General features: G+C 70.3%; 40 protein-coding genes, 3 rRNA genes, 1 pseudogene and 2 riboswitches (2 of these 46 only partly in view). Of the genes and pseudogenes, 15 read left to right on the forward strand and 29 right to left on the reverse strand.

Going from position 1 to position 57,671, the window contains the following annotated elements; translation table 11 throughout:
* Window positions 1-382: the 3' portion of a substrate-binding and VWA domain-containing protein gene (locus ABR737_RS08220; RefSeq protein ID WP_350249523.1), read on the forward strand. It extends 1,403 nt beyond the left edge of the window; only the last 382 of its 1,785 coding nucleotides appear in the window; its start codon lies off the left edge, out of view; the stop codon is at window positions 380-382.
* Between the two features lie 61 nt (window positions 383-443).
* Here ABR737_RS08220 and ABR737_RS08225 read toward each other — a convergent pair whose 3' ends face one another.
* Window positions 444-1,997: a glutamate-cysteine ligase family protein gene (locus tag ABR737_RS08225; protein WP_350249524.1), complete on the reverse strand. Its 1,554-nt coding sequence runs from the start codon at window positions 1,995-1,997 to the stop codon at window positions 444-446.
* 568 nt (window positions 1,998-2,565) lie between these two features.
* On the opposite strand from ABR737_RS08225, the gene ABR737_RS08230 reads away from it, so the two are divergent.
* Together ABR737_RS08230 and ABR737_RS08235 are read left to right on the forward strand one after the other, a co-directional pair.
* Window positions 2,566-3,156 (forward strand): hypothetical protein, encoded by a 591-nt coding sequence (locus ABR737_RS08230; RefSeq protein WP_350249525.1) that lies wholly within the window; start codon window positions 2,566-2,568, stop codon window positions 3,154-3,156.
* A gap of 344 nt (window positions 3,157-3,500) precedes the next feature.
* On the forward strand, window positions 3,501-3,695 hold the full coding sequence (locus ABR737_RS08235) for a DUF5999 family protein (RefSeq protein WP_182496663.1): 195 nt from the start codon (window positions 3,501-3,503) through the stop codon (window positions 3,693-3,695).
* A 121-nt stretch (window positions 3,696-3,816) separates the two neighbouring features.
* Here the strand turns inward: ABR737_RS08235 and gcvP are convergent, their stop codons facing one another.
* Complete coding sequence (gene gcvP / locus ABR737_RS08240; RefSeq protein ID WP_350249526.1) at window positions 3,817-6,702, reverse strand: aminomethyl-transferring glycine dehydrogenase; 2,886 nt, start codon at window positions 6,700-6,702, stop codon at window positions 3,817-3,819.
* Between the two features lie 60 nt (window positions 6,703-6,762).
* Window positions 6,763-6,889: riboswitch (glycine riboswitch) on the reverse strand.
* Window positions 6,890-6,987: riboswitch (glycine riboswitch) on the reverse strand.
* 114 nt (window positions 6,988-7,101) lie between these two features.
* On the opposite strand from gcvP, the gene ABR737_RS08245 reads away from it, so the two are divergent.
* Window positions 7,102-7,491 carry a PRC-barrel domain-containing protein gene (locus tag ABR737_RS08245; RefSeq protein ID WP_336054270.1) on the forward strand — a complete coding sequence of 130 codons (390 nt, stop codon included), beginning with the start codon at window positions 7,102-7,104 and terminating at the stop codon, window positions 7,489-7,491.
* On the opposite strand, the gene ABR737_RS08250 is transcribed toward ABR737_RS08245, so the two are convergent.
* The 13 genes from ABR737_RS08250 to ABR737_RS08310 form a co-directional block, all read right to left on the reverse strand.
* Window positions 7,395-8,861, reverse strand: coding sequence for a DNA polymerase IV (locus ABR737_RS08250; protein ID WP_350249527.1), 1,467 nt, complete (start codon window positions 8,859-8,861; stop codon window positions 7,395-7,397). The two genes, ABR737_RS08245 and ABR737_RS08250, sit on opposite strands and share 97 nt — an antisense overlap.
* Window positions 8,862-8,926: 65 nt before the next feature.
* Entirely contained in the window at window positions 8,927-9,532 is a 606-nt protein-coding gene (locus ABR737_RS08255; protein WP_350249528.1) for a MerR family transcriptional regulator, read from the reverse strand.
* A gap of 187 nt (window positions 9,533-9,719) precedes the next feature.
* On the reverse strand, window positions 9,720-10,193 hold the full coding sequence (locus tag ABR737_RS08260) for a bifunctional nuclease family protein (RefSeq protein WP_006606439.1): 474 nt from the start codon (window positions 10,191-10,193) through the stop codon (window positions 9,720-9,722).
* A 56-nt stretch (window positions 10,194-10,249) separates the two neighbouring features.
* Window positions 10,250-10,996: a transcriptional regulator FtsR gene (gene ftsR / locus ABR737_RS08265; RefSeq protein ID WP_093493101.1), complete on the reverse strand. Its 747-nt coding sequence runs from the start codon at window positions 10,994-10,996 to the stop codon at window positions 10,250-10,252.
* A 17-nt stretch (window positions 10,997-11,013) separates the two neighbouring features.
* Complete coding sequence (locus ABR737_RS08270) at window positions 11,014-11,862, reverse strand: double zinc ribbon and FHA domain-containing protein (protein ID WP_350256717.1); 849 nt, start codon at window positions 11,860-11,862, stop codon at window positions 11,014-11,016.
* A gap of 118 nt (window positions 11,863-11,980) precedes the next feature.
* Entirely contained in the window at window positions 11,981-13,084 is a 1,104-nt protein-coding gene (locus ABR737_RS08275) for a DUF881 domain-containing protein (protein WP_350249529.1), read from the reverse strand.
* Between the two features lie 5 nt (window positions 13,085-13,089).
* The gene (locus ABR737_RS08280) at window positions 13,090-13,422 is read right to left on the reverse strand and encodes a small basic family protein (RefSeq protein WP_003984969.1); all 333 of its coding nucleotides are present in this window, start codon (window positions 13,420-13,422) and stop codon (window positions 13,090-13,092) included.
* On the reverse strand, window positions 13,419-14,342 hold the full coding sequence (locus ABR737_RS08285; RefSeq protein WP_350249530.1) for a DUF881 domain-containing protein: 924 nt from the start codon (window positions 14,340-14,342) through the stop codon (window positions 13,419-13,421). Before ABR737_RS08285 ends, ABR737_RS08280 begins: the two co-directional genes overlap by 4 nt.
* Window positions 14,343-14,426: 84 nt before the next feature.
* Window positions 14,427-16,922 carry a sugar phosphate nucleotidyltransferase gene (locus ABR737_RS08290; protein ID WP_350249531.1) on the reverse strand — a complete coding sequence of 832 codons (2,496 nt, stop codon included), beginning with the start codon at window positions 16,920-16,922 and terminating at the stop codon, window positions 14,427-14,429.
* A gap of 120 nt (window positions 16,923-17,042) precedes the next feature.
* Window positions 17,043-17,654, reverse strand: coding sequence for a cardiolipin synthase ClsA (gene clsA, locus ABR737_RS08295; RefSeq protein ID WP_350249532.1), 612 nt, complete (start codon window positions 17,652-17,654; stop codon window positions 17,043-17,045).
* A 149-nt stretch (window positions 17,655-17,803) separates the two neighbouring features.
* Window positions 17,804-17,920: ribosomal RNA gene (gene rrf, locus ABR737_RS08300) — 5S ribosomal RNA — on the reverse strand.
* Window positions 17,921-17,994: 74 nt separating this feature from the next.
* A 23S ribosomal RNA gene (locus ABR737_RS08305) occupies window positions 17,995-21,117 on the reverse strand.
* 303 nt (window positions 21,118-21,420) lie between these two features.
* Window positions 21,421-22,949, reverse strand: a 16S ribosomal RNA gene (locus ABR737_RS08310).
* The 16S, 23S and 5S rRNA genes sit together here, the layout of an rRNA operon.
* Window positions 22,950-23,547: 598 nt before the next feature.
* Here ABR737_RS08310 and ABR737_RS08315 point away from each other — a divergent pair.
* Both ABR737_RS08315 and ptsP read left to right on the forward strand, forming a co-directional pair.
* Entirely contained in the window at window positions 23,548-23,997 is a 450-nt protein-coding gene (locus tag ABR737_RS08315) for a PTS sugar transporter subunit IIA (RefSeq protein WP_350249533.1), read from the forward strand.
* Between the two features lie 77 nt (window positions 23,998-24,074).
* On the forward strand, window positions 24,075-25,745 hold the full coding sequence (gene ptsP / locus ABR737_RS08320) for a phosphoenolpyruvate--protein phosphotransferase (protein WP_350249534.1): 1,671 nt from the start codon (window positions 24,075-24,077) through the stop codon (window positions 25,743-25,745).
* Between the two features lie 114 nt (window positions 25,746-25,859).
* Here the strand turns inward: ptsP and ABR737_RS08325 are convergent, their stop codons facing one another.
* Together ABR737_RS08325 and ABR737_RS08330 are read right to left on the reverse strand one after the other, a co-directional pair.
* Window positions 25,860-26,783 (reverse strand): DUF8829 domain-containing protein, encoded by a 924-nt coding sequence (locus ABR737_RS08325; RefSeq protein WP_350249535.1) that lies wholly within the window; start codon window positions 26,781-26,783, stop codon window positions 25,860-25,862.
* 204 nt (window positions 26,784-26,987) lie between these two features.
* Window positions 26,988-29,018 (reverse strand): acetoacetate--CoA ligase, encoded by a 2,031-nt coding sequence (locus ABR737_RS08330; protein WP_350249536.1) that lies wholly within the window; start codon window positions 29,016-29,018, stop codon window positions 26,988-26,990.
* Between the two features lie 394 nt (window positions 29,019-29,412).
* Here ABR737_RS08330 and ABR737_RS08335 point away from each other — a divergent pair, with 394 nt between their 5' ends.
* Window positions 29,413-31,809 (forward strand): glycoside hydrolase family 31 protein, encoded by a 2,397-nt coding sequence (locus ABR737_RS08335; RefSeq protein WP_350256718.1) that lies wholly within the window; start codon window positions 29,413-29,415, stop codon window positions 31,807-31,809.
* A gap of 192 nt (window positions 31,810-32,001) precedes the next feature.
* Window positions 32,002-32,847, forward strand: coding sequence for a M15 family metallopeptidase (locus ABR737_RS08340; protein ID WP_350249537.1), 846 nt, complete (start codon window positions 32,002-32,004; stop codon window positions 32,845-32,847).
* Between the two features lie 340 nt (window positions 32,848-33,187).
* Here ABR737_RS08340 and ABR737_RS08345 read toward each other — a convergent pair whose 3' ends face one another.
* The 4 genes from ABR737_RS08345 to ABR737_RS08360 all read right to left on the reverse strand — a co-directional run bounded on the left by ABR737_RS08345 (window position 33,188) and on the right by ABR737_RS08360 (window position 37,299).
* The gene (locus tag ABR737_RS08345) at window positions 33,188-34,000 is read right to left on the reverse strand and encodes an ABC transporter permease (protein ID WP_350249538.1); all 813 of its coding nucleotides are present in this window, start codon (window positions 33,998-34,000) and stop codon (window positions 33,188-33,190) included.
* Between the two features lie 23 nt (window positions 34,001-34,023).
* The gene (locus ABR737_RS08350) at window positions 34,024-34,872 is read right to left on the reverse strand and encodes an ABC transporter permease (RefSeq protein ID WP_350249539.1); all 849 of its coding nucleotides are present in this window, start codon (window positions 34,870-34,872) and stop codon (window positions 34,024-34,026) included.
* 14 nt (window positions 34,873-34,886) lie between these two features.
* Entirely contained in the window at window positions 34,887-36,065 is a 1,179-nt protein-coding gene (locus tag ABR737_RS08355) for an ABC transporter substrate-binding protein (RefSeq protein ID WP_350249540.1), read from the reverse strand.
* Between the two features lie 118 nt (window positions 36,066-36,183).
* Window positions 36,184-37,299 carry an ABC transporter ATP-binding protein gene (locus tag ABR737_RS08360; RefSeq protein ID WP_350249541.1) on the reverse strand — a complete coding sequence of 372 codons (1,116 nt, stop codon included), beginning with the start codon at window positions 37,297-37,299 and terminating at the stop codon, window positions 36,184-36,186.
* 224 nt (window positions 37,300-37,523) lie between these two features.
* Between ABR737_RS08360 and ABR737_RS08365 the strand changes: the two are divergent.
* From ABR737_RS08365 to glpK, 4 genes and pseudogenes are all read left to right on the forward strand, one after another.
* Window positions 37,524-37,961, forward strand: a pseudogene (locus tag ABR737_RS08365) (Zn-ribbon domain-containing OB-fold protein); the annotation flags it as partial.
* Between the two features lie 228 nt (window positions 37,962-38,189).
* Complete coding sequence (locus ABR737_RS08370) at window positions 38,190-39,407, forward strand: lipid-transfer protein (RefSeq protein ID WP_350256719.1); 1,218 nt, start codon at window positions 38,190-38,192, stop codon at window positions 39,405-39,407.
* Window positions 39,408-39,710: 303 nt separating this feature from the next.
* Window positions 39,711-40,478, forward strand: a complete 768-nt coding sequence (locus tag ABR737_RS08375) for an MIP/aquaporin family protein (RefSeq protein ID WP_350249542.1) — start codon at window positions 39,711-39,713, stop codon at window positions 40,476-40,478.
* Between the two features lie 115 nt (window positions 40,479-40,593).
* Window positions 40,594-42,147 carry a glycerol kinase GlpK gene (gene glpK / locus ABR737_RS08380; RefSeq protein ID WP_350249543.1) on the forward strand — a complete coding sequence of 518 codons (1,554 nt, stop codon included), beginning with the start codon at window positions 40,594-40,596 and terminating at the stop codon, window positions 42,145-42,147.
* 72 nt (window positions 42,148-42,219) lie between these two features.
* Here the strand turns inward: glpK and ABR737_RS08385 are convergent, their stop codons facing one another.
* The 5 genes from ABR737_RS08385 to ABR737_RS08405 all read right to left on the reverse strand — a co-directional run bounded on the left by ABR737_RS08385 (window position 42,220) and on the right by ABR737_RS08405 (window position 48,188).
* Entirely contained in the window at window positions 42,220-42,831 is a 612-nt protein-coding gene (locus tag ABR737_RS08385; protein ID WP_350249544.1) for a GTP-binding protein, read from the reverse strand.
* 220 nt (window positions 42,832-43,051) lie between these two features.
* The gene (locus tag ABR737_RS08390; RefSeq protein WP_350249545.1) at window positions 43,052-43,921 is read right to left on the reverse strand and encodes an alpha/beta fold hydrolase; all 870 of its coding nucleotides are present in this window, start codon (window positions 43,919-43,921) and stop codon (window positions 43,052-43,054) included.
* Window positions 43,922-44,127: 206 nt separating this feature from the next.
* Window positions 44,128-44,541 (reverse strand): DUF742 domain-containing protein, encoded by a 414-nt coding sequence (locus tag ABR737_RS08395; protein ID WP_350249546.1) that lies wholly within the window; start codon window positions 44,539-44,541, stop codon window positions 44,128-44,130.
* A 96-nt stretch (window positions 44,542-44,637) separates the two neighbouring features.
* Window positions 44,638-45,078 (reverse strand): roadblock/LC7 domain-containing protein, encoded by a 441-nt coding sequence (locus ABR737_RS08400; RefSeq protein ID WP_350249547.1) that lies wholly within the window; start codon window positions 45,076-45,078, stop codon window positions 44,638-44,640.
* A complete protein-coding gene (locus ABR737_RS08405) occupies window positions 45,075-48,188 on the reverse strand; it encodes a nitrate- and nitrite sensing domain-containing protein (RefSeq protein ID WP_350249548.1) in 3,114 nt (1,037 codons plus the stop codon). The genes ABR737_RS08400 and ABR737_RS08405 overlap by 4 nt, the downstream gene beginning before the upstream one ends.
* Window positions 48,189-48,559: 371 nt before the next feature.
* Here ABR737_RS08405 and ABR737_RS08410 point away from each other — a divergent pair, with 371 nt between their 5' ends.
* Window positions 48,560-48,943, forward strand: a complete 384-nt coding sequence (locus tag ABR737_RS08410; protein WP_350249549.1) for a hypothetical protein — start codon at window positions 48,560-48,562, stop codon at window positions 48,941-48,943.
* A gap of 12 nt (window positions 48,944-48,955) precedes the next feature.
* On the opposite strand, the gene ABR737_RS08415 is transcribed toward ABR737_RS08410, so the two are convergent.
* Window positions 48,956-49,285: a bifunctional 3-phenylpropionate/cinnamic acid dioxygenase ferredoxin subunit gene (locus ABR737_RS08415; protein ID WP_350249550.1), complete on the reverse strand. Its 330-nt coding sequence runs from the start codon at window positions 49,283-49,285 to the stop codon at window positions 48,956-48,958.
* A gap of 161 nt (window positions 49,286-49,446) precedes the next feature.
* Here ABR737_RS08415 and ABR737_RS08420 point away from each other — a divergent pair, with 161 nt between their 5' ends.
* The gene (locus tag ABR737_RS08420; RefSeq protein WP_350249551.1) at window positions 49,447-50,253 is read left to right on the forward strand and encodes an IclR family transcriptional regulator; all 807 of its coding nucleotides are present in this window, start codon (window positions 49,447-49,449) and stop codon (window positions 50,251-50,253) included.
* 315 nt (window positions 50,254-50,568) lie between these two features.
* The gene (locus tag ABR737_RS08425; protein WP_350249552.1) at window positions 50,569-51,681 is read left to right on the forward strand and encodes an S-(hydroxymethyl)mycothiol dehydrogenase; all 1,113 of its coding nucleotides are present in this window, start codon (window positions 50,569-50,571) and stop codon (window positions 51,679-51,681) included.
* A gap of 60 nt (window positions 51,682-51,741) precedes the next feature.
* Here ABR737_RS08425 and ABR737_RS08430 read toward each other — a convergent pair whose 3' ends face one another.
* Window positions 51,742-56,427, reverse strand: a complete 4,686-nt coding sequence (locus tag ABR737_RS08430; protein WP_350249553.1) for a coiled-coil domain-containing protein — start codon at window positions 56,425-56,427, stop codon at window positions 51,742-51,744.
* 413 nt (window positions 56,428-56,840) lie between these two features.
* A protein-coding gene (locus ABR737_RS08435; protein ID WP_350249554.1) for a hypothetical protein crosses the window boundary here: on the reverse strand, window positions 56,841-57,671 show its 3' portion. It continues 189 nt past the right edge of the window; 831 of the gene's 1,020 nt are visible here — the last part of the coding sequence; the start codon falls outside the window, past its right edge; it ends in the stop codon at window positions 56,841-56,843.

Consider the following 57,671-nt stretch of genomic DNA (forward strand, 5'->3'; position numbering starts at 1 on the left):
CCTCACCGCCGCGTTCGGCTCGCTGGCCCCGGTGCCCCGTGCCGCCGGCGGCCTGTACGACACCACGCTCGCGGCGTACCGGGAAGCCTGCACCACGTACACGAGCGGCAAGCTCAACTCCCTGGTCATCGTCACCGACGGGGCCGACGACGCCGGCGGCATCGGCCTCGACACCCTGGTCGGCAAGGTCAAGGAGCTCTTCGACCCCAAGAGACCGGTGCCGGTGATCGCCCTCGCGATCGGCCCGGCGGCCGACACCGCGGCCCTGGACCGCATCGTGGCGCCGACCGGCGGATCGGCCCACCGGGTCGGCGACCCGTCGCAGATCCACCAGGTGCTTCTCAAGGCCCTGATGACAGCGGGCGGCAAGGGGCCGCGCTGAGCACCGCGCGCGAGGACCGGGCCCCGTCCCGCCGTACCCCCGGGTACGCTCCGCCGCCCCGCTACATTCCCTCGGTCGCCGCCTCCTGTGGCTCCCGTACGACGGGCCGCCGGCCGACCGGCCAGGCGACCGGCCAGGTGTGCACCGGCTCCCCGGTGTGCATCAGCTCGCTGTAGCGCCGGGTCATCGCGGCGAGCGCGGCCTCCCGGTCCAGGCCCTGCCGCCGGGCGTGCCGGCAGGCCGCGGCTTGCCAGGACGCGCCGTTGACCCGGCGCCGGCAGCGTTCCTCGATGATGCCGAGGTAGTGGTCACGGTCGGCCGGCTCCACTCCCCAGGCGTCCAGCCCGCGGGCCGCCAGGGGCAGCAGTTCCCGGCGCACCAGCCGTACGGCCGGGATGTCGGTGATCCCGCCGGCCCGTCCGGGGCGGGGCCAGTCAAGGGTGGCGTCGATCCCGTACCGGCAGGCGGCGTCGAAGTTGCGGGCCGCGGCGGCGAACGGGAGCCGCGACCAGAGGGGCCGCGGCTCCTCGGCCAGCGCCCGTACCAGCCCGTAGTAGAAGGCGGTGTTGGCGATGACGTCGGCGACGGTGGGTCCGGCCGGCAGCACCCGGTTCTCGACCCTCAGATGCGCAACCCCGTCGGCGACCGCGTAGACGGGGCGGTTCCAGCGGTAGATCGTGCCGTTGTGCAGGACCAGTTCGGCCAGGTCGGGGGCCCCGCCCTCGTCGAGGACCCGCAGCGGCTCCTGCGGTCCGCACATCGGCAGCAGCGGCTGGAAATAGCGCAGATTCTCCTCGAACAGGTCGTAGGCAGAGTCGATCCAGCGCTCGCCGAACCAGGTCCGGGGGCGTACCCCCTGGGTCTGCAGTTCGGGCGCCCGGGTATCGGTGGCCTGCTGGAAGACCGGCGGCCGGGATTCGCGCCACAGCTCACGGCCGAAGAGGAACGGTGAGTTGGCGCCGACGGCCACCTGCACGGCGGCGATGGCCTGTGCCGCGTTCCAGACGGCGGCGAAGCGGCCCGGTGTCACCTGGAGGTGCAGCTGGACCGAGGTACAGGCGGCCTCCGGCGCGATGGAGGGCGAGCGGGAGACCAGATGCTCGACGCCCCGGATGTCGAGGGCGAAGTCCTCGCCGCGGGCCGCCCGCATCTGGTCGTTGAGCAGGACATAGCGGTCATTCTCGGAGAGGCTGGCGGCCGTGAGGTCGGTGGCGTGCAGGGTGGGCAGGATGCCGATCATCACGATCCGGGCGGCGACCTCGCGGGCCTTCCTTTCGGCATAGGCGAGTCCCGTACGGAGTTCTTCGGCGAGCTGGTCCAGGACCCGGCCGCTCAATCGGTGCGGCAGGATGTTGACCTCTAGATTGCACTGGGCGAGTTCGGTCTGGAAATCACCGCTGGCGATGCGCTCAAGAACTTGAGAGTTCATCATCCGGGGCAGCCCGTCGGCGCCCGCCAGATTGAGTTCGATCTCCAGGCCCATGAGATTCTTGGGCCGGTCGAACCTCTCCTCCTCCAGGAGCCTCCGCAATCCCGCAAGGCACTCGTGGAGCTTTCTTCGATAACGCTCCCGGTCCGCCAGGTCGATCCCGTCCGCGGCGACCTTCTCCCCCATCGAAGGGTCCCTCCTCGAGTGAACGGCCCGTGATCACGGGCCGCTTGGGGCCTTCCCCGACTGCGGCGGGGCTCACGCTACGGTCGATGATGCCCCGGCAATCTGATCGATAACGCCGCGGCGGCACGCCGGTACCGATAGGCTCGAAGTGGACCGGCCTCCGGCACCTCCCTCAGGCATATCTCGGTGGCGATCGCCTTCCGCATTTCCGCCGCGAGAAATACCGACGAGATCCGGCCTACCGCGCCGCCGCAGGAATACGAGGCAGCCCCGTAAAAGCGAGGCACAAAGCGGAAGAAAGCGCCTCACACAAGGGTCTGGATTTCCCCTTGCCCGAAATCCACAAGGCCGGTAGTCGAAACACTTTCAGAACATACGTCGTATAAACTCCGCTTACGAGGCAGAGACTTGGCGCCCAGCGTCCCGGTGTTTCCACCGGCACGGGGGCACAGCGACTGACCTCGCCGGGCCGCAGCCCCGGCCGGCCACGCTCTGACCCCGCACGCAGACAGCGTCGTTTGCACCCTGCCAGGCTCCACCGTGTCTCCGAAGTGAGAGGCGACCCACCATGCCGCTGCACCTTCCCCCTGCCCCCACGCCTGCCCTGCGCTGCGTTCTCGCCGCCCTCGGCTCCCCCACCGCGGTCCGCGAGGCCCCGGTCTCCGCGCTGCGCGCCCATCAGGGTCCGCTCAGCCCCGACCACCCGCTGCCGGTCCACGTCTGGGAAGACGTCAGCCGGACGGGCGGTGTGCCGCGGACCCGCCTGGCCGGCTGGCGTTTCCTGGTCCGCGGCGGGGAGCGGGCCGTGGCGACCGCCGAAGCGGTGCTCACCGCGGACGGCTGGACCTTCGCACGGTTCTGCGGCGGCCCCTATCTCGCCGCGACCGAGCAGGCACTGTCGCAGGCCGAGTCGCTTGCCACCCCCTACCAGCCGCGACTGCTGTCCGTACCCGAGCTCTACATGCTCACCCTCTGGCTGCACCACGACCTCACCTCGGACGGCACCGAAGGACTTGCCGCGCCCGGCGACCTGCTGGTGCCGCTGGCGCCCGCCCCGCCGGGGATCGCCGCGCACCGTCCACAGCGCATCGCCGACCTGCTCCCCCGGCTCACCCTCCGCCTCACACCGGCCACCCCGCTCCTCGCCGAACCCGCCTGAACCCGCCCTCCGGCCCCGGTTCTCCCCGGTGGGCACCGGCGCCCGTCACCCGGCATGAGCATGCCCCGCGGCCCCTTCGGGCCACGGGGCGCTCTGTCGCGCTCACCCAGGCGGGCTAGTCCGCGGCTACCACTCCCAACCCGCTTGGGGAGGAGTGCAATTGGGAGCAACCGCCCGCACGGGTGACGCGTCCGTATCGAGTGAGTACCGCTGCTGCGAAATCCCTGCGGAATCCCCTCCGTGGGGCAACACTGGGACCGACCGATGGAAACGGGGGAGCGGCCATGCACAGCTCATCGAGCCGCACAACGACGTTCACCACACCGCAGCGAAAGACAACCTCCATGTGCCAGCACCAACCGCCATGCCCGTCAGCCGACTCCACCGACCGGGAGGCCGCACACCTTGTGGCGCACCACCCGGAGCAGGGCTGGAGCCTGCTCTGCAACGGCGTCCTGCTCTTCGAGGACACCGGTGAGCTGCTGCCGGACGGGCAGGTCATCGCCCCGCACCGCACTCGCGCCACCGCCGCCGCCTGACCCGCGAGCGGCACGCACCACAGGGCCCCCGGCAGATCTGCCGAGGGCCCTTGAATGTTGCGGTGCATCCGCCGCGGTGCATCCTCGCCCGGAGCAGTTGCCCTGACTCAGATGCCGTGACTCACTTGTCGTACGCGTCCAGCGGCGGGCAGGAGCAGACGAGGTTACGGTCGCCGAAGGCACCGTCGATGCGCCGCACCGGCGGCCAGTACTTCTCCGAGGCCTCGACACCGGCCGGGAAGACGGCCTCCTCGCGGGTGTACGGGTGCGACCACTCGCCACCGAGCGCGCCCGCGGTGTGCGGGGCGTTGCGCAGCGGGTTGTCGTCCTTGTCCCACTCCCCCGTGCCGACCTTCTCGATCTCCGCACGGATGGCGATCATCGCGTCGCAGAACCGGTCCAGCTCGCCGAGGTCCTCGCTCTCGGTCGGCTCGATCATCAGCGTGCCGGCCACCGGGAACGACATCGTCGGCGCGTGGAAGCCGTAGTCGATGAGCCGCTTGGCGACGTCGTCGATGCTCACGCCGGTCGCCTTGGTCAGCTGCCGCACATCGATGATGCACTCATGCGCGACCAGACCGCCGGGGCCGGTGTAGAGCACCGGGTAGTGCGGCTCCAGGCGCTTGGCGATGTAGTTGGCGCTCAGCACCGCGACCTGGGTGGCGCGCTTGAGGCCCTCGCCGCCCATCAGGCGGACGTACGCCCAGGAGATCGGCAGGATGCCGGCCGAGCCCCAGGGCGCCGCGGAGATCGGTCCCACGCCCGTCTCGGGGCCCGCGCCGGGCTGCAGCGGGTGGTTGGGCAGGTACGGCGCCAGGTGGGCGCGTACGCCGACCGGGCCGACGCCCGGGCCACCGCCGCCGTGCGGGATGCAGAACGTCTTGTGCAGGTTGAGGTGCGAGACATCGCCGCCGAACTTGCCGGGCTCGGCGAGGCCGACCAGCGCATTGAGGTTGGCGCCGTCGACGTAGACCTGGCCGCCGGCGTCGTGCACCGTCGCGCAGATCTGGGTGATGTGCTCCTCGAACACGCCGTGGGTGGAGGGGTAGGTGACCATCAGGACCGCGAGTTCGTCACGGTGCTTCTCGATCTTGGTGTGCAGATCGTCGGCGTCGACCTCGCCGTCCTCACCGGTCTTGACGACGACGACCTTCATCCCGGCCATCACCGCGCTGGCGGCATTGGTGCCGTGCGCGGAGGACGGGATCAGGCAGACCGTGCGCTGCTCGTCACCGTTGGCGCGGTGGTAGGCACGCACCGCCAGCAGGCCGGCCAGCTCGCCCTGCGATCCGGCGTTGGGCTGGATGGAGACCTTGTCATAGCCGGTGACGGTGGCCAGCCGTTCCTCCAGCTCCTGGATGAGCGTGAGATAGCCCTGGGCCTGGGCGGCCGGCGCGAAGGGGTGCAGCTGCCCGAAGGCGGGCCAGGTGACCGGCTCCATCTCGGTGGTCGCGTTCAGCTTCATGGTGCAGGAGCCGAGCGGGATCATGCCGCGGTCCAGTGCGTAGTCCTTGTCCGCGAGGGTGCGCAGGTAGCGCAGCATCGCGGTCTCGGAGCGGTACTGGTGGAAGACCGGGTGGGTGAGGTAGTCGTCGCTGCGCAGCAGGTCCTGCGGCAGCGTCTCGGCGGCGGCCGCGTCCAGCTGCTCGACGTCGCCGTGCACCCCGAAGGCGCCCCAGACGCCGGCCAGCTGCGCACGCCCGGTGGTCTCGTCGCACGCGATACCGACGAGGTCGGCGTCGACCTGCCGGAGGTTGACCCCGGCCTCGCGGGCGGCGGCGACGACCTCGGCCGCCCGGCCGGGCACCCGCGCGGTCAGCGTGTCGAAGTACGCGCCGTGCACGATTTCCACCCCGCCGGCCCGCAGGCCTTCGGCGAGGACCGCGGCGTAGCGGTGGGTGCGGCGGGCGATCGTCCGCAGCCCCTCGGGGCCGTGGTAGACGGCGTACATGCCGGCCATGACGGCGAGCAGCACCTGCGCGGTGCAGATGTTGCTGGTGGCCTTCTCGCGGCGGATGTGCTGCTCGCGGGTCTGCAGCGCAAGGCGGTAGGCCTTGTTGCCGTCGGCGTCGACGGAGACGCCCACCAGACGCCCGGGCAGGCTGCGGGCGAACTGGTCGCGGACGGCCATGAAGCCGGCGTGCGGCCCGCCGAAGCCCATCGGGACGCCGAAGCGCTGGGTGGTGCCGACGGCGATGTCCGCGCCGAGCTCGCCGGGCGAGGTCAGCAGCGTCAGGGCGAGCAGATCGGCGGCAACGGTGACGACCGCGCCCAGCTCGTGGGCCTGCTCGATCACGGCGCGCGGGTCACGGACCGCACCGGAGGCGCCGGGGTACTGCAGCAGCACGCCGAACACACCTCGCTCGGCGATCTCGGCCGGGATGCCGTCGGACAGGTCGGCGACCACGACCTCGACGCCGGTGGGCTCCGCACGGGTCTGGATCACGGCGATGGTCTGCGGCAGACAGTCGGCGTCGACCAGGAAGATGCCCTGCTTGACCTTGCCGACCCGGCGGGAGAGCGCCATCGCCTCGGCGGCCGCGGTGCCCTCGTCCAGCAGCGAGGAGCCGGAGGTGGGCAGACCGGTCAGCTCGGCGACCATCGTCTGGAAGTTCAGCAGCGCCTCGAGGCGCCCCTGCGAGATCTCCGGCTGGTAGGGGGTGTAGGCCGTGTACCAGGCCGGGTTCTCCATGACATTGCGCAGGATCACCGGCGGGGTGAACGTGCCGTAGTAGCCGAGTCCGATCATGGACGCCAGCACCTGGTTGCGGTCCGCGAGGCCGTGCAGCTCCTGCAGCACCTCGGCCTCGGTACGGGCCTGCGGCAGCCCGAGCGCCTCCGCGCTCTTGATCACATCGGGAACGGCGGTGTCGGTGAGCTCGTCCAGCGATCCGAACCCGATGTGCGCGAGCATCTTCGCCTGCGCCTCGTGGTCGGGACCGATGTGCCGCCGCTCGAAGGGGGTGCCGCGTTCCAGCTCGGTCAAGGAGATGCGATTGGTGGTCATCTGCGGGGGCCTCCTGGTCGTACGACCTACGAGGGGCACCACGGCACGGGTGCCCGGACGGCCTCCCCCTCTGTCATCTCAACCTGAGAGCTTCACCGGCCCGCGCGAGGCGGCCCGGCTTTCACCGTCGGTGAGGAGGGGTCCCGGAGCTGTGCCTTCCGCGGCCCGCCCTGCTTTCCAGAGTGACCTCGCCCACGCGGTACGTGTGCCTGAGAGATTCCGGGGAGGATTTGCTCCTTCGGCGCCCTCGCCGCGAACGACAAAGGACTCTCCCGCACGGGGTCAGCGGCCATTGGCCAGCCTACCAGCGCCGCACTCGAAGGATCCTTCGAGTGGCCAGGGCATGAAATGTGCCGTTTGGTTGTTGTCAGAGGGCAGTTGCGACCAATTGGAGGGACCGTGCAAACCGATATCGATCCCCGGAGCCTGATCGGCCGCAAAGCGTTCGACCGTAACGGCGCCAAAATAGGCACGATCGACGAGGTCTACCTCGACGACGCGACGGGGGAACCGGAGTGGGCGGCCGTGCGCACCGGACTCTTCAGCCGGGACGCGTTCGTCCCCCTCGAACCCAGCAAGATGGTCGGTGAGGGCCTGCACATTCCTTACGACCGCAAGCTGATCAAGGACGCGCCGGACTTCGGCGTCGGCCGCCATCTCTCCCCTGAGCAGGAACTTCAGCTCTATCACCACTACCGACTGGATATCTCCTCCCCGGCCTCCGACCCGGTGTCCTCGCCCGGCTCGGGTGACAAGGACTTCGGCAGGATCGCCGGCTCGGACGACTGACCGTCCGCCGGCCCCCCGCCCACCAGCGGCAGGGGCTCCCCCGGCCGCAGCGCCGGATCCTCGACAGCAAAGGTCCGCACCCTCCCCGGTGCGGACCATGGCGTTTCGAAGCGTACGGTCACCCTCCCCACCCCGCTCCCCTGCACCCAGCCCGCGCCGTACTCGTCGTGCACCACGTCCAGTCCGGGATGCCAGCGCCGCGGCCGGTCCTCCTCGGCCTCCCGCGCCGCGGCCGCGCCACCGGACAGCTCCGCCGCCGCCCGCGCGGCCTTCTCCGCCTCCGCCGCCTCCCGCTCCGTCGCCACCTGAGCGAACAGGTCTTCCTGTGTGAAGTCGGCCAGGCCGCTGACCCCCACGCCCAGCAGCCGCACCCCGCCGGTGGTGTCCACCATCTCCAGCAGCCGCACGGCGGCCTCCCGTATCACCGCGGGGTCGTCGGTGGGCCCACGCAGCGTCTCGGAGCGGGTCAGCGTCGAGAAGTCGTAGTTGCGCACCTTGACGACCACCGTCCGCCCGGAGCGCCCGGCGGCCCGCAGCCGCTCCACGCAGCGGTCCGCCAGCCGCAGTACCTCGCTCCGCACCCGCGCCCGGTCGGTCAGATCGACCTCGAAGGTGTCCTCGACCGAGATCGACTTCGCGTCCCGCTCGGCCACCACAGGACGGTCGTCCCGCCCCAGCGCCATCGCATACAGCCCGGCACCGTGCGCCTTGCCCAGCAGCCGCACCAGCTCGGCCTCGCCGGCCTCCGCGGTCTCCGCGACGGTGTGGATCCCGGCCCGGCGCAGCGTCTCGGCCGTCGCGGGCCCCACCCCGGGCAGCGTCCGCACCGTCATCGGGCCCAGCAGCTCCCGCTCGGTACCGGGCTCGATCACCACCAGACCGTTCGGCTTGGCCGCCTCGGACCCGATCTTCGCCAGCATCTTGGCGCCGGCCAGCCCCACCGAGCCGGTCAGACCCGTGGCGGAGCGGATCTCGCGGCGCAGCCGCTCCCCCACGGCCCGCGCGGCGGCCGTCCGGGGCGGCACCCCGCCCGCTTCCAGGTCGACGAAGGCCTCGTCCAGGCTCAGCGGCTCCACCAGCGGCGACAGCGCGTGCAGCAGCTCCATCACCGTGTCGCTCACCTGGCGGTACAGCGAGAAACGCGGGGTGAGATAAGCGGCGTTGGGGCACAGCCGCCGCGCCTGGGCCGTGGGCATCGCGGACCGGACCCCGAACACCCGGGCTTCGTACGACGCCGTGGAGACCACCCCGCGCACGCCGATCCCGCCGACCACCACGGGCTTGCCGCGAAGGCTCGGCTTCGCCGCCTGCTCGGCGGCCGCGAAGAACGCATCCATGTCGAGATGCAGGATCGTCGGTGCGGGTCTCACATCTCCGATGCTGCCCCATGCCACTGACAATCGGCCCGTGCCGGGCCGATGATGCCGCCGGGGACTCAGCCCGCCCGGTTGCGCCGCCGCGCCAGCTCGTCGTGCGGGTTCTTCCCGATCAGGGTCTCGCCGGTGTCCACCCGCTCCCCGTGGAGCTGTGACAGCACGCCCTCCACGTCCCGCCACACCACGCCCACGGCGATCCCGAAGACGCCCTGGCCGCCCTGGAGCAGGTCCACGACCTGGTCGGGCGAGGTGCACTCGTAGACCGTCGCGCCGTCGCTCATCAGCGTCATCCGCGTCAGATCCGCCAGCCCGCGCGCCCGCAGGTGCTGGACGGCGGTGCGGATGTTCTGCAGCGACACCCCGGTGTCCAGCAGCCGCTTGACGATCTTCAGGACCACGACGTCCCGGAAGCTGTAGAGCCGCTGCGTGCCGGAGCCGTACGCCGGCCGGATGCTCGGCTCCACCAGGCCCGTACGCGCCCAGTAGTCGAGCTGCCGATAGGTGATGCCCGCTGCCGCACAGGCGGTCGGGCCGCGATAGCCGATGTTCTGAGCCTCGCAGTCCCCCGACACCGCCGCGGCCGGTGCCGGGGCAGGGTTCGCTGTTGCGCCCGAGTGGAGCGGCAACGCCCCTTCCGCCGCCATACCGTCGCCGGTGATTGCCACGCCGCCCTCCGTCCTCCACGTCCCGGACGGGACCTGCCACATCGACGGTATGCAGTCACTCGGGGTGCGTCAACGATCGCCGCGCTCGCCACGCCGAGTGATAATCACCCTACGAGTGGTTTCTCGTGACCCCGCACGGGGAACAGCTAGAGGTTTGGCCGGAAACAGGCGGTTCGCCTGGCCGGTATTACTGGCTGTTGGTCCCGAAGTCCTCGGGCGAGATCTGGTCGAGGAACTCGCGGAACTTCTCCACCTCGTCCTCCTGCTCGTCCGGGATGGCGATGCCCGCGTCGTCCAGCACACCGTCGGTACCGAAGATCGGCGTTCCGGTGCGCAGAGCCAGCGCTATGGCGTCGGACGGACGCGCGCTGACCTCGACTCCGCTCGCGAAGACAAGTTCGGCATAGAAAACCCCCTCGCGCAGATCCGTGATGCGGACCTGCGTCAGCTCCTGGCCCACCGCTTCGAGCACATCCTTGAAAAGGTCATGCGTCAGCGGCCTGGCAGGGACCATGCCCTGCTGGGCAAAGGCGATGGCGGTGGCCTCCCCTGGCCCGATCCAAATGGGCAAGTATCGGTCGCCTCCCACCTCCCGCAGGAGCACGATCGGTTGGCTGGAAGGCATTTCCACCCGGACACCCACGACGTCGAGCTCGTTCACACAGCAACCCTAGGACGTGCCCGGCCGGTTTGGGTAGTCGGGCACTCGTTTGCTCACTACAGCCGGACCCGCAAAGCGCTCTGCACCAGTGCCGCGTGCAGCCGTACGGACAGCGTCGCCAGCTCTCTGGCGGTGGCTTCGGCATGGGCCCTGGTCTGCGGATTACGGTGCCGCCGAAGGGGTGCAACGACCTGCTCGACCAGGCCCGCCTCGCGCTCGGCGGCCGCCTTCACGGCACGCAGATGCCGCGGTTCCAGACCGAAACGGCCCAGGTCCGCAACGAGCTTGGCCACCGTGACGGCCTCGATGTCGTATCCGCCCTCCGCATGAGGGACGATGAGTCCGTAGGACTCCCAGTCGGCGAGGGCCGCCTCGTCCACCTCCGCGGCGGCCAGCAGTTCCGCCCGGCCGATGCGGGCAGCCGTGGGGCGCTCCTCACCCGGCTCGTGCACGCCTTCGACGAGATCGCGGGACGGCGTGGCGGGAGCGGGCAGCTGCACCCGCTCACCGCGCTCCAGGGCGTCCAGATGCTCCCGGATGACCTTCAGCGGCAGATAGTGGTCCCGCTGCATCCGCAGGACGGCGGCCAGCCGCTCGACGTCCGCCGCCGTGAATTTGCGGTATCCGGAAGGCGTGCGCTTCGGCTCGACCAGCCCCTCGGCCTCCAGGAAGCGGATCTTGGAGATGGTGACCTCGGGAAACTCCTCGCGCAGCAGGGTGAGCACCGTGCCGATGCTCACCGGCTTACCGTCCGAGGAGGCGGCGCCGGCAAAGCCGGCACCGCCTTTCGGTGTATCGCGCATATGCCTTCCCCGGCCGGTCAGATACCGGCGCCTCGCTGGCTGGCGTAGAAGACCAGGCGGAACTTGCCGATCTGGACCTCATCGCCGTTGGCAAGGGTGACGGAGTCGATCCGCTCGCGGTTGACGTAGGTGCCGTTCAGGCTGCCGACGTCGGCGACCGTGAAGAGCCCGTCCGGACCCCGGCGGAATTCCACGTGACGGCGCGAGACCGTCACATCGTCGAGGAAGATGTCGCCCTGCGGATGCCGGCCCGCCGTCGTCAGCTCACTGTCCAGAAGGAAGCGGCTGCCCGAATTCGGACCGCGGCGGACGACCAGCAGCGCCGACCCCAACGGAAGGGCGTCGACAGCCGCCTGGGCCTCGGGAGACAGCGACGGCGACAGGTTCTGGCCCGTCGTCTCCGAGTCGTAGGCCTCCAGCCCCGAAATGGAGATCGTCGAGGTCGTCTCGGACGCCCGCTCGGGCTGTGCGCCCGGACGCAGCGGCGCACCACAGTTGGAGCAGAACCGGCTCGCCTCGGGATTCCGGTTCCCACACCTCGTACAAACCGGCAAGGACGACCCTCCACCCGTGGGTGCGGCTGATGATTCCTGGGAACCTATGCGGCCGGCACCGGAGGGGTCAACAGAACCCGCGCCGTACCCCCCGGACGGACCGCTGACCTCGTCACGGAAGAGCGGACGGTCCTCCGCCGCTCCGCTCTCGTCGGACCGGCCCGACGCACGGTGCCGCGCGGAGCCGCTGCCGCCATCCTGGCGCGCGCTCTTGCCGAACAGCTTTCCAAACAACTTCACGGGCGATTCCCCTTGAACGACATAGACCCGCCCGTGGGGCAGGACGAACCCTCGATGCACACACCGGCCGATCCGGACATCCTGTGAACGTCCGTGGCCTTCAGACAGTTTCCACCACACACCACACGCACGGTGCGTCGACCCCCCGCTACCTCATGCCCTCGCCGGGCACTCGACATACGTGTACGCCTCACTGCGATGACGACCGAGCGTAGTCAGGCCGCTTCGCCTCTCGCAAGGCGTCCACAATGATCTTCTCCTCACGGGTCACAGACACCTTGGCCTGCTCCTTTTCCAGCGTCTGGACCACTCCGCCGGGGATGTTCAGCGCCGGTTCCAGATCCTGCGGCTTGCCGATGACCTTGAAGCGGTACGGCTGCACCACACGCTTGCCGTCGATCCCCACGCCACCCCGGAGATCCGAGAGAGAAGTGTTGGCGACGACCCGGACATCATTGACCTGGATGGCCTCGGCGCCGGCCGCCCGCAGCTCCTGGATGGTGTCCAGCAGCTTGTCCGCCTCGACGGAGTGCGTCGGGTCGTCGATGGTCAGGTTGATGCCGGGCCCTTGCGCCGCGACGGTCCCGGCCAGCACGCCCAGCTGCTGTTCCTTCTCCACGGTCTGCTTACGGGCCTCCTCGGCCTGGTCCGAGCTGTTCGCCAGCTCGGTCTTCTGCCCTTCCAGGCGCCGCTGTTCGTCGGTCAACCGCTGGGAGCGATTGTCCAGCTCATCCAGAATGCGCACCAAGTCCTCCTGACGCGCACCCCGCAGCGCACTGCTGTCACTTGTGGAACGTACCTGAATCGCCAGGCCGAGGCCGAGAATGAACAGGAGCAACGCAACGATCAGTTGAGCCCGGGTCACCCGCGGCGGCCACAGACTCGCCACCAGCCGCTCCCGACCGCCCTTCGGGCGCTCCGCACTCCCGTTATCGGCAACCGCCTCCGGAGTCGAGGAGTCTGCCCCTTTGTCGGCCTTCTGTCCAGCACTGTCCGGTTCCGGAGCTTCGGTATCTTCCTCGGCCTCCGCCCACTCCGGAGTGCTCCGGCTCTCGGGCGGCATCGGCCGCCGGCCGGACGGGCCGCTGCCCTGGTCCCGCTCCGGCGCTTCCTCCGGCTCGGTCTTCTTCTCGGGCTCCGGCGTCTTTTCGGGCTCCGGCTGCTTTCCGGGCTCCGGCTTCTTCTCAGGCTGCGGCTGATCCGGCTGGTCCGCCTGATCCGCCCGCGCCGGCTGCTCCGCCTGCTCAGAGCACTCCGGCTTCTTCTCCGGCTCCGGGATCTCGTCCGTCGACATCCGCCTCACGCCCGGAAGACGTGCCGGCGAATCGCGGCGGCGTTGGAGAAGATCCGGATACCCAGCACCACGACGACGCCGGTGGAGAGTTGGGCACCGACGCCCAACTTGTCGCCGAGGAAGACGATCAGCGCGGCGACGACGACGTTCGACAGGAAGGAGACCACGAAGACCTTGTCGTCGAAGATGCCGTCCAGCATCGCGCGCAGACCGCCGAACACGGCATCCAGCGCCGCGACGACAGCGATCGGCAAGTAGGGCTCGACCACCGTCGGCACCACGGGTCGGACGACAAGCCCGACCACGACTCCCACGATGAGGCCCAATACGGCGATCACGATGTGCCCTTCCCTGTGTCGGTGCCGTCCGCCTTGGCGGCACCGGCCTGCGGCTTTGCGGTACGTACGATCAAACTGGGCGCGGGCGTCAGCCTGACCTCGTTCTCCACGGAAATCCTGGTGCGGACGCCATAGTTCTCCTGCAGCACATGGAGGTACTGACCGTCGGCGCTGTCCTGGAAAGCGGTGCTCAGCCGTTGCCCGTCCCCCACCGCCAGCACCGTATAAGGCGGCACCAGTGGCTTGTTGTCGACCAGTATGGCGTCTCCTGCGGCTCTGATCGCCGAGAGTGACGTAAGCCGCTGTCCATTGACGGAGATGGCCTCCGCACCGGACGCCCACAGGCCGTTGACCACGCGCTGCATGTCCCTGTCGCGTACCCGCCCGGTGTCCGAGAAACCACTGCTCTCACGCGGTCCGCCGCCGCTGGACTGCGCGTCCTTGGCATCGTCCACGACCAGTTTCACGCCAGGTCCGGAGACCTGGGTCGAACCGGAGAGCAGGGCCAGCAGTTCGGCCTTGTCGCCGCCGTGCTGCTTCAGCGCCTGGCGCTGCATCTTGCTGACGTCGTCCCGGAGGGCATCGACCCGCTGCTGCTGCCGGTCCGCCTCGCCGGTGCCCTTCTGGATGCGGTTGATCAGCTCTTCGCGCTCCTTGGCGAGCGTCGGTGCCGATATCCGCGCCTGCGCCGCACCCACCGTCACCACCAGCGCGGCGAGCACCAGACCGGCCGCGAGGCCCAACTTCGCCCGCAGGGTACGCGGCAGACCGCGCACCCCGGCCTCGGACTTCCGAGCGGCCGCCTCGGCATATCCGTCGTCGAGACTGTGATCCATCACATTGGTCAGCAGCGACATGGACGCATCGGGGCGCGCGGCCGAGGTGTTCGTGTTGCTCCGATCGGGGCGCTGCTGCGACATGCCGCACATCGTCGCACGTCGGCCGCACGGTCTCCCAATGGCCCCACCGGCGTGCCGGGGCACGGGCCGCCGGTGGGGTCCGGGTCAGCGTCCTGCGCTGTCCACCACTGCGGCCCACTCATCCAGCAGCTGCTGGGCCGAGGCGTCGTCCGGCCCTTCCGCCCACAGGTGGGTGACCGCCTCAGCGGGGTCGGGCAGCACCAGGACCCAGCGCCCGTCGGGCTCCACGACCCGTACGCCGTCGGTGGTGTCCACGTCCCGGTCTCCGGCCGCCTCGACGACATGCCGCATGACGAGCCCCTTGACCGCCCAGGGGGTGGCCAGGTCACGGCGCTGGACGTGCGCCCGCGGGATCCGTGCGTCGATCTGGCTCAGCGTGAGCTGGGTACGGGCCACCAGACCGATCAGCCGGACGAAGGCGGCAGCACCGTCGAAGACGCTGCTGAACTCGGGGATGATGAATCCGCCCCTGCCGTCCCCGCCGAAGACCGTGCCGTCTTCGCGCCCCACCCGGGTCAGATCGTCGGGCGAGGTCGTCGTCCACTCCACCTGCGTCCCGTGGTAGGCCGCCACCTGCTCCGCGATCCGGGTCGTGGTCACCGGTAGCGCCACCCGCCCGGCGCGTCGCTCCGCCGCCACCAGATCCAGCATGACCAGGAGCGCGCGGTCGTCCTCGATGATCCGGCCGCGCTCGTCCACGAGGGAGAGCCGTTCGCCCACGGGGTCGAAGCGCACGCCGAAGGCGGCCCGGGCCGATGCCACGATCTCGCCGAGCCGGACGAGCCCCGAGCGCCGCGCGTCGGGCGTCTCGGTCGGCCGGGACTCGTCGAGCCCGGGATTGATCGTCAGGGCGTCCACGCCAAGCCGTCCCAGCAGGCTGGGAAGGACCAGGCCCGCGCTGCCGTTCGAGGCGTCCACCACGACCTTCAGCCCGGACTCGCTGATGCCCGTGATGTCCACGGCCCGCAGCAGGGAACCGGTGTAGGAGTCGAAGACGCTGGCCGGGAAGATCAGATCGCCGATCTCCCCGGGGAAGGCGCGACGGTACTCCTGGCGGGCGAAGACCCGGTCGAGCTTGCGCTGTCCGGCCTGCGAGAGATCGGCACCCCGCTCGTCGAAGAACATGATGTCGACGGAGTCCGGCACGCCGGGCGTCGTCCGGACCATGATGCCGCCGGCGCTGCCGCGGGCGGTCTGCTGGCGGGCGACGGGCAGCGGGACGTTCTCCAGATCGCGTACGTCGATGGCGCTGGCCTGCAGCGCGGAGATCACCGCGCGCTTGAGCGCCCGGGCGCCACGGGAGTGGTCGCGCGCGGTGGTGACCGTGGAGCCCTTCTTGAGCGTGGTGGCATAGGCGCCCGCGAGCCGCACGGCGAGTTCCGGCGTGATCTCGACATTGAGGATCCCGGACACACCGCGGGCGCCGAACAGATGCGCCTGGCCACGGGACTCCCAGATCACCGACGTATTGACGAAGGCGCCGGCCTCGATGGTCTTGAACGGGTAGACCCGTACATTGCCCTGCACGATCGATTCTTCACCGATAAGGCATTCATCGCCGATGACGGCGCCGTCCTCGATACGGGCGGCTCGCATGATGTCGGTGTTCTTGCCGATCACACAGCCGCGCAGATTGCTCTGCTGGCCGATGTAGACGTTGTCGTGCACCACGGCACGGTGCAGGAAGGCACCGCTCTTGACGACGACATTGGAGCCGACGACGGTGTGCTCCCGAAGTTCGGCATCCGCTTCGACCTTGGCGTAGTCGCCGATGTACAACGGCCCGCGGAGCACCGCGTCGGGGTGGACGTCGGCACCCTCGGCGACCCAGACGCCCGGCGAGATCTCGAAGCCGTCGATCTCGACATCGACCTTGCCTTCGAGCACATCGGCCTGTGCCTTCACATAGCTTTCGTGTGTGCCGACGTCCTCCCAATAGCCCTCGGCGATATAGCCGTAGATCGGCTTGCCTTCCTTCATGAGCTGCGGGAAGACATCGCCCGACCAGTCGACGGACACATCGGGCTCGAAGTAGTCGAAGACCTCCGGCTCCATGACGTAGATACCGGTGTTGACGGTGTCCGAGAAGACCTGGCCCCAGGTGGGCTTTTCCAGGAAACGTTCGACCTTGCCGGCCTCGTCCACGATGGTGATGCCGAATTCGAGCGGGTTGGGAACCCGTGTGAGACAGACGGTGACGAGGGCGCCCTTTTCCTTGTGGAACCTGATCAGGTCGGTGAGATCGAAATCAGTGAGGGCATCACCGGAGATGACGAGGAAGGCGTCGTCCTTGAGGGCTTCCTCGGCGTTCTTCACGCTGCCTGCGGTACCGAGTGGCTTTTCCTCATTGGCGTAGGTGAGCTCCATCCCGAGCTCTTCGCCGTCACCGAAATAGTTCTTGACCAGCGAGGCAAGGAATTGCACGGTTACGACGGTCTCATGGAGACCATGCCGTTTCAGCAGCCTGAGTACATGCTCCATGATCGGCCGGTTGGCGACCGGAAGCAGGGGCTTGGGCATGCTGGACGTCATGGGGCGAAGGCGTGTTCCTTCGCCGCCGGCCATCACAACGGCCTTCATGTCGGAAGCGTCCTCCTCTAAGAGACGACGGTCTTGCCGACTTCACCTGTCCAAATCGCCCGCTGAACCTGTTTTACGTACGGGCGCCGGGCCCTGGCACAACCTGCCGGTTCGGAGAGCTCAGTCGGCCGTGGCGGCGTCCGCCCTGATGATTCGACGGACCTGGACCACGTAGAGGATCCCTGCCCACCAGTAGAGCGCCGTACCCCATCCTGCGAACGCCCATCCGAAAACTGTGGCGAGTTCGTGAAGCCAGCCCCTCCGGTCGCTCAGGAGGAGCAACGGGAAGGCATACATCAAGTTGAACGTAGCCGCTTTGCCCAGGAAGTTCACCTGGGGAGGCCCGTAACGGTGGCGTCCGAGGAATCCGACCGCGATGAGCAGCATCAGCTCCCGTGCCAGCAGGGCCGCGGTCAGCCAGAGCGGCAGGATCTCGCGCCACGTCAGACCGACGAGGGTCGACAGGATGTAGAGGCGGTCGGCAGCCGGGTCGAGGATGCGCCCGAGACTGCTGATCTGGTTCCAGCGCCGGGCGAGTTTGCCGTCCAGGTAGTCGCTGACGCCGCTCAGGGCGAGGATCAGGAGCGCCCAGAGATCAGCGTTCGGGCCACCGAATTCCGGCCACAGGATCAGCCACAGGAACACCGGCACGCCGACGAGGCGCGCCATGCTCAGGATATTCGGGATGGTGAGGACGCGATCCGTCTGGACCCGCGTCTCCTGGACCTCCACGCGGGGGCCTCCTGTGGGGGAAATGTGCCAACGATGCCCCCTGACCTTACCTGCCCCGCCGGCCGGGCCGTGCTCCGGGTCCCAAGATCACGAAAACGCAGAAAAGCCCCGCGGGAACGTTGGTTCCCGCGGGGCTTTTCTCAAAATTTGTTCGGCGGCGTCCTACTCTCCCACAGGGTCCCCCCTGCAGTACCATCGGCGCTGAAAGGCTTAGCTTCCGGGTTCGGAATGTAACCGGGCGTTTCCCTAACGCAATGACCACCGAAACACTATGAAATTAACCAACCCGGCAAAAACACAGGTCGTTACTTCAGAACCTACACAGTGGACGCGAGCAACTGAGGACAAGCCCTCGGCCTATTAGTACCAGTCAACTCCACCCGTTACCAGGCTTCCATATCTGGCCTATCAACCCAGTCGTCTACTGGGAGCCTTAACCCCTCAAAGGGGGTGGGAGTACTCATCTCGAAGCAGGCTTCCCGCTTAGATGCTTTCAGCGGTTATCCTTTCCGAACGTAGCCAACCAGCCATGCCCTTGGCAGGACAACTGGCACACCAGAGGTTCGTCCGTCCCGGTCCTCTCGTACTAGGGACAGCCCTTCTCAATACTCCTACGCGCACAGCGGATAGGGACCGAACTGTCTCACGACGTTCTAAACCCAGCTCGCGTACCGCTTTAATGGGCGAACAGCCCAACCCTTGGGACCGACTCCAGCCCCAGGATGCGACGAGCCGACATCGAGGTGCCAAACCATCCCGTCGATATGGACTCTTGGGGAAGATCAGCCTGTTATCCCCGGGGTACCTTTTATCCGTTGAGCGACGGCGCTTCCACAAGCCACCGCCGGATCACTAGTCCCTACTTTCGTACCTGCTCGACCCGTCAGTCTCACAGTCAAGCTCCCTTGTGCACTTACACTCAACACCTGATTGCCAACCAGGCTGAGGGAACCTTTGGGCGCCTCCGTTACTCTTTAGGAGGCAACCGCCCCAGTTAAACTACCCACCAGACACTGTCCCTGATCCGGATCACGGACCCAGGTTAGACATCCAGCACGACCAGAGTGGTATTTCAACAATGACTCCACAACCACTGGCGTGGCTGCTTCAAAGTCTCCCACCTATCCTACACAAGCCGAACCGAACACCAATATCAAGCTATAGTAAAGGTCCCGGGGTCTTTCCGTCCTGCTGCGCGAAACGAGCATCTTTACTCGTAATGCAATTTCACCGGGCCTATGGTTGAGACAGTCGAGAAGTCGTTACGCCATTCGTGCAGGTCGGAACTTACCCGACAAGGAATTTCGCTACCTTAGGATGGTTATAGTTACCACCGCCGTTTACTGGCGCTTAAGTTCTCAGCTTCGCCACACCGAAATGTGACTAACCGGTCCCCTTAACGTTCCAGCACCGGGCAGGCGTCAGTCCGTATACATCGCCTTACGGCTTCGCACGGACCTGTGTTTTTAGTAAACAGTCGCTTCTCGCTGGTCTCTGCGGCCACCACCAGCTCACCGAGTAAATCGGATCACCAGCAATGGCCCCCCTTCTCCCGAAGTTACGGGGGCATTTTGCCGAGTTCCTTAACCATAGTTCACCCGAACGCCTCGGTATTCTCTACCTGACCACCTGAGTCGGTTTAGGGTACGGGCCGCCATGAAACTCGCTAGAGGCTTTTCTCGACAGCATAGGATCATCCACTTCACCACAATCGGCTCGGCATCAGGTCTCAGCCTTAACGTGTGACGGATTTACCTACCACACGGCCTACACCCTTACCCCGGGACAACCACCGCCCGGGCTGGACTACCTTCCTGCGTCACCCCATCGCTTACCTACTACCACCTTGGATCGGCGGCTCCACCACGTCCCTTTGTCCGAAGACTCCAGGCCGGCTTCACGGCCTTAGCATTAATGGATTCGATACTGGGCGTTTCAAAGCGGGTACCGGAATATCAACCGGTTGTCCATCGACTACGCCTGTCGGCCTCGCCTTAGGTCCCGACTTACCCTGGGCAGATCAGCTTGACCCAGGAACCCTTAGTCAATCGGCGCACACGTTTCCCACGTGTGTATCGCTACTCATGCCTGCATTCTCACTCGTGAACCGTCCACAACTCGTTTCCACGGCTGCTTCACCCGGCACACGACGCTCCCCTACCCATCACAACGGACGTTGGTCCTCATGCTGCAATGACACGACTTCGGCGGTGTGCTTGAGCCCCGCTACATTGTCGGCGCGGAATCACTTGACCAGTGAGCTATTACGCACTCTTTCAAGGGTGGCTGCTTCTAAGCCAACCTCCTGGTTGTCTCTGCGACTCCACATCCTTTCCCACTTAGCACACGCTTAGGGGCCTTAGTCGATGCTCTGGGCTGTTTCCCTCTCGACCATGGAGCTTATCCCCCACAGTCTCACTGCCGCGCTCTCACTTACCGGCATTCGGAGTTTGGCTAAGGTCAGTAACCCGGTAGGGCCCATCGCCTATCCAGTGCTCTACCTCCGGCAAGAAACACACGACGCTGCACCTAAATGCATTTCGGGGAGAACCAGCTATCACGGAGTTTGATTGGCCTTTCACCCCTAACCACAGGTCATCCCCCAGGTTTTCAACCCTGGTGGGTTCGGTCCTCCACGAAGTCTTACCTCCGCTTCAACCTGCCCATGGCTAGATCACTCCGCTTCGGGTCTTGGGCACGCTACTCAACGCCCTATTCGGACTCGCTTTCGCTACGGCTTCCCCACACGGGTTAACCTCGCAACATACCGCAAACTCGCAGGCTCATTCTTCAAAAGGCACGCAGTCACGACTGCATGTGCAAGCACATACAGCGACGCTCCCACGGCTTGTAGGCACACGGTTTCAGGTACTATTTCACTCCGCTCCCGCGGTACTTTTCACCATTCCCTCACGGTACTATCCGCTATCGGTCACCAGGGAATATTTAGGCTTAACGGGTGGTCCCGCCAGATTCACACGGGATTTCTCGGGCCCCGTGCTACTTGGGTGGTTCTCAAACGAGCCGTTAATGTTTCAGCTACGGGGGTCTTACCCTCTACGCCGGACCTTTCGCATGTCCTTCGCCTACATCAACGGTTTCTGACTCGTCTCACAGCCGGCAGACTGTGAAAGAGAACTCCCACAACCCCAACCACGCAACCCCTGCCGGGTATCACACGTGACTGGTTTGGCCTCATCCGGTTTCGCTCGCCACTACTCCCGGAATCACGGTTGTTTTCTCTTCCTGCGGGTACTGAGATGTTTCACTTCCCCGCGTTCCCTCCACACTGCCTATGTGTTCAGCAGCGGGTGACAGCCCATGACGACTGCCGGGTTTCCCCATTCGGACACCCCCGGATCAAAGCTTGGTTGACAGCTCCCCGGGGCCTATCGTGGCCTCCCACGTCCTTCATCGGTTCCTGGTGCCAAGGCATCCACCGTGCGCCCTTAAAAACTTGGCCACAGATGCTCGCGTCCACTGTGCAGTTCTCAAGCAACGACCAGCCACCCACCACCCCAACCCGAAGGCTGAGTTCACTGGGGCCGGCATCGCGAAGGTCCAGACTCAACGGTCCGTACCCTCAGATACCCAACAACGTGCCCGGCCCACTCCATCAATCCCCACGTTCCACGCCGAAGCAGTACTAGTGACAACCAACCGAGTGTGCCGAATAGTCAACGTTCCACCCATGAGCTAACCACCGTCGGACGTTTGCCGACGTAGTGGCTCTGGACAACCTTGCGGCTGCCTAGATGCTCCTTAGAAAGGAGGTGATCCAGCCGCACCTTCCGGTACGGCTACCTTGTTACGACTTCGTCCCAATCGCCAGTCCCACCTTCGACGATTCCCTCCCACAAGGGGTTGGGCCACCGGCTTCGGGTGTTACCGACTTTCGTGACGTGACGGGCGGTGTGTACAAGGCCCGGGAACGTATTCACCGCAGCAATGCTGATCTGCGATTACTAGCAACTCCGACTTCATGGGGTCGAGTTGCAGACCCCAATCCGAACTGAGACCGGCTTTTTGAGATTCGCTCCACCTCGCGGTATCGCAGCTCATTGTACCGGCCATTGTAGCACGTGTGCAGCCCAAGACATAAGGGGCATGATGACTTGACGTCGTCCCCACCTTCCTCCGAGTTGACCCCGGCAGTCTCCTGTGAGTCCCCATCACCCCGAAGGGCATGCTGGTAACACAGAACAAGGGTTGCGCTCGTTGCGGGACTTAACCCAACATCTCACGACACGAGCTGACGACAGCCATGCACCACCTGTACACCGACCACAAGGGGGCGCCTGTCTCCAGACGTTTCCGGTGTATGTCAAGCCTTGGTAAGGTTCTTCGCGTTGCGTCGAATTAAGCCACATGCTCCGCTGCTTGTGCGGGCCCCCGTCAATTCCTTTGAGTTTTAGCCTTGCGGCCGTACTCCCCAGGCGGGGAACTTAATGCGTTAGCTGCGGCACGGACGACGTGGAATGTCGCCCACACCTAGTTCCCAACGTTTACGGCGTGGACTACCAGGGTATCTAATCCTGTTCGCTCCCCACGCTTTCGCTCCTCAGCGTCAGTATCGGCCCAGAGATCCGCCTTCGCCACCGGTGTTCCTCCTGATATCTGCGCATTTCACCGCTACACCAGGAATTCCGATCTCCCCTACCGAACTCTAGCCTGCCCGTATCGAATGCAGACCCGGGGTTAAGCCCCGGGCTTTCACATCCGACGTGACAAGCCGCCTACGAGCTCTTTACGCCCAATAATTCCGGACAACGCTTGCGCCCTACGTATTACCGCGGCTGCTGGCACGTAGTTAGCCGGCGCTTCTTCTGCAGGTACCGTCACTCTCGCTTCTTCCCTGCTGAAAGAGGTTTACAACCCGAAGGCCGTCATCCCTCACGCGGCGTCGCTGCATCAGGCTTTCGCCCATTGTGCAATATTCCCCACTGCTGCCTCCCGTAGGAGTCTGGGCCGTGTCTCAGTCCCAGTGTGGCCGGTCGCCCTCTCAGGCCGGCTACCCGTCGTCGCCTTGGTAGGCCATCACCCCACCAACAAGCTGATAGGCCGCGGGCTCATCCTTCACCGCCGGAGCTTTCCACCACCAGACCATGCGGTCGGTAGTCGTATCCGGTATTAGACCCCGTTTCCAGGGCTTGTCCCAGAGTGAAGGGCAGATTGCCCACGTGTTACTCACCCGTTCGCCACTAATCCCCTCCCGAAGGAGGTTCATCGTTCGACTTGCATGTGTTAAGCACGCCGCCAGCGTTCGTCCTGAGCCAGGATCAAACTCTCCGTGAATGTTTACCGGTAATCCGGTGAACACACACGAGAGCGGAACAACCAGACGGAATAAGTCCGGTCGTTCACAGCGTCCTCGCTGTGTGTGCCACCCCGACCGCATGGGCCGTGGTGGACTTTCAAAGGAACCTCATCTCCCGGAAGTTTCCGGTCGACGGGGTATCAACATATCTGGCGTTGACTTTTGGCACGCTGTTGAGTTCTCAAGGAACGGACGCTTCCTTGGGATTCCCTCTCGGGTTTCCGCCGGGCGCTTCCCTTCGGTGTTTCACACTCTATCAGGCCTTTTCCGGCTTTCGAACCGCTGCTTTTCTGCAGGAATGCAGAAGCGCGCAATTCTTGAGTCGTGATCAAGACGCTGGGAGTGCCGCCCACCTCAACCGGACGCAGTTGATTGCGTCCTGGCTGTCCGGGGCAGGTCTCAGACAGTACAGCTCTGCTGTGGGCGAGGCAAATCGATTCGGCGTGACGTGCGGTGGGCAACCGGCGTCTCTCATGCGGAACCGTCAGTTCTTATGACTTACGCTTCTGAACGGTGCGCCGTCCAGGACAGGTAGTGACGGCGGCCTGATGAATCTCCACCCCTGGGAGGCTTCCCATGACCACCGTGACGTCCCCTCTTGCCGGACGCGCCATCGGACTCGCGGCTGTGCCCGATCCGGTGTTCTCCGGAGCGATGGTGGGTCCCGGTACCGCCATCGATCCGGTGCGTGAGCCGTCTGCTGCGGTTTCGCCCGTGGACGGCGTTCTCGTATCGCTGCACCCGCACGCGTTCGTCGTCGTCGACTCCGAGGGGCACGGTGTGCTCACCCACCTCGGTATCGACACCGTTCAGCTCAATGGCGAGGGCTTCGAGCTGCTCGTGAACAAGGGTGACAGCGTCGCTCGTGGGCAGGAGATCGTGCGCTGGAACCCGGCCGCGGTCGAGGAGGCCGGTAAGTCGCCGGTGTGCCCGGTCGTTGCGCTGGAGGCCACCGCCGATTCGCTCGGTGAGGTCAGCGAGGCCGGCGATATCAAGGCGGGCGACCAGCTCTTCTCCTGGCAGTAGCCGGGCGCCGTCCCGGACGGCAGGTACGACATCCATCGCGGCGGCCCGGACCGCCGCATCAACCGGAGACGGGTGCAATGGAGACAACGCTGCGAGGCGTCGGCGTCAGCCACGGGGTGGCGATCGGCGAGGTGCGGCACATGGGCACGGCGGTCCTGGAGCCGCCGGCCAAGCAGATTCCGGCGGACGAGGCGGAGCGCGAACAGGGGCGTGCCCGCCAGGCCGTGGAGGCTGTCGCCGCTGACCTGATAGCGCGGGGGAACCTGGCGGGCGGCGAGGCGCAGGCCGTGCTGGAGGCCCAGGCCCTGATGGCTCAGGACCCGGAGCTGATCGCAGATGTCGAGCGGCGGATCGCCGTCGGCTCCACCGCCGAGCGCGGGGTGTACGACGCGTTCGCCGCCTACCGGGCGCTGCTTGCGGGTGCCGGTGAGTACCTCGCGGGCCGGGTGGCCGACCTCGATGATGTGCGCAACCGGATCGTCGCCCGGCTGCTGGGTGTGCCGATGCCGGGTGTGCCGGACAGCGACGAGCCGTATGTGCTGATCGCGCGGGACCTGGCGCCGGCCGACACCGCGCTGCTGGACCCGACGCTGGTGCTCGGGTTCGTGACCGAGGAGGGCGGGCCGACCAGCCACAGCGCGATTCTTGCGCGGGCGCTGGGGGTGCCGGCCATCGTCGCGCTCCCGGGCGCGGGCGAACTCGTCGAGGGCACCGTCATCGCCGTCGACGGCAGCACCGGTGAGGTCTTTGTCGAGCCGGGTGCCGAGAAGCGGGCGGCGCTGGAGCAGGCCGCTGCGGAGCGGCGGGCGGCGCTGGCGTCGTCGTCCGGTCCGGGTGCCACGTCCGACGGGCACAAGGTGCCGCTGCTGGCGAATGTCGGTGGTCCCGGTGATGTGCCCGCGGCGGTCGAGGCCGGGGCGGAAGGCGTCGGGCTCTTCCGTACGGAGTTCCTGTTCCTGGACGACAGCAAGAAGGCTCCGTCCGAGGAGAAGCAGGTCGAGGCGTACCGGACGGTGCTGGAGGCGTTTCCTGAGGGACGCGTGGTCGTGCGCGTTCTCGACGCCGGGGCCGATAAGCCGCTGGAGTTCCTGACGCCGGGCGATGAGCCGAACCCCGCGCTGGGTGTGCGGGGACTGCGGACCCTGCTCGACCATCCGGATGTGCTGCGTACGCAGCTCACGGCGCTGGCCAGGGCGGCCGAGGGGCTGCCGGTCTACCTCGAGGTCATGGCGCCGATGGTGGCGGACCGGATCGACGCCAAGGCGTTCGCGGATGCCTGCCGGGAGGCCGGGCTGCGGGCGAAGTTCGGGGCGATGGTGGAGATTCCGTCCGCGGCGCTCCGGGCACGGTCGATTCTTCAGGAGGTGGAGTTCCTTTCGCTGGGGACCAACGACCTGGCGCAGTACACCTTCGCCGCCGACCGTCAGGTGGGTGCCGTCTCGCGTCTGCAGGACCCCTGGCAGCCGGCGCTGCTGGACCTGGTGGCGGCTTCGGCCGAGGCGGCGAAGGCCGAGGGCAAGAGCTGTGGTGTGTGTGGTGAGGCGGCCTCCGATCCGCTGTTGGCGTGTGTGCTGACGGGGCTCGGTGTCACCAGCCTTTCGATGGGGGCGGCGTCGATTCCGTACGTACGGGCGACGTTGTCCAAGCACACGCTGGCGCAGTGCGAGCGGGCGGCGGCCGCGGCGCGTGCCGCGGACACCGCCGACGATGCGCGGGCTGCCGCGCAGGCGGTGCTCTCCGGGGAGTGATCCCGCGCGGCGCGGTGCGTCGCAGGAGTCAGGAGTGTTGATGGCCGTCCCGCCCTTGTGGCGGGGCGGCCATGGTGTTGTGTGCGCCTTTGTGCGGAGCGGGTGGTGGCGCGCTCAGTGTTCGTGCGGGTCGGGTGGGGGTGTGAGGGGGAGTCCGGGGGCGTAGTCGACGCCGTGCTCGGGTGGGATCGGTTCGCCGGTGTCGGCGTCGGTGCAGTAGGCGGTGAAGACTTCGGCGGCGCCGAGGGGGCGGGGCCAGGAGTCGCCGAGGGTCCAGCCGCGGACCGTTTCGCGGGTGCGGTAGCCGGTGGTGTCGGGGGCGGCGGGAGCCGTGGTGCGGGAGACGAGGCCGCCGGGGCTGCGCAGGGCGAAGCCGGCGGCGAGGACCGTGCAGAAGACGAGGGTCGGGGATTCGGCGAGCTGGGGGCGGGCGCCGTCGTGGCTGGTGGCGTGCAGGACGGCCAGGAGGGAGGGCTCGCCGGCCGCAACGGAGCAGACGAGGTGGTGGGTGCCGTCGCCGAGGGCGGCCAGGAGTTCCTGGAGGGCCTGGGTGGCGCGGGCGAAGGCGGCGTGGGCGAGGTCTTCGCCGCACGCCTCGCAGCTGCCGGCGCGGGCCAGGACGCCCGAGGCGTGGTCCCAGGTCGCCTGGAGGTCGGCTTCTTCGACGAGTAGCGGCAGCAGCTCGGCCAGCGGTTCGCCCTGGTAGGTGAGTGTGGCGCCGGTGCGGGCGACTTCGGCGGTGTAGCGGCTGCGGCTGTCGGGGCGGTCCGGGTCCAGGGCGAGGTCCGCGCAGTATTTCTCGTAGGCGGCCGGGTCGAAGAGGCTGAGGGTCGTGAGCACGCCCTGGGCGGCGAGGCTGCGCAGCAGGGTCTCCACCTGCTGGAGGTAGCTGCGGTGGTCGTCGAACGGGAAGGTGGGGTAGCGGCGCATGGCCGTGAAGTCCTGTTCGTCGGCCAGGACGGCGGCGCTGCTGGGGATTTCGCGGCGTAGTGCGCGGCGGGCGGTGGACGGGTCGGTGGGCCGGGATGTGGATGTCATGACTCCCCCTGAGTGAGATGCGCCGGCTCGGTGTGAGCGTGGCAGCCGAACATCACTTGTCACTGAGAGTAATCGGGGGGTCTGACAATGCGGCCGGGCGCCGGACCGGAGGGCGTGGGTGGCCTGCTGGTCCGGCGCGGCGGGGGCCGGGGCGTCTCTCCCCGATCAGACCGCGCGAGCCCGGTCTGATCGGGGAGGCAACGCCTACAGCGCGCTGTCGGCGGTGCGGTCGCGGGCCACCTGCTCGTAGAACCGGAGCAGTTCGAGGTTGTCGACGGAGCCGGGGTTGACGGCCTTGTCGAGCGGGGTGCCCTGGAGGAGGCGCTTGACGGGGACCTCGATGCGCTTGCCGGTGAGGGTGTGCGGGACGCCGGGGGCTTCGATGATGTCGTCGGGGACATGGCGGGGCGAGAGCTGTTCGCGGATGGTCCGTTTGATGCGGTCGCGCAGGGCGTCGTCGAGGGTGGCGCCGGGGGCGAGGTGGACGAAGAGTGGCATCCAGTAGCCGCCGTCGGGCAGTTCCAGGCCGATGACCAGGGATTCGCGGATCTCCGGGAGCCGTTCGACGGCTTCGTAGATGTCGGCGGAGCCCATCCGGACGCCCTGGCGGTTGAGGGTGGAGTCGGAGCGGCCGTGGATGACGACGCTGCCGCGGGAGGTGATGGTGATCCAGTCGCCGTGCCGCCAGACGCCGGGGTACATGTCGAAGTAGCTGTCGTGGTAGCGGGTGCCGTCGGGGTCGTTCCAGAAGCGGGTGGGCATGGAGGGCATGGGGTTGGTGACGACGAGTTCGCCGACCTCGTCGATGACCGGTTTGCCCTGGGGGTCCCAGGCCTGCAGGTCGGTGCCCAGACAGGCGGCCTGGAGTTCGCCGATGTGCACGGGGAGGGTGGGGACGGCGCCGGCGAAGCAGCTGCAGACGTCGGTGCCGCCGCTGACGGAGGCGGTCCACAGGTCGGCGCCGCTCTCCGCGAAGGAGTCGTGCAGCCAGCGGAAGCCGTCCGGCGGGAGCGGGGAGCCGGTGGTGGCGACGCAGGTGACGGCGGAGAGGTCGAGGTCGCGGGCCGGGTGGATGCCGGCCTTGCGGCAGGCCATGACGTAGGCGGCGGAGGTGCCGAAGACGGTGGCGCGGGTGGTTTCGGCGACCCGCCACTGGGCGGAGATGTCGGGGTGGCCCGGGCTGCCGTCGTAGAGCACGATCGTGGAGCCCACCAGGAGGCCGGCGACGAGGAAGTTCCACATCATCCAGCCGGTGGAGGTGTACCAGAAGAACCGGTCGTCGGGGCCGAGGTCGCAGTGCAGGCCGGTCTGCTTGAGGTGTTCGAGCAGGATGCCGCCCTGGGACTGGACGATGGCCTTGGGCAGGCCGGTGGTGCCGGAGGAATACAGGACCCACAGCGGGTGGCCGAAGGGGACCTGTTCGAAGACCGGTTCGGTGTCCTTAGAGGTCAGGTCCGACCAGTTCAGGGCGCCTTCGGGGGCGGGGGTGCCGAGCAGCGGGATGTGGACGACGGCGCGCAGGGTGGGCAGTTCGGCGCGGAGTTCGGCGACGGTGTCGCGGCGGTCGTGCTCCTTGCCGCCGTAGCGGTAGCCGTCGACGGTGAACAGGACGACGGGTTCGATCTGCTGGAAGCGGTCCAGCACGCTGCGGGCGCCGAAGTCGGGGGCGCAGGAGGTCCACACGGCGCCGACCGCGGCGGAGGCGAGGAGCGCGACGACGGCCTGCGGGATGTTGGGGACATAGGCGCTGACCCGGTCGCCGGGACGGACACCGAGGCGGCGGAGTTCGGCGGCCAGCGAGCCGACCTGGGCGCGCAGTTCCGTCCAGCTGACCGGGGTGGGCTCCTGGGTCTCGTCGACGTACAGCAGCGCGGGGTCGCCGGCGCGGGCCGGGTCCTCGGCGGCGCGCAGGGCGTGCTCGGCGTAGTTGAGGGTGGCGCCGGGGAACCAGCGGGCGCCGGGCATCGCGCGGTCGGCGAGGACGGTTTCGTACGGGGTGGCGAAGCGGACGTCGAACCACTCGGCGGTGGCCTGCCAGAAGGCGGGGAGGTCGCCGACGGACCAGCGGTGCAGGGCGGCGTAGCTCGTGGCGGGGTCGCCGGGGGTGGGTGCGGGCGCGCCGTGGTGTGCGGCGGCCCAGGTGTGGAAGCGGGTGACCTGTGCGCCGGCGATCCGGTCCGGGCCTGGTTGCCAGAGGGGTTCCGGCTGCGGGGCGGACTGCGGTGCGGTGGTCATGATGCGGCTCCCGGGCGGTTACGCGTCGGGCGCGCACGACGGTGAGGTTCCCCCGGCCCAGTGGGTGGGCGTGTGCGCGTGACACGGCTTGCCTGGACGATGCCATGTGATCGACTTGTGCACCAGGGTGGGCTGCCCACATTCGGGGGTGGCGGGTGTGGTGCCGGCACGTGCCACCGGCCGGTTTGGGGAGTCGTGGTGGGACATCCGGGAGTCGCGGCGGGACATACGGGAGTCGCGGCGGGACATACGGGAGTCGTGGCGGGACATACGGCGGGATTCGGCCATCGGGTGACGATCCGCGGGCCCGAGGGTGGCCGAGCGTGACCCTGCGCAGGTGAACGGCAGTTGAACGGTGCCCGCGCACCCGGCCGTCAATGGCAGGCTGACCGGCATGGACGGGCGGGATCTGCTGGGGCGGTCGGTACGGATGATCAAGGCGGTCGGGCCGGCGCAGGGGCTGCGGTCCGTGCGTACGGCGTGGCGGGCGCGGCGGGCGGATGCGCTGGCGCTGCCGCGGCACAGCGCCGAGCGGGCGCGGGTGCCGGGGGCGGCGCGCGGTGCGGAGCCCCAGCCGGGCGGCGGGCTGATCCACTTCGAGCGGTCGTCGCTGCGGGTGCGGGTGGCCTCGGGCGGTGCGGTGTTCTGCGGCTGGGAGGGTGCCGGGCCGGAGCCGTCGTACGCGCTGGCCGGGGCGTGCCCGGAGGTGGACGCGCGGGCGGTGCTGGAGCCCGATACCGAGGGCGGCTGGCGGGTGGTCTCCGAGCGGGTGCTGGTGGTGGTGTCCCGGCACGGTGCGGTGGAGGTGCGGACGCCCGGCGGGGCGGTGCTGCGGCGGGAGTTGCCGCCGCGCTGGTGGGACCGCACAGCCGTGGAAGGGGCGGACGGGCGGCCCGACGGCGGCGCCTCCCGCTGGGTGCAGCGGGCGCAGGTCGCCGCCGATGCCCGGTTCTTCGGGCTCGGCGGCCGGGCGCACGGGCCGCGGCTGCGGGACGGTGCGTACCGGCTGTGGAACACGGATCCGGGCGGCGCCTTCGCACCGGGGGACGATCCGCTGTCGCTGACGATGCCGGTGCAGCTGGTGGTGGCGGATGCCGGTACGCATCTGGTCTTCCACGACAACTCCTGGGACGGCCGGGTGACGCTGCGCGAGGGCGCGGAGGGTGCGGGCTCGGGGCATGACCGGCCGGGCACCTGTGAAGTGCGGATGGACGGCGGACCGCTGCGGTACTGGGTGCTGGCGGGTACCCCGGCCCGGGTGCTGCAGGGCTGGACGGCGCTGACCGGGGCGCCCGCGCTGCCGCCGCAGTGGGCGCTCGGATACCAGCACGCCCGCTGGGGCTTCGGCGGCCAGGCCGAGGTGCGCCGGGTGGTGGCGGGTTACCAGGAGCGCGGGCTTCCGCTGTCGGCCGTCCATTTGGACATCGACCACTACGACCGGCACCGGGTCTTCACCGTCGACCGGCAGCGCTATCCGGATCTGCCCGGTCTGGCGCGGGAGTTGCGGGCCGACGGGGTGCGGCTGGTGTCGATCGTGGATCCGGCGGTGAAGGCGGAGCCGGGGGACACGGTGTACGAGGGCGGAGCGGCGGCGGATGCCTTCGTACGGGACGCGCGCGGGCGGGAGGTCCGCGGGGAGGCATGGCCGGGCGAGTCGGTGTACCCGGATTTCACCGATGCGCGGGCGCGCAAGTGGTGGGGGGCGCTGTACGCGGAACGGCTGGCGCAGGGCTTCGCGGGTGTGTGGCACGACATGAACGAGCCGGTCTCCTTTGCCGCGTTCGGGGAGCGGACGCTGCCGCGCTCGGCACGGCACGCTCTGGAGGGCCGGGGCGGCGATCACCGGGAGGCGCACAACATCTACGGCCTGGCCATGGCGCAGGCCGGCTTCGAGGGGCTGTGCGAACTGCGGCCTGCCGAGCGGCCGTTCCTCTTCTCCCGCTCGGGGTGGGCGGGACTGCAGCGCTACGGCGGGAGCTGGTCGGGCGATGTGGCGACGGGCTGGGCGGGGCTGCGGGCTTCGCTGTCGCTGGTGCTGGGGCTGGGGCTGTGCGGGGTCCCGTACAGCGGTCCCGATATCGGCGGGTTCTCCGGGGTGCCTTCCCCCGAGCTGTATCTGCGGTGGTTCCAGCTGGGGGCGTTCCTGCCGCTGTTCCGTACCCATTCGGCGCTCGGGGCGGGGCGGCGGGAGCCGTGGGAGTACGGGGACGAGGTGCTGGAGCACGCCCGTACGGCACTGGGCGAACGGCAGCGGCTGCTGCCGTACTTCGGGACGCTGGGCCAGTTGGCGCGGCTGACCGGTGCGCCGTACGTCCGGCCGGTGTGGTGGAGCGCGCCGCGGGACCGGGCGCTGCGGGACTGCGAGGACGCGTTTCTGCTGGGGGATGCGCTGCTGGTGGCGCCGGCACTGGCGGCGGGGGTGACCCGGCGTCCGGTGCGGCTGCCGCGTGGGCGGTGGTACGACACCGCGACCGGGCGGGCGTATGACGGTCCGCGTCAGGTGTGGGTGGAGGCGCCGCTGTCGCGGATTCCGGTGCTGGCGCGGGCCGGTGCGGTGTTGCCGGTGACCGGGGCGGACGGCGGGACGGAGCTGGAGGTGTGGGCGCCGGTGGCCGGGCGCGGGGGCAGCGGGCTGGTGGTGCCGGACGCCGGGGACGGCTGGCAGCGGCCGACGGCGGAGCGGTTCACCTCGCGGCGGGAGGGCGACCGGGTGATCGTGGAGCGGCGGGACGGAGGCGCGGTGGGGTATCCGGTGCGGGTGCGGGGGTTGGCGGGTGGGGTGGGGGCGTAGCGGGGCGGGGAAAGCGGAACGGGGGCGTGGTGGTGGGAGAGGAGGGGCGGGGCGGCCGTGGTGCGCGGCTGGTGGATTACGGGGCGGGGCGGTGGTGCGGGCGACTGGTGGTGGGACCGGTTGTGCGGCGGATGGGCAGTGGTTGTGCGGCGGGGCTTCCCTCCCTCCTGCCGCGCCTGGTAGACGGGGGCCATGCCGAGACTTGCTGCCGCGCTGCGCGGCCTTGCTGCCGCTGCCGCCGCGCTGATCACCGTGGCCGCTGCCCCTTCGGGTGCGGCGGCGGACACCGTCCCGCACCGCCCGGCGCCGTCGTCGCGGCCGGCCAACGGCCCCAAGGCGCCCGAGGAGTTCGTCGCGCTGCGGGACATTGACCCCACCGTCATCCAGGAGATGCGCTACTTCACCCCGCACGACTTCATGGGAGTGCCGGTGACCGGCTACCGGGCGCCGATGTGCCTGCTGACCCGGGACGCGGCACGGGCGTTGCACCGGGCGCAGCGCTCGTTCCTGCGCCGCGGATACTCCCTCAAGGTCTATGACTGCTACCGGCCGCAGCGCGCGGTGGACCACTTCGTGTCCTGGGCCAAGGACCTCGGCGACCAGCGGATGAAGGCCGAGTTCTATCCGCGGGTCGACAAGTCGACGCTGTTCCGGGACGGCTATATCGCGGAGAAGTCCGGGCACAGCAGGGGCAGCACCCTCGACCTCACGCTGGTGCGGCTGCCGGCCCTGCCCACCCGGCCGTATGTCCCCGGGGAGCCGCTGTCCTCGTGCTACGGCCCGAAGGCGGCCCGCTTCCCGGACAATTCGCTGGACATGGGCACCGGCTTCGACTGCTTCGACACGCTGGCGCACACCCTCGACCCACGGATCAAGGGCGAACAGCGGGCGAACCGGCTGCTGTTGAAGGACGGCCTGGAGCGCGCCGGCTTCGTCAACTACGACAAGGAGTGGTGGCACTACACCTTCACACCGGAGACGTTTCCGGACACCTACTTCGACTTCCCGGTCGCGCGGGGGTCGCTGGTGCGGCACTGAGCGGCCGGGCAGGCCGGTGACGGCTTGGTGGTTTGTGGCTGACGGCCTCGTGGCTGATGGCTCGGGCTCTTGGCTGATAGCTCGTGGCTGATGGCTCGTGGCCGAAAGCGAGCAGGAGGAGGGCTCGTGGGTCGAGCCCTCCTCCACCGTCGCGTCGCTGACGGGCCGGGGCACCGAATCACCCCCGTCGATCCCGTGCCCCGGACCCTGCTGTGAGGGACGCGGCCGGACCGCGTCCGGTTCGGCGAAGGTCTGCGGAGTCACCCTTTCGGGGATCCCGCGCCTCCGTACGGCCGCCGACGGGGAGCCGGCCGCCGGCTGCCGAGCACCGGCCGTGCGCTCAAAGCCGGCCGCCGGCGGTGTCCGAGGAGAGTCGCTGAGCGGCGTACACCGGGATGACCGACAGGGCGATCAGCAGCGCGGCGAGCACATCGACGACCGGTGCCTGGTGGGGGCGGGCCAGGTTCTCGTAGATCCAGACCGGCAGCGTCTTGGTGCCCGCGCCCGCCGTGAAGGTGGTCACCACGACCTCGTCGAAGGAGAGCGCGAAAGCCAGCAGCGCGCCGGCGAACAGCGCCGGGCGCAGCGCCGGGAAGGTGACGTACCGCAGGGTCTGCCAGGGGCGGGCGCCCAGGTCGGCGGAGGCCTCGGCCAGGGACGGGGCGATCCGGCGGAGCCGGGCGGCGACGTTGTTGAAGACGATGACGACGCAGAAGGTGGCATGGCCGACAACGACCGTGAAGAGGCCGAAGCCGATGCCCAGCGGCGCAAGGACGGTGCGGAAGGCGGCGTTGAGGGCGATGCCCGTGACGATGCCGGGCAGCGCGATCGGCAGCACGATCAGGAACGAGACGGTCTGCCGTCCGAAGAAGCGGTGGCGGTGCACGGCGAAGGCCGCGAGCGAGCCGAGGGCGAGGGCGACGGCGGTGGCGCCGAGGCCCGCCCGCAGCGAGGTCCACAGGGCGTCGCGGGCACCCGCGCTGTGCAGGGCGCGGCTCCACCATTCGCCGGTCAGCGCGCGGGGCGGCCAGGCGAACGAGGGGTCGGCGTTGACGGAGTTGAGCAGGACCAGGAGCAGGGGGAGGTAGATCAGGGCGAGACCGGCGGCCGTGAGGCAGCCGAGGACGATCCGGGCGGTGCGGGTGAGGTGCATCCGGCTGCCTCCTTCGGTTCCGGTCAGAGCGAGTCGAGCGCGCCGGCCCGGCGGACGGCGGCGAGGTAGCAGACGACGAGGGCGACCGGGACCGCGGAGAGCGCCGCCGCGAGCGGCAGATCGAGGGTGACCTGGGAGGCGATGACATTGCCCAGGAGCTGGGTGCGGCCGCCGACGATCTGCACGGTGAGGTAGTCGCCGAGGGAGAGCGAGAAGGTGAAGACGGAACCCGCCAGGAGCGCGGGACGGACGGCGGGCGCCACGACGGAGCGCAGGGTCCGTACGGTGCCCGCACCGAGGTCGGCGGAAGCCTCCAGCTGGTGGGCGGGCAGCCGTTCCAGGGCGGTGTGGACCGGCAGGATCATGTACGGCAGCCAGAGGTAGGCGAGCACGAGCACGACGGCGGCCGTGCCGTATCCGGGGCCGTGCAGCCCCAGCGGGGCGAGTGCGGCGTTGACGATGCCGTGCTCGCCGAGCATCACCCGCCAGGCGTACGCCTTGACCAGATAGCCGGCCCACAGCGGGGTCAGCACGGCCACCAGCAGGGCGCGGCGCAGCCGGCCGGCCGCCACCCGCGCCATGAAGAAGGCCATCGGCAGCGCGAGCAGGGCGTCGAGGAGCGTGACGGCGACGGCGATCCCGACGGTGCGCAGGGCGACGGTGCGGTAGACGGGAGTGGTGAGGATGTCGCGGAAGTTGTCGGTGGTCCAGGTGTGGACGACATCCGAGGTGAAGGGGTCGGTGGTCCAGAAGGCGGAGAGCAGGAGGACGGCGAGGGAGCCGAGGTAGGCGAGGACCAGCCACAGCAGGGGCGGGGCGAGGAGCGCGGCGAGCCGGCCGCGGGCGCGGGGCTCATGGCTCGTGGCGGACACCCGGGCGTCCCCACTCAGCCCTTGATCTCCGTCCAGGCGCGGGTCCACTCCGCGTAGTCGGTGCACTTGACGTTCTTGCGGCCGTCGAGGCACTGCGGGACGGGGGTGGTCCAGAAGTGGACGCGGCGGTAGTAGGCCTCGTCATCGGCGTGGTAGACGGCGCAGTGACGGGGGTCGGCGGTTTCCTTGCAGGCCTTGGCGTTGGCGGGCGCCTCGCCGAAGTACTCGGCGACCTGGGCGTTCACCTTCGGGGAGACGATCCAGTTGAGCCACTTGTAGGCGCAGTTGGGGTGGGCGGCCTTGGCGGAGACCATCCAGGTGTCGGACCAGCCGGTGGCCCCCTCCTTGGGGAGGACGGCCTTGACGGGGGCCTTTTCCGCGGCGGCGGTGTTGGCGATGACCTGCCAGGTGGTACCGAGGACGCTGTCGCCGCCCTTGAAGGCGGTGACTTCCTTCTGGTAGTCGCTCCAGTATTCGCCGATCTGCTGCCGTTGCTTCTTCAACAGGGCGACCGCGGCGTCGAGTTGGGTGCGGTCCAGGGCGTACGGATCCTTGATGCCGAGTGCAGGACGGGCCTTCATCAGGTAGAGGGCGGCGTCGGCGATGTAGATGGGCGAGTCGTAGGCGGTGACCTTGCCCGCGTACTTCGCCGCGCCGTCGAAGACGGCCTTCCAGGAGTCGGGGGCCGGGGAGACCTTGTCGGTGCGGTACATCAGCAGATTGGCGCCGCGGCCGTGCGGGATGCCGTACATCTTCCCGCCCTTGGAGTTGAACGGGCGCATCTTCAGACCGCTGAAGATGTCGCGGTAGTTCGGCACCAGACGGGTGTTGACGGGCGCCACGTCCCCGGCGGCGATCAGCCGCAGGGTGGCGTCACCAGAGGCGGAGACGGTGTCGTACTGGCCGGTCTTCATCAGCGAGACCATCTCGTCCGAGGTCCCGGCGGTCTTGGTGTTGACCTTGCAGCCGGTCTGCTTCTCGAAGGGGTGCACCCAGTCGGCCTTGGGGTCGTTGGAGCCGTCCTCGGCGTATCCGGCCCAGGCGATGATGTCGACCCGGCCCTCGCCCTTGCCGACGCTCTTCTGTTCGGCGGCTCCCCCGCCGTCCGTTCCACCGCTGCCGGAGCCGCAGGCGACGGCCAGCAGCAGGACCCCGGCCGCCACTGCGGCCTTCCACGGATTCGCGTTGCGCATGGTGTACTCCCGCTGTCGCACACGGCTGTCGAGCCCCGCCAGTATCCGGAAGCTGGCCGTCTGCCACCAGAGCGCGTCGGGAATCGGGATGCGCTCCGGCGCGTAGCATGACGATCCCTCAGGCGGGCACCGGACAGGCGTCGGCGGCGTTCCACAGCAGCTGGACGGCGGCGCCAGGACGGGCGGCGTCCGGCAGATCCGTGGAGTTCAGCCGCACTGCGGTGAGCTGGTCACCTCCGGCGTCGAGGCGGACCACCACGCGCGTGTGGGCACCGACGTGCGCGATCTCGGTGATCCTGCCGGGCACACACCGCTCCCCCGGCCCGGGGGCACCGTCCGGACCGCCGTTCGGGCCGCCGTTCGGGCCGCCGTTCGGGCCGTCCGGAGCGACGATCCGGATCCGCTCGGGGCGGAGGCTGTACGTGCCCGGGGCGCCGATCACACGGACCGCGGCCTGGTCACGCAGCAGATTGGTGGTACCGATGAAGCCCGCGACGAACGCGGTGGCCGGACGGTCGTAGATCTCCAGCGGTGAGCCGGTCTGCACGATACGGCCGCGGTCGAGCACAGCGAGGCGGTCGCTGAGCGTCAGCGCCTCTTCCTGGTCGTGGGTGACAAGGAGGAAGGTGACGCCGGTGGCGCGCTGGATGCGCTGGAGTTCGCGCTGCATCTCCTGTCGCAACTGGAGGTCGAGCGCGCCGAGAGGTTCGTCGAGCAACAGCAGCCCGGGGTCGTCGATCAGGGCGCGGGCCAGGGCGACGCGCTGGCGCTGGCCGCCGGAGAGCCGGTCGGGCCGGCGCGGGCCGTGGTCGTCGAGGCGTACGGTGCGCAGAGCCGCACGGGCGCGGGCGAGGCGTTCGGATTTGCGCACCCCGGCGACGGTGAGCGCGTAGGCGACGTTCTGTTCGACCGTCATGTGGGGGAAGAGCGCGTAGTCCTGGAAGACGGTGTGGACGTCGCGGCGGCTGGGCGGAAGTGCCGTGACGTCACGTCCGGCGAGCTCGATGCGGCCCGAGGCGGGCCGTTCGAAACCGGCGATCAGGCGCAGCAGGGTCGTCTTGCCCGAGCCGGAGGGGCCGAGGAGGGAGAAGAACTCACCTTCCCCGATGGTGAGCTCGGCGCCGTCGACGGCACGTAGCGGACCGAATTCCTTGGTGACGGCGGTGAGCCGTACGGCGGGCGTCGCAGCTTCCGTGGGGGCGGGACGGGCGTCGGTTCGGGCGGCTTCGGTCACGGGCGCTCCCCCTCGTGAACGGCTTGATCGCCCGGCGACTGTACCGGGGTTCCGCGCGGAGCGGCAGCGTGGCACACTTCTGACGTTCCGTCAGTTTTGCCCATTGCGTCGGTTCTTCGTGTTCCGTCGGTTCTTCGTGTTCCGTCGGTTCCGTTGTGTTCCGTCGGCTTGCTCCATCGTTCCTTTGCGTTTCGTTGTGGTCGGTCCGCGGTCGGGGAGGGTCTGTGGCACAGACACGGAAGCCGGTGGTGCCGGGGTGGTTCGATCGGGACGCGGCGGACTTCCGGCTGCTGGGGACGCGCTGCCGGGCCTGTGGTGCGGTGTTCTTCCCCCGCGAGGACGCCTTCTGCCGCAACCCCGCGTGCGGGGGTGACGAGCTGGCGGAGGTGCCGCTGTCCCGGCGCGGCACGATCTGGTCCTACACCGACGCGCGTTACCGTCCGCCCTTCCCGTACGTCTCCGATCCGGAGGCCGAGTGGCGGCCGTACGCCTTGGTCGCCGTGGAGCTGGCGGAGGAAGGGATGGTCGTCCTCGGGCAGGCCGCGCCCGGCGTCCGCGCCGCGGACCTCAGCGTGGGCACGGAGGTCGAGCTGGTTCCCGGGACCGTCGCCGGGGGCGAGGGGGACGACGGGGGTGTCCGGACGACGTGGCATTGGCGGCCCTGCGGGCGGGGCCTGGGGGGCGGGACGGACGCCGCGGGGACCGACGCCACGGGAGCGGGGACCGACGCCACGGGAGCGGGGACCGATGCCGCGGGCGCTGTGGCCGATGCCGCGGAGGCCGTGAGTGCCGGCGCGTGGGCGGAAACCTCACCTCTACACCCGCCCACCCCCCGAAGGGGGGTGGGCGGCGGGGAAAAAACCAAGGGCGCGGGTGGGCGGCGGGTAGGGGTGAGCCCAGGGAGCCCCGGAAGCTCCTCCCCCGGCGACGTGGCCGTACTGGGCGCCGGTATGCATCCCTGGGGCAAGTGGGGGCGCAGCTTCGTCGAGTACGGCACGAAGGCGGCCAAGGCGGCGCTTGCGGACGCCGGGCTCGACTGGCGTGCCGTGCAGAGCATCGTCGGTGCGGACACGGTACGCGGCGGCTACCCCGGTTACGTGGCGGGCGCGACCTTCGCCAAGGCGCTGGGGTGGCAGGGCGCCCGGGTGACCAGCGTCTATGCCGCCTGTGCATCCGGCGCGCAGGCCATCGCCGCCGCGCGGGCACAGATCCTCTCAGGGATGGCGGACGTGGCCCTCGTGGTGGGCGCCGACGCCGCGCCCAAGGGCTTCTTCACCCCGGCGGGCGGTGACCGGCCCGACGATCCCGACTGGCTGCGGTTCCGGGTGCTGGGCGCCACCAACCCGGCGTACTTCGGGCTGTACGCGCGCCGCCGGATGGCACTGTACGGCGAGACGACCGACGACTTCGCGCAGGTGAAGGTCAAGAACTCGGCGGCGGGCGCGGCCAATCCGTACGCCCGCTACCGCAAGCGGGTCACCGCGCCGGAGGTCGCCGCGTCAGCCGTGGTCTGCGATCCGCTGCGGCTGCTGGACATCTGTGCCACCTCCGACGGCGCCGCTGCGCTGGTCCTGACCAGCATGGACTTCGCCCGCCGGCACGGCGTCACGGATCCGGTCCGGATCCGCGCGGTCTCCACGGCCACCCCGCGCTATCCGCGGACCGTACTGGACCTGCCGGACATCGCCACCGATTCCGCGGCCGCCGCTCCCGAGCCGGAGACCGGCTTCCGGGCATCGATCGCGCACACCGCCTACGAGGAGGCCGGGATCGGGCCCGAGGATCTGTCCCTGGCCGAGGTCTACGACCTGTCCACCGCACTGGAGTTGGAGTGGTACGAGGATCTGGGGCTGTGCGGCGCCGGTGAAGCGGCCAAGCTGCTGTGGGACGGGGCGACCGCGCTGGGCGGGCGGCTGCCGGTGAATGCCAGCGGAGGTCTGGCCTCCTTCGGGGAGGCGGTACCGGCCCAGGCCATCGCCCAGGTCTGCGAGCTGACCTGGCAGTTGCGGGGGCAGGCGGGCGCGCGGCAGGTGGCGGATGCCCGGGTGGGGGTGACCGCCAACCAAGGGCTGTTCGGGCACGGATCGGCGGTGGTCGCGGTGCGGTGACCTGGGGCGACCCGACGGTGCGGGAGGCCGTGGCCGTTATGGACGAGCGTGGCGTGAGAACCCGCGGACCGCGAGACTCCCGTCCCCACTCCACCCTTCGGCAGCCCTCGGAACCCATCGACATCCCCCGCTGTGCGCGACCTTGACGCCCCCTCATCACCGGTGAACACTTCCGGATGCCAGTCGGCATCGCCGCACTCAGGCACCCCGGCCGGGTGGCAGCGGCTGTCCGCTGCCCGCCGGTGGCACGCACCCTGCACGGAGGACCGGGGGACGTCCCCGGGCGAGGGCCAAGGAGCCGCCATGTATTCCAATGGGGACATCGTCGTCGGTGAAGTGATCGGCACCGCGATACTCATACTCTTCGGGGCCGGTGTGTGCGCCGCCGTCACCCTGCACTACTCCAAGGCGAAGGACGCCGGCTGGGTCGTGATCGCCTTCGGCTGGGGCATGGGCGTACTGGCCGGCGCCTACACCGCGGCGCCGCTGTCCGGCGGGCATCTGAACCCCGCGGTGACGCTCGGCTCGGCGGTCGCAGGCGGCACCGAGTGGTCGAAGGTGCCGCTGTACATCCTGGCCCAGATGGTCGGTGCGGCGATCGGTGCCGTACTGGCCTGGGCGTTGTACTACGCGCAGTTCGCCGCCAACGCGGAACGGGACAAGGCCCAGCCGACGCTGGGGATCTTCTCCACCGGCCCGGAGATCCGCAAGCCGGCCGCCAATCTCGTCACCGAGATCATCGCCACCATCGGTCTGGTGCTGCCGCTGCTGTTCTTCGGCCAGAATCCGGGCATCGGCATCGGCCGGGTCCCCGGCGAGCACGTCGGCGTCTACGGCTCCGGGATCAATGTGCTGCTGGTCGCGCTGCTGGTGGTCGGGATCGGGCTGTCGCTGGGCGGGCCCACCGGCTACGCCATCAACCCGGCCCGTGACCTCGGACCGCGTCTGGTGCACGCGCTGCTGCCGATCCCCAACAAGGGTTCCTCGGACTGGAGTTACTCCTGGATCCCCGTGGCCGGGCCGCTGATCGGCGCGGTGCTGTCCGGTCTGGTCTACAACGCGGCGTTCTGACCCCGCAGCCGGGGCGTATCCGCCCGGACGGCCCGGGCCCGGTGCACCGGGTCTCGGCCTCGGCCCCCCGGGACCCGCTGCACCCACTCACCAGGACTTCAGGAGGCGTGACGGCATGACGGAGCGAACCGGGCAGACCGGGAAGAACCCGAAGACCGAGAAGTATGTAGCCGCGATCGATCAGGGCACCACCTCCAGCCGCTGCATCATCTTCGATCACAGCGGGGCGATCGTCGCCGTCGACCAGCGCGAGCACCGGCAGATCTTCCCCAAGCCCGGCTGGGTGGAGCACGATGCCACCGAGATCTGGACGAAGGTGCAGGCCGTGGTGGCGGGCGCGCTCACCGCGGCGGGGCTGCGCGCGGACCAGCTCAGTGCACTGGGCATCACCAACCAGCGGGAGACCACGGTCCTGTGGGACCGGGCCACCGGACGGCCGGTGCACCATGCGATCGTCTGGCAGGACACCCGTACAGCCCAGCTCTGCGCCGAGCTGGGCGGCGCGGACGGCCAGGACCGCTTCCGTGAGGCCACCGGCCTCCCGCTGGCCAGCTACTTCTCCGGGCCGAAGGCGGCCTGGCTGCTGGACGAGGTGCCGGGGCTGCGGGCGCGTGCCGAGCGCGGCGAGATCGCGTTCGGCACCATCGACTCCTGGCTGATCTGGAATCTGACCGGTGGCACCGACGGCGGGGTGCATGTCACCGATGTGACCAACGCGGGCCGCACGATGCTGATGAACCTCGCCACCCTCCAGTGGGATCCGGCGATCCTGTCGGCGATGAACGTGCCGGCCGCGATGCTGCCGGAGATCAGGTCGTCGGCCGAGGTGTACGGCACGGCCGTGGGGCAACTGCACGGCGTGCCGGTGGCGTCCGCCCTCGGCGACCAGCAGGCGGCCGTCTTCGGCCAGACCTGCTACGGCGTCGGCGAGGCCAAGAACACCTATGGCACCGGCTCGTTCCTGCTGCTGAACACCGGAAACCGCCCGGTCCCTTCCAAGAACGGCCTGCTGACGACGATGGGCTACCAGCTCGCCGGCGAGCCGCCGGTCTACTGTCTGGAGGGGTCCATCGCCGTCACCGGCTCGCTGGTCCAGTGGCTCCGCGACCAACTGGGCATCATCGCGTCGGCCGAGGAGATCGAACCGCTGGCGGCGAGCGTCCCGGACAACGGCGGGGCGTATGTCGTGCCGGCGTTCTCCGGTCTGTTCGCGCCCTACTGGCGTTCCGACGCACGCGGCGTGATCACCGGTCTGACCGGCTTCGTCACCAAGGCGCATCTGGCGCGCGCCGTACTGGAGGCGACCAGCTGGCAGACCCGGGAGGTGGTGGACGCCATGTTCCAGGACTCGGGTGTGCAGATCACCCAGCTCAAGGTCGACGGGGGAATGACCGCCAACCATCTGCTGATGCAGCATCAGGCAGATGTGCTGGACGTACCGGTGATCCGTCCGGTGATCTCGGAGACCACCTGTCTGGGAGCGGCGTACGCGGCTGGCCTGGCGACCGGTGTCTGGCAGGACCTCGACGAGCTGCGGACCCACTGGAAGCGGGACACGCAGTGGACACCGCGGATGGACGCACAGACCCGTGACCGCGAATTCGCCAACTGGCGCCGGGCCGTGGAGCGCAGCTTCGGCTGGCTGGCCGAGGACGGCTCGGCGGGGTAACGGCGCCGGGAGCGCGCAGACGTACGGCCCGTACCCCGGACGGCGGGGTACGGGCCGTACCTCCGCGCCCCGTCAGGGAAGCGCGGGCTCCCGGCGGCGGGCGCCGACCTCCCTGGCATGCTCGACGACGGAGACCAGCACATCCCGCGCGGAGTCCTTGCGGCGGGCATCACACAGCATCACCGGCACCTGGGGGTCGAGGTCCAGGGCGTCGCGTACGGATTCCGGCGGGTAGCGGTCGGCCCCGTCGAAGCAGTTGACGGCGACCGTGAAGGGCAGTCCGCGCCGCTCGAAGTAGTCGATGGCGGCGAAGCTGTCCGCCAGCCGCCGGGTGTCCGCGAGCACCACCGCACCGAGCGCGCCCCGTGCCAGTTCGTCCCACAGGAACCAGAAGCGGTCCTGCCCCGGGGTGCCGAAGAGGTACAGGACCAGTTCGTCGTGGACGGTGATCCGCCCGAAGTCCATGGCGACGGTGGTGGTGGCCTTGGTCTCCACCCCGTCGAGGTCGTCGACCGGCCGCCCCGCCTCGGTCAGCCGCTCCTCGGTACGCAGTGGTTTGATCTCGCTGACGGCACCGACCAGGGTGGTTTTGCCGACCCCGAATCCGCCCGCGACCAGGATCTTGAGCGTCACCGGCTCGACGGCGGCGGACCGTCGGCGGCGATCGGATCGCCCGAAGGCCATGGGATTCTTCTCCTGAATTGCCGTGTATACGGGTGGAGCTCACGCTTGTCACCCGGGCGACGGTGCACGGGGCAGCAGGCGCAAGGGAACGGTACAACGTGCTCGGCACGGCGCCCACTTGAGATGCGTCACGCCGGGTACGGCCGGGGGACGCCGGGGCGGGACGCCGTGGGGCAGAGGCGGCCAAGCTGCCCAAAGGGCGCGCCGGCCGGCCACGGCGTCAGGCGTACTGCCCGAGGTGGTCGAGGATTTTCGGTGTGACCACGTCAGGGACCTCTTCGGGCAGCCAGTGGCTGGCGCCCTCCAGGGCCTCGAAGCGGTAGGGGCCGTCCACCCACTCCCCCGTGGACTCGGCGGCGCCGCGGCCCAGGGCGGTGTCCTCGCTGCCCCACAGGAAGAGGGTGGGGACGGTGATCCGGCCCGCGGGCACCGAGACGACCGACTCCGGGGCGCGGTACCAGTTCAGCGTGGCGGTGAGCGCGCCCGGGGCGGAGAGCCTGCGGACATTGCCGTCGACGAGGGCGGCGGGCACCTTGCCTGCGTAGGCGGCGCGCAGCCGGGCGGCGTCGTCGGCGAGCAGCGCCGTCTCCGCGGCGCCGTCGTCGCGGCGGAAGAAGCGGACGTAGTCGAGGCGGTGGTGCTGGGTGGGGTCCTCGGCGGCGGCCCGGTTGAGGGCGTCCGGGTGCGGAGTGGCCAGTACGGTCAGGGACTTCAGCCGCTCCGGGTGGGCGCCGGCCAGCGCCCAGGCGACCATGCCGCCCCAGTCGTGCGAGACGAGGTGGAAGCGGTCCGCGCCCTGGGAGTCGGCGAAGGCCAGGGCGTCGGCGACGAGTTCGGGCACGGCGTAGTCGGCGATCCGGGGCGGGCGGGCGCGCGGGGAGTAGCCGCGCTGGTCGACGGCGACGGCGCGGTAGCCGGCCGCGCCCAGGGCGGGGAGCACGGCGCTCCAGGAGTCGGCGAACTCGGGCCAGCCGTGCAGCAACAGGACGAGCGCGCCGTCGGTGGGGCCGCAGGCCAGAGCATCGTAGGTGTGCGGGCCGACCTGGATCTCCAGGTGTTCAACGGGTGCCGGGGTCTCGTCCGTGGCCATGGCGGCGGATCTCCTCATGTTGACAAGTGCTCACCTGCTGGTGCGCGCTCAACTGTTGACGAGCGCGCACCAGGGCACCGTACCCGGGGCACTCGCCACGGCAGCCACCCCGCCCGGGGCCGGCGGCCCGGCGGGCGCGTGGGCGGGGCAGCGGCCGGCGCCGACGGGGCAGAATCCGGCCGACGGCGGTCGCCGGGCCCGGCGGGTCACAGCGCGCGCAGGCCGTCGATCACCTCGCGCAGCACCTTCTCGTCCGGCAGCTCGGCCGGCGGCACCGGCCTGCTGACATGGACCAGCTCGGCATCCAGCAGATCCCCGATCAGGACCCTTACGACGCCGACCGGCAGGTCGAGTTCGGCCGCCAGCTCGGCGACCGACAGCGGTTCCTGCCGGCACAGCTCGACGATCTCGACGTGCTCAGGCGACAGGGTCTGGTCGTCGACCGTCTCCTCCGCACGGCTCTCGGCGATCACCAGCGCGATCAGGTCGAGGCGCCCCTCCGCGTCCGTACGGGTACGCCCACGCGTCATGGCGTACGGCCGGACGACCGGGCCCGCGTCGTCGTCGTACCAGCGGGCCGCCTCCCGCTCCCGGGCGGGCCGGCCGTCCTGCTCGCTCATGCCGAAACCTCGCTTCGCTCGGCCTCGCATTCGCGCGGCGCGCACCTCTCGCTTCTTCGCTCGCCGCGCTCGCTCATGGCGTCACCGTCGTCGTGCTCAGGTGGAAAGGCCGGACCGGGGCGCGGTGCCCAGGTGCGTGCCCACGCGCTTGACCAGCAGCGTCATCTCGTACGCGATCAGCCCGACATCGGAGTCGGCGTCGGCCAGTACGGCCAGGCAACTGCCGTCGCCGGCCGCGCTGACGAACAGGAACGCCTCGTCCAGTTCGACCATGGTCTGCCGGACGTGGCCCGCGTCGAAGTGCCGGCCGACGCCCTTGGCCAGGCTGTGGAAGCCCGACGCGACCGCGGCCAGATGCTCGCCGTCCTCGCGGGTCAGGTCCTTCGAGGCCCCGGTGGCCAGGCCGTCGCTGGAGAGGACCAGTGCCTTGCGGATGGAGCCGACCCGCTCGACCAGTTCGTCCAGGAGCCAGTTCAGCTCCCCGGATCCCTTCTCCGAGACCGGTGCGGTGGAAGCTGCTGCCTTCGGTGCGGTCATGGACCGTCCCCTCCCGATGTGGTTCCTGGTGGTGCTGTGGTGCCTGTGCTGTTGCTGTTGCTGTTGCTGTGGTGCGTGACTGTGTCACGGGCGCCCGGGTTTGTGGTGTCCGGGTCTGTGGCACCCGGGTCGGTGGGGTCCGCACCGGTGGTGTCCGGACCGGTGGTGTCCGGACCGGTGGTGTCCGGGAGCGTGCTGCCCGCAGGCGCCGTGTCGTCGGCAGGCGTCGCGGCGTCGGCTGCCGGGCCCTCGCCCGGTGGCGTTCCGGTCGCGCGCGGGTCCTCGCCGTTGTCGCGGCGGCCGCGCTGCCAGCCGCGCTGGAGCGAGGCCATCCGGGCGCGGACGGCCTCCGCGTCGCGGTCGTCCGCGTCCGGCGCCGGCCGCCCCTGTGTTTCGGTCTGCCCGGTGGAGTCGGCCTTGAGCTGGGGCGCGAGGCTTGCCTGCCGTACGCGGCGGGGCAGGCCCTTGGCCGTGGTGGGCGCGGGTGTCTCCCGGTCCCCGGCGGTCCGGGATCCGTCCGCGGCCGGGTCCTGCGGCGCGGCGGACGACGACGGACGGGCGTCGGGGCGGTCGGCAGTGGGCTCCGCGGAACCGGGGCGCTCGGCAGCGGGTTCCGTGGAGCCCGTGCGCTCGGCGGCGCGCTCCCCGGAGCCGGGGTGCTCGGGGCGCGGTCGCCCGGGGCCGGAGCCAGAGCCGGAGCCCGGGCGTTCCGCGGTCCGCTTCCCGTTCCCCTTCCCGCCTCCGTTCCCGTTCCGGCTCCCGTCCCCGTCCCCGTCCCGGTCGTCGACCGTCCGTCCATGGTCGGAGACCAGTACCGGCGGGCGGGGACGGCGCGGCAGCGGTGCCAGCCCGCCGGGCGCCTGGTCCTCGGTCTGCTGGTGCTGTTCACTGTCGGGGACGGGCGGCACCGGTGCGATGCCGCGCGGTGCGGCGGCCTGGCTGCCCGGGATGGCGGGCTTCTTGCGCCCGCCGCCGCGGCTCCGCTTCCGCCAGGGCGCGTCCTCGTCGTCGGCCTGGACCGGCTCGTCCGGGCCGAGCGGCGCCTCGAGTTCGACCGGTCCGTCGATGACCGCCGGGGTGCGCCGCTCCCGCCGGTGCGGTGACTGCGCCTGCGAGAGTGCGGCCAGCTTGCCCGCCGCATGCTCCAGTTCATTGCCGACGGGGCCGCCGGTCAGAGAGTCCGGTACCGGGCCGTCGTCCTCCCGGCCGCCGGCGGCGTCGTCGGTGAGGAGCCTGGCCGGGATGAAGACCACGGCGGTGGTGCCGCCGTACGGCGAGGGCTGCAGGGAGACCCGTACATCCTGCCGCTGGGCGAGCCGGCTGACCACGAACAGGCCGAGCCGGTCGGTGTCGGACAGCTCGAACTCGGGGGTCTCGGCGAGCCGGAGGTTGGCCTCCAGCAGCAGGTCGGGGGCCATGCCCAGCCCGCGGTCGTGGATCTCCAGGGTGTAGCCGTTGGCGACCCGCTCGCCCAGGACCTGGACGCCGGTGTGCGGCGGGGAGAAGACCGTGGCGTTCTCCAGGAGTTCGGCTATCAGGTGCGTGAGGTCCGATACCGCGGGGCCCTCCACCGCGAGCCGCGGCAGCCGGCGCACCTCGATCCGCTCGTAGTCCTCCACCTCGGCGACCGCCGCGCGCACCACGTCCATCAGCTGGACCGGTTTGCGCCACTGCCGGGAGGGCGCCGCGCCGGAGAGGATGACCAGGCCCTCCGCGTGCCGTCGCATACGGGTCGTCAGATGGTCGATCCGGAAGAGGTCGGCGAGTTCGTCGGTGCTCTCGGTGCGCCGTTCCATGGCGTCGAGCAGGGTCAGCTGGCGGTGCAGCAGGACCTGGCTGCGGCGGGCGAGGTTGACGAACACGTCGGAGACGCCGCGGCGCATTTCGGCCTGTTTCACGGCGGCCTCGATCGCGGCCCGCTGGAGGGTGTGCAGGGCCTGCCCGACCTGGCCGGTTTCGTCCGGTCCGAAGTCGAGCCGGGGCGCCTCGGTCTCCACATCGACCCGTTCGCCGGCCGCCAGCCGGCGCATGACGCTGGGCAGCCGTACCCCGGAGACGTCATGGGCGGCCTTGCGCAGCCGGATCAGGTCCCGGACGTGCCGGCGGCCGATCCGGAACGAGACGACGACCGAGACCAGCAGCGCGACGAAGCCGAGGACGCCGGCGATGGCGGCCTTGAGCAGGACGTTCATGGCCACGGGGGCGACGCGCTCCTGGTAGCGGTCCCCGGCGTCCTTGTCCATCCGCTGGAGGTCGCCGAGCACCTTGCCCGCCGTGGTGTTCCAGCGCTCGGCGTTGACCGCCCGCGGTCCGTCCTGCGCACCGGCCGCGATCACCCGGTCCTCGTACGAGGTCAGCTCGCGGGCCTTCGCGGAGCGCCAGTAGTCCTCGAAGAGGCCGCGGTCCTTGGCGGGGAGGCCGGGCAGGCTGGTGCTGTAGAGGACCCGGCGTTCGGCGACCCGGTCGGACAGTGCGCGCAGATCGCGCTTGCTCATGCTGCCGGAGAGGAACACCGCGGACATCAGGGCGTCCTCGCGGGAGGCTGCCTCCCGGGCCCGGGTGAGGTTGACCAGCGCCCGGGCCTGCTTGTCCATCTCCACGTTCTCCAGGGCGTGAAGCGAGGCGAGGAAGTCATAGCCGGGGTCGACGAGGGAGTTGTAGCTCTCCATGGCCTCGTCGCGGGAGACGGTGTTGTCCTCGACCTGTGCCCGCAGCGCGCCGAGGGTGCCCAGGCCCTTGAAGACGCCGTCCATCCGGTCGGCGTTGCCGGTGCTCAGGTCCTCACGCATGTCGCGCCGGTCGATGTCGGCGCGCAGCTGGGTGACGGCCTCGTCGGTGGCCCGGGTCTGCCGGCGGAGCTCGTCGAGCGCGTTGGCGCCGCGCCGGTCGGCGAGGTACAGCAGGCTCTGCCGGCGCTCCCGCTGGAGGGCCTGGATGACGTCCTCGACCGGGTAGCCCACGTTCTTCACGACATTGCCGACGTCCAGCAGCTGGTTCGCCTCACGCCCGGTGATATAGGTCGTGAACGCCCACAAGCACGTCAGGGACACCAGCGGTACGAGCAGCAACGCCACGATCTTCCGGCGGACCGACTTCCCGCGAAAGCGCATGGCCTCCCCTACGTCAACCCCGGCGCACGGGGGTGGTGTTCCGTCAACAAACGGCGCGAGCCTACTACTCTCGGGGGACCAAGCCGAAGACCTCTCCTGCCGTCGGGAAGCATCCGGGGCAGGATCGTCGTCCGTTGTCCACCGATTCCCGGACAACCTGCCCGCGCTCACGCCCCGGACCGGGTGCTTGACCTCCGGCGAAATGCCGGACGGTTGGCCGGTTTTGCTCTACCCCGGGTAACTCCGCGCGGCTCCGGTACGTGACCATGAGGAGGGACGGGGTGCGACACCAAGGGCATGTACCCGGCGAAATCCGGGCAGTTACCGAGGAGTCGGGCACGCGGGGAGAGTGCGGGGAGTGTGACGCGTTCATGGATACCGGCAGACAACCGTTGTGGCAGGAGGAACCGGCGGTCCGGCGCCGGATGGCGGATCCGGTGCGTACCGCCGCGGTGCGTGCCGTGATCATCGTGGCGCTCACCCTGATCCAGGCGATGGTGGCCTTTCTGTGCACCCTGGCGGGCTCCTGGTTCGCGTTCCCCGCGGTGCTCAGCACGGTCGCCAGCACCGTGGTCGCCACCTGGGCGGTGCTGGACGTCTGGGTGACCCGCCAGGTGTGGGTGCAGCGCAACGGGGTGCAGTCGCAGCCGAGCAGCACGGCCCGGGAGCTGCGCCGCGAGCGGCGCAGGGCACGCCGCCGGCGGCGCCGGGCGTCACGGGAGGGCCCGTCGCGGATCGACCGGGCGGCCGCCTGAGCGGCCGGGCCGTTACGCCACCGCCTCTTCCCTCACGGCGGGCCGCACATGAATCATGCCGTCCAGGACGCTGACCTGATGGGTGCGCACCGGTCGGCGGGCGGGCAGACACGTCGGGGCACCCGTGCGCAGGTCGAACAGGGCCGCGTGCAGCGGGCATTCGACGAAGCAGCCCTCGACCCAGCCCTCGGAGAGCGAGGCGTCCTGATGGCTGCAGGTGTCGTCGACGGCGTAGTAGCCGCCCTCGGCGTGAAAGACCGCGATGGCCGGTGTGGCGTCGTCGATCTCGATCCGTACGGACTCGCCCTCGGGCAGGTCCTCGATGCGGCAGACGGGAATCATCTGGCCCCCCTCTCACTGATCGGTATCATGTGTTCTGAATAACGCATCACAGAGCGCGATGCGCAACAGAATCCAAGCCGGGGAGCGGGCCGTCAAGGGCTTCCCGACAGATGCCCTCAGACGCGCCCCGCGGGGGCCACCGGGTGGTGACACAAAGACCCATGTCGAAGACTTCCGATACGGCAGACGACCGGTCCGAGGAGCGGCGCGGCGGGGCGGGATCCGTCCAGTCCGTGGACCGCGCGGTGAGCGTGCTGGAGATCCTGGCCAAGCTGGGCGAGGCCGGGGTGACCGAGATCGCCGAGGAGCTGGGCGTCCACAAGTCGACCGCGTTCCGGATCCTCGGCGTGCTGGAGAACCGCGGGCTGGTGGAGCAGGAGAGGGACCGCGGGAAGTACTTCCTGGGCGCCGGGGTGCTGCGGCTGGCCGGCGCCGCCGCGATCCGGCTGGACATCTCGCAGGAGGGCCAGCCGGTGTGCCGCGCGCTCGCCGAGGACACCGGGGAGACCGCCAACATCGCGGTGCTCGACGGTGATGCGGCGGTCAACATCATGCAGGCCAGGGGCTCCGCCGCGGTCACCGCGTACAACTGGCTGGGCCGCCGCACCCCGCTGCACGCCACGGCCAGCGGCAAGGTGCTGCTGGCGCATCTGCCGCCGGAGCGCCGGGAGACCCTGGTGACCCGCAAGCTGCCGCGGTTCACCGAGAACACGCTGACCACGGCGTCCGGTCTGCGCGCGCAGCTCGCTGCCGCACTCACGGACGGATTCGCCTGCACCAGCGAGGAGTTGGAGATCGGCCTGAACGCGGTGGCGGCACCGGTCCATGCGCACGACGGTGCGGTGATCGGCGCGATCGGCGTCTCGGGCCCGGCGTACCGGATGGAGCACGAGCTGCTGCCGGAGCTGGCGGAGCGGGCCGCGAAGGCGGCCGCGGAACTCTCCCGCCGGATGGGGTACCCGGGTTGAGCCCGCCGGGGCATCACAGGCACCCGCCCGGGCCCTGCCGTGATGTCTCACCCCCAGGGGGTCTCGCCTAGCGAAAAATCCCCCTTGACGGATCCTGACCCGACTTCCAGCATGTCTCCTATAGCGCAACCCAGCGCACTATAGGCAACACGGCGACAGCGGTGGGCCGTTCTCCACCACTGTCCCCCGTCCCGGGTTTCCCGGTCTCCGGGTGCCCAGCACCGCGCACCACTCCCACCCCTCACAGGCATCCGTGCCACCTCACGTGTGCTACCCGCCCTGCCGCCCCGCAGGCGCTGTTTCTAGGAGTGAGACATGCCGCACGAAGCCCGCGCCGTCGTCGCCCTCGAGAAGGGCGCCCCCGTCGAGGTGCTGCCGATCCTCGTACCCGATCCCGGTCCGGGCGACGTGCTCGTGACCGTGCAGGCCTGCGGGGTGTGCCACACCGATCTGCACTACCGCGACGGCGCGATCGGCGACGACTTCCCGTACCTGCTCGGCCATGAGGCGGCCGGGGTCATCGAGGCGGTCGGCGAGGGGGTCACGGACCTGGCGCCCGGTGACTACGTGGTGCTGGCCTGGCGGGCGCCCTGCGGACAGTGCCGGGCCTGCCGCCGCGCCCGCCCCTGGTACTGCTTCGACTCCCGCAACGCCTCCCGGCCCATGACCCTGCTCGGGGGCACCTCCGGGACGAAGTCCGGGAGAGGTACGGAACTGACCGCGGCGCTGGGCATCGGCGCCTTCGCCGAGAAGACCCTGGTCGCCGCCGGACAGGCGGTGAAGGTCGACCCCTCGGCCCGCCCGGAGGCCGCGGGCCTGATCGGCTGCGGGGTGATGGCCGGGTACGGCGCGGCCGTGCACACCGGAGGCGTGGGCAGCGGGGACACCGTCGCCGTCATCGGCTGCGGCGGCGTCGGCAACGCCGCGATCGCGGGCGCCTCCCGGGCGGGCGCCCGACGGGTGATCGCCGTGGATCTCGACGAGGGCAAGCTGGACGCCGCCGAGCGGTTCGGCGCCACCGACACCGTCAACTCCCGTGGCACGGACCCCATCGAGGCGGTCCGGGCGCTCACCGGCGGGCACGGCGCCGATGTGGTGATCGATGCGGTGGGGCGCCCGGAGACCTACCGGCAAGCGTTCTACATGCGCGATCTGGCCGGCACGCTGGTCCAGGTCGGCGTGCCCGACCCGGACATGCGGATCGACCTGCCGCTGATCGATCTCTTCTCCCGCGGCGGCGCGCTCAAGTCGTCCTGGTACGGCGACTGCCTGCCCAGCCGGGACTTCCCGGTGCTGATCGACCTGTTCCTGAGCGGCAAGCTCGATCTGGAGCGGTTCATCAGCGAAACGGTCACGCTCGACGACATCGAACCGGCCTTCGCGAAGATGCAGCGCGGGGAGGTCCTGCGGTCGGTCGTCGTGGTGTGACCGTCCGCAGGCCTCTTGCGCGCCCAGACCTCCCGCGCCGCAGGCCTCTGGCGCCGCGGTTCACCCGCCGGCCGGATCCGCCTCCTCCCCGGGAGCCGGCTCCTCCGGACGCCGGTACATCCGCGTCGCCGTGATCTGGCCGTGCACCGCCTCGCCGGAGGGGTCCGGCTGCGGCAGGCCAGGACGCAGATGCTCCTCGACGCTGATGTACTTCAGCCCGGCCCGCAGGTCCGCGTCATTGCGCAGCCGGATGACCAGCGGGAACTCGGCGAGGGCCGTGGTGTCGAAGAGGCCGGTGGTGTAGAGGAGCTGGACGCCCAGCGCATCGGCGACGGCGCGCTGGAGCTCCAGCAGGTAGGTCGCGTTGGCGCGGCCGATGGGGTTGTCCAGGAACAGCGTGCCGGCGTGCCGCTGCTTGTCGCGGCCCCGGTCGTTGCTGCGCAGCGCCGCCATCGTGCAGTACAGCGCGATGGCGGCGGTCAGCAGCTGGCCGCCGGAGAAGACATCGCCCATCTGCCCGACCGGCACCCGCTCGGCGCGCAGCACCGCGTCCGGCTTGAGGATCTCCACGGCCACCCCGCGCGGCTGCAGCGCCGCGCTGACCCCGCGCAGCAGCAGGGACATTCCGTCCCGGCGCAGATCGCTGTTCTTCTTGACGGCCGCGCTCGTCGCCTCGTCGATCACCTCGCCCAGCCGCTCGGTGAGCGTGGCCTGGTCGGGGTCCTCGAAGCGGATCCGCAGGAACTCCTGCCCGGACCACTCCCCCAGCCCCTCCGGCAGCCGGGACAGCCGCTGGGCCGAGCGCAGTGTCGTCAGCGACGACTCGACCAGCCCGCGCAGCCGGTCGACGATGGAGTCGCGGTTGCGCTCCAGCTGCGCCAGCTCGTCGGTGAGCACCCGCAGCCGGGGCGCGAAGGCCTCCGCCCACTTGGCCGCGTGGTCCGGCAGGGCCGCGGCGGGCAGTTCGCGGATCTGCTGCCGGGCGGGGGTACGGACCTGTTCGTAGCGGGTGGAGTTGGCGTGCCGTACGAGGATGTCGCTCGCCTCGCGCACCGCGGACTCGGCGGTGGAGAGGTCGGCGGCGCAGCCGCGCAGCGAGCGGCGGGACTCGGCGGCGGCCTGCCGGGCGTCCTCCACCCGTCCGGCGTACGGCTCGATCGGCCCGTCGGCGGCGTCCTCGGCGTCCTGGTTGTCGCGGAGCAGGTCGCGCAGCAGGGCGGCGGTCTCGTCGAAGCCGCCGGCGGCGTCCTCGGCGGCGCGGTGGCCGCGCAACAGCTCCTCGTGCTGCGCCCGGGCGGCCTCCAGCGCGTCGGTGGCGGTGGCCAGTTCACCCGAGGCCGCACGCAGCAGCTCCTTGGCGCGGTCGGCGTCCTTGGGCACCAGCTCGTCGGGCAGCTCGGTGTGTGCCTCGCCGTCGGTGGGGGCCAGCCGCTCGGCCTCGCCCCGCAGCCGGCCGAGCTGTTCGCTGGCGGCCGAGGCGCGGGTCTCCAGCATCTGCACCAGCGATTCGGCGCGGGACGCGGCGGCCTGCCGGGACGGGCCGTCGGCGGCGTCCGGGCTCTCCAGCAGCGCCTCCGCGCGGGTGCGGACCTTGTTGGTGAGGCGGTTGAGCTCGGCCAGGGCGGCGCTCTCGTCGCCCTCGGCGCGGGCCTGTTCGGCGCGCAGGTCGGCGCCGACGCCCACCTTCTCGTAGAGCTGGGAGGCGGCGCGGTAGGCCTCGCGCAGCGCGGGCAGCGAGGCACCGGCGCCCTCAGGGGCCTCCCCCACCTCGTCCGGCACACCGGCGATCTCGGCGCGCTCGGCGCGCAGTGCACGGGCGGTGCGGCGGGCATCGTCGGCGGCGCGCTGGGCCGCCCTGCGGTCCTCGTCGGCGGCCCGCGCGCGATCCACGCACTCCTCGGCGCGGGCCTCGAACTCGGCCGCCTCATCGGCGAGTTCACGCATCCGGGACTGCCAGGAGGAGCGCTCCCGCAGCCGGTGGGCGAGTCCGGCCAGCAGGTCGGCGGCGCGGCGGGCGCGCTGTGCGGTCTCCTGGCGTTCGTCGCGCACCCGGGTGGCCTCGGCCGCGACCTCCTCGGTCTCGTCGCGGGCAGCACGGGACTCGGCCAGCTCGGCGGCGGCCTCCTCCGCCGCCGCAACGGTCTCGTCCGCGGCGGCGGCCAGTTCCGCGAGCCGGCCGGCCGGGCAGCCGGCCCGCCACGAGCCGAGCCGGGCGGCCAGCGCCCGGTCCCCGGCGAGCCGGGCGGCCAGTGCCCGGATCTCGTCGTCGCGCTCTATGGCGCGTGCCCGCAGCGCCTGGCGCTCCTCGTCGGCGGCGGATTCGTCGTGCATCGCCGGGTTCGGCGGGACGAGGAAGACGCCGCTCTCCCGCTCGTCGGGTGCGGGCGTGGGCGCGAGCAGCGCGGCGGAGGTACCGACCGCGACGGCCGAGCGCGGCAGCAGCGCGGCCTGGGCGAGCACGTCGCGGGCCCGGGCATGGGTGTCCGGGTCCGTGATGATCACGCCGTCGACGAGCTCGGGGCGGGCGGCGAGTACCCGGGTGTGGTCGGCCGGGTCGACGGACTGGGCGAGATAGCGCCAGCCGGGCAGCGCGGGGACGCCGTGCTCACCGAGGTATTCCACGGCGGCCAGCACATCGGGCCCGGGGGGCAGCAGTCCGCCGTCGCCCAGCGCGCCGAGGATCCGCGCATCGTCGGCGGCGGCCGTGCGCAGGTCGAACAGCTGCCGTTCGGCGGCGGCGACGCCCTCCTCCAGCAGCGCGTGCAGCTCGTCGGCGTTGCGGTCCAGTTCCTCGGCGGTGAGCGGTCCTGCGGTGGGACGGCGGGGGGCGACCGGGTCCGTGCCGGGCGTGGCCGTACGGGGGCCGGGCACGCCCAGCGACTTGGCCTCGGACTGCGGGAGTCCGAGGAGGTCGGCGAGGCGCTGCTCGGCGCCGATGGACTCGGCGGCCCGGCGCTCGGCGTCGTGGGCACGCTCGGCGGCCTGCGCGGCGTCGTCGGCGCGGGCCGCCGCCAGCTCGGCGGCGGAATACCGCGCCGCGGCCTCGCGGGCGCGGTCGGTGGCCTGCCGGGCGGCTTCCCGTGCCGAGTCCCAGGCCTCGACGGCGGTCTTCTCGGCGTCCGAGGCGGCGAGCGCGGCACGGGCCGGGTCGGCGTCGGGGGTGCTGTCGTCCAGCCAGCCGGCCCGGACGGCTTCGGCGGTCTCCTCGGTGACCTCCGCCAGACGCTGTTTGAGGTGGTCGGCCTCGCTGCGGGCGCGCTGGGCATGGGTGGCGGCCGTGGTGGCGTCACGGTGTGCGGATTCACCGGCCTCCTGGAGGGCCGCGGAGCGTTCCTCCCCCTCATTGGCGACCTGCTCTCCGGCCTCGGCCGCAGCATGCAGGGCACGTACGAGGTCGGCGGCAGCGGTGGCGCGGGCGGCGAGCGCGGGGGCGGCGTCCCGCTCGGCCTCGCGGATGGCGGCGGCGACCCGCGCCGAGCGGTCGGCGGCGGCGCGGTGCCGCAGCGCGGTCTCGGCGGCCTGCCAGGCGCTGTGCAGCGTACGGGCGTCGTTCAGCTCACGACGCTGGGCGGCGGCGCCCTTCTCCGCGGCGGCCAGGGCCAGCGAGGCGTGCCGGTAGGCGAGTTCGGCGGAGACCAGGGAGCGGCGCTCGCGGCCCCGCTCGGCGTCGGTGACGCGATGGGCCGCGGCGGCGACCTGTTCGGCCAGCTCAGCGGCGCGGCCGCGCTCCTCGGTGCCTCGGGCGTAGAGCCGCTGGGCGAGGCCGCGGGTGCGGCGCTCGGCGCCCGCATGCACCTCACGGGCGCGTTCGCGCTGCTCGGCGGCGTCGGCGATACGGGAGAGCAGGTCGAGGGAGCCGGCGGTGAAGTCCCGTTCGGCGGTGAGTTCGGCGCGCCGGCCGAGCTTGTGGGCGAAGCCGTGCACGAGGTCGGCGAGGCCGTCGGTGTCCCGGGTGTCCGTGACGGCGCGCAGCAGGAGGTCGGTGAAGTCCGAGTCGTTCTTGACCGCGAAGAGGCCGGCCGCCTCACCCTCGTCGGCGTTCATCTCCCGCTGGTAGCGGAAGAGTTCCGGGTCCAGACCCAGCTCGCCGAGGTGGACGTTCCAGCGCTCGTGGCCCTCCTCCCAGACCACGTCCAGATTGGGGTAGTTCTTCCCCGCCTCGGTGAGGACGTCGCGGAAGCCCTTCATGGTGCGCCGGCGGCCCTGGGCTCCGGAGCTGCCCTCACCGCTCTCCTGGCGGGGGCGGACGACAGTGGCCTCGGCGACGGGGAGGGAGTCCAGGCTCATGCCGGGGCCGGGACGGAAGCTGTACCAGGCCTCGGCGAACTTCCGGGGGTCGTTGGAGACCTGCCGGCCGCGCCATTCGCTGACCTTGCCGACGACCACGCTCTCGCCGGTAAGGACGTGCTGCCACTCCAGGGCGACATGGCCGCAGTCGTCGGCGAGCAGGAATTTGCGCAGCACGCCGGAGCTGGCGCCGCCGAGGGTGTTGCGGTGGCCGGGCAGCATCACCGAGAAGATCAGCTTGAGCAGAACGGACTTGCCGCCGCCGTTCTCCAGGAAGAGCACGCCCGCGGGCGCCGGGCGGCGCGGCGGGCCGACCGGTTCGTCCTCGAAGAAGTCCGCCTGGGCCGGGGCCGGTCGGGGTACGGGCGCGCCGACTCCGCGCAGGTCCAGCACGGTGTCGGCATAGCGCGCACCGGCGGGCCCGATGGAGTAGAGGCGGACCCGGGACAGCTCGTACATGGCGGACTCTCGTTGTCGTGTCGGGAAGGGGTGGTGCTGCTCCCCCGCCCCCTCCCCCTCCTCCCCCTTCGGGGGAGGGGGCGGGGGTGGGTTCGGGGGTGGGGGGGAGCGAGGGGTGTGCGGCGTCGGTCGGTGCGGCGTCGGTCGGCGGTCAGTGCGGTCAGTGGTCAGTCAGCGGCGGGCGGGTCGGTGACGGGCGGTCGGTGACGGGCGGTCGGTGGCCGCCCGCCGTCGGCGGTCGAAACGGTCAGGTGTCGAAACGGTCGGTGATCGAGGTCGATGGTGGGTCGGAGCAGTCGATGACTGTCGGTCGGCGTGGTCGGTGGTGGGCCGGTCGGCGCCGTCACCGGCCCACCGGCCCACCGGCCCACCGGACCGCCGGCCGGAACGTCAGCGGTCGTCGGGCCGGCCCCTCATCCGGAGTGGAAGGGCAGTCCGGCGCCCGCGACCAGGTCGAGGTCTTCGGTGTCCTCGCCCGGCAGCAGCGCGGCGCTGCCGTCGCCGACGGGGACGATGCCCAGCTCCAGCAGCTCGGCCATGGCGGCGCTGCCGGCCATGTCGCGGACCTGGAGCTGGTAGCGGGCGGTGGTGCGGTAGGCGCCACCGGAGTCATCGCCGGTGCGCTGCAGGAAACCGGAGTCCACTAGGAACGTGACGGCCTTGGCGATGATGCCCGTGGTCGAACCGGCCAGCCGGCGGGCGTCCTTGGTGGCGCCGGTCGCGCTGCGCCGCGCGTAGAGGCGCCAGGCGGATTCCAGGCCGGGGGCGTCGGTGGCCGGGTCGGTGTTCTCACCCTCCTGCTCGGCGCGCTCCTCCAGGCGACGGCAGGCCTGCCGGACGAAGGCGTCGACGCCGTTGACGGTGATCCGGCCGATATAGCCGTCGTCGGCGAGGTCTTCGGGGCGCGGGAAAGCCAGTGCGGCGACGGCGAGGTGGGCCAGGCCGTGCAGAAAGCGGTCGGCGGAGTCGGCGGAGGCGCGACGCGCGTAGTCACCCATCCGTACGGCGAAGACGGAGTCCTCCTGGGCGGTGACGGCCATCCCGGCGCGGGTGGAGACCTCCAGGACGACCAGGCCGAGGCCGGTGGCGACGGCGTCGGCCATTCGGGCGAAGGCGGGCTCGTCGCGATAGCGGCGCAGCAGTTCGCCGTATTCGGCGTCACGGGCGGGCAGCAGCTTGGGCTGGAGGCCGAAGGACACCAGCCGTGCGGCATCGGCGGCGTCGGCGGGGGTGAGGGGGTGGGG

Source organism: Streptomyces sp. Edi2 (genome assembly GCF_040253635.1).
Classification (GTDB): Bacteria; Actinomycetota; Actinomycetes; order Streptomycetales; family Streptomycetaceae; genus Streptomyces.

Coding starts and splice junctions, on each gene's coding strand:
- ABR737_RS08235 (WP_182496663.1), top strand. CDS start 3,501: ATGTGCCAGCACCAACCGCCATGCCCGTCAGCCGACTCCACCGACCGG.
- ABR737_RS08315 (WP_350249533.1), top strand. CDS start 23,548: ATGACCACCGTGACGTCCCCTCTTGCCGGACGCGCCATCGGACTCGCG.
- ABR737_RS08425 (WP_350249552.1), top strand. CDS start 50,569: ATGCCGCACGAAGCCCGCGCCGTCGTCGCCCTCGAGAAGGGCGCCCCC.
- ABR737_RS08345 (WP_350249538.1), bottom strand. CDS start 34,000: ATGCACCTCACCCGCACCGCCCGGATCGTCCTCGGCTGCCTCACGGCC.
- ABR737_RS08290 (WP_350249531.1), bottom strand. CDS start 16,922: ATGAAGGCCGTTGTGATGGCCGGCGGCGAAGGAACACGCCTTCGCCCC.
- glpK (WP_350249543.1), top strand. CDS start 40,594: ATGACGGAGCGAACCGGGCAGACCGGGAAGAACCCGAAGACCGAGAAG.
- ABR737_RS08420 (WP_350249551.1), top strand. CDS start 49,447: ATGTCGAAGACTTCCGATACGGCAGACGACCGGTCCGAGGAGCGGCGC.
- gcvP (WP_350249526.1), bottom strand. CDS start 6,702: ATGACCACCAATCGCATCTCCTTGACCGAGCTGGAACGCGGCACCCCC.
- ABR737_RS08335 (WP_350256718.1), top strand. CDS start 29,413: ATGGACGGGCGGGATCTGCTGGGGCGGTCGGTACGGATGATCAAGGCG.
- ABR737_RS08415 (WP_350249550.1), bottom strand. CDS start 49,285: ATGATTCCCGTCTGCCGCATCGAGGACCTGCCCGAGGGCGAGTCCGTA.
- ABR737_RS08375 (WP_350249542.1), top strand. CDS start 39,711: ATGTATTCCAATGGGGACATCGTCGTCGGTGAAGTGATCGGCACCGCG.
- ABR737_RS08385 (WP_350249544.1), bottom strand. CDS start 42,831: ATGGCCTTCGGGCGATCCGATCGCCGCCGACGGTCCGCCGCCGTCGAG.
- ptsP (WP_350249534.1), top strand. CDS start 24,075: ATGGAGACAACGCTGCGAGGCGTCGGCGTCAGCCACGGGGTGGCGATC.
- ABR737_RS08395 (WP_350249546.1), bottom strand. CDS start 44,541: ATGAGCGAGCAGGACGGCCGGCCCGCCCGGGAGCGGGAGGCGGCCCGC.
- ABR737_RS08355 (WP_350249540.1), bottom strand. CDS start 36,065: ATGCGCAACGCGAATCCGTGGAAGGCCGCAGTGGCGGCCGGGGTCCTG.
- ABR737_RS08325 (WP_350249535.1), bottom strand. CDS start 26,783: ATGACATCCACATCCCGGCCCACCGACCCGTCCACCGCCCGCCGCGCA.
- ABR737_RS08405 (WP_350249548.1), bottom strand. CDS start 48,188: ATGCGCTTTCGCGGGAAGTCGGTCCGCCGGAAGATCGTGGCGTTGCTG.
- ABR737_RS08390 (WP_350249545.1), bottom strand. CDS start 43,921: ATGGCCACGGACGAGACCCCGGCACCCGTTGAACACCTGGAGATCCAG.
- ABR737_RS08430 (WP_350249553.1), bottom strand. CDS start 56,427: ATGTACGAGCTGTCCCGGGTCCGCCTCTACTCCATCGGGCCCGCCGGT.
- ABR737_RS08400 (WP_350249547.1), bottom strand. CDS start 45,078: ATGACCGCACCGAAGGCAGCAGCTTCCACCGCACCGGTCTCGGAGAAG.
- ABR737_RS08275 (WP_350249529.1), bottom strand. CDS start 13,084: ATGTCGACGGACGAGATCCCGGAGCCGGAGAAGAAGCCGGAGTGCTCT.
- ftsR (WP_093493101.1), bottom strand. CDS start 10,996: ATGCGCGATACACCGAAAGGCGGTGCCGGCTTTGCCGGCGCCGCCTCC.
- ABR737_RS08230 (WP_350249525.1), top strand. CDS start 2,566: ATGCCGCTGCACCTTCCCCCTGCCCCCACGCCTGCCCTGCGCTGCGTT.
- ABR737_RS08225 (WP_350249524.1), bottom strand. CDS start 1,997: ATGGGGGAGAAGGTCGCCGCGGACGGGATCGACCTGGCGGACCGGGAG.
- ABR737_RS08330 (WP_350249536.1), bottom strand. CDS start 29,018: ATGACCACCGCACCGCAGTCCGCCCCGCAGCCGGAACCCCTCTGGCAA.
- ABR737_RS08285 (WP_350249530.1), bottom strand. CDS start 14,342: ATGTCGCAGCAGCGCCCCGATCGGAGCAACACGAACACCTCGGCCGCG.
- ABR737_RS08410 (WP_350249549.1), top strand. CDS start 48,560: ATGGATACCGGCAGACAACCGTTGTGGCAGGAGGAACCGGCGGTCCGG.
- ABR737_RS08340 (WP_350249537.1), top strand. CDS start 32,002: ATGCCGAGACTTGCTGCCGCGCTGCGCGGCCTTGCTGCCGCTGCCGCC.